This window comes from Arthrobacter glacialis, from assembly GCF_002909415.1.
In the GTDB taxonomy this organism is placed as follows: Bacteria; Actinomycetota; Actinomycetes; order Actinomycetales; family Micrococcaceae; genus Specibacter; species Specibacter glacialis.
This window is the reverse complement of the sequence record NZ_PPXB01000013.1, coordinates 56,862-114,532: the sequence shown is the minus strand read 5'-3', so window position 1 is coordinate 114,532 and position 57,671 is coordinate 56,862. Positions and strand designations below refer to the sequence as shown.

52 protein-coding genes, 1 tRNA gene and 1 pseudogene (2 of these 54 cut by a window edge) are annotated in these 57,671 nt (G+C 62.3%); 16 read left to right on the top strand and 38 right to left on the bottom strand.

Annotated features, from left to right (window positions below; genetic code table 11):
* Together CVS28_RS15235 and CVS28_RS15230 are read right to left on the bottom strand one after the other, a co-directional pair.
* A protein-coding gene (locus tag CVS28_RS15235) for an ABC1 kinase family protein (RefSeq protein WP_103482049.1) crosses the window boundary here: on the bottom strand, positions 1-935 show its 5' portion. 775 nt of this gene lie to the left of the window's left edge; 935 of the gene's 1,710 nt are visible here — the first part of the coding sequence; its start codon is at positions 933-935; its stop codon lies off the left edge, out of view.
* Positions 936-940: 5 nt separating this feature from the next.
* Positions 941-1,483 (bottom strand): PadR family transcriptional regulator, encoded by a 543-nt coding sequence (locus CVS28_RS15230; RefSeq protein WP_103482048.1) that lies wholly within the window; start codon positions 1,481-1,483, stop codon positions 941-943.
* 189 nt (positions 1,484-1,672) lie between these two features.
* Here CVS28_RS15230 and CVS28_RS15225 point away from each other — a divergent pair, with 189 nt between their 5' ends.
* Positions 1,673-2,464: an isocitrate lyase/PEP mutase family protein gene (locus tag CVS28_RS15225; RefSeq protein WP_243399917.1), complete on the top strand. Its 792-nt coding sequence runs from the start codon at positions 1,673-1,675 to the stop codon at positions 2,462-2,464.
* Between the two features lie 56 nt (positions 2,465-2,520).
* On the opposite strand, the gene CVS28_RS20205 is transcribed toward CVS28_RS15225, so the two are convergent.
* The 10 genes from CVS28_RS20205 to galU form a co-directional block, all read right to left on the bottom strand.
* Positions 2,521-2,808, bottom strand: a complete 288-nt coding sequence (locus CVS28_RS20205) for an HPr family phosphocarrier protein (protein WP_279325080.1) — start codon at positions 2,806-2,808, stop codon at positions 2,521-2,523.
* The gene (gene ptsP / locus CVS28_RS15215) at positions 2,808-4,481 is read right to left on the bottom strand and encodes a phosphoenolpyruvate--protein phosphotransferase (RefSeq protein WP_103482046.1); all 1,674 of its coding nucleotides are present in this window, start codon (positions 4,479-4,481) and stop codon (positions 2,808-2,810) included. Before ptsP ends, CVS28_RS20205 begins: the two co-directional genes overlap by 1 nt.
* Positions 4,482-4,490: 9 nt before the next feature.
* Positions 4,491-5,360 carry a PRD domain-containing protein gene (locus tag CVS28_RS15210; RefSeq protein ID WP_103464785.1) on the bottom strand — a complete coding sequence of 290 codons (870 nt, stop codon included), beginning with the start codon at positions 5,358-5,360 and terminating at the stop codon, positions 4,491-4,493.
* A gap of 57 nt (positions 5,361-5,417) precedes the next feature.
* Positions 5,418-5,882 carry a PTS sugar transporter subunit IIA gene (locus tag CVS28_RS15205; protein ID WP_207797229.1) on the bottom strand — a complete coding sequence of 155 codons (465 nt, stop codon included), beginning with the start codon at positions 5,880-5,882 and terminating at the stop codon, positions 5,418-5,420.
* 48 nt (positions 5,883-5,930) lie between these two features.
* Positions 5,931-7,478, bottom strand: a complete 1,548-nt coding sequence (locus tag CVS28_RS15200) for a PTS transporter subunit EIIC (RefSeq protein WP_103464787.1) — start codon at positions 7,476-7,478, stop codon at positions 5,931-5,933.
* A gap of 349 nt (positions 7,479-7,827) precedes the next feature.
* Positions 7,828-7,900 (bottom strand) — tRNA-Ala (locus tag CVS28_RS15195).
* 89 nt (positions 7,901-7,989) lie between these two features.
* Positions 7,990-8,778, bottom strand: coding sequence for an SDR family oxidoreductase (locus CVS28_RS15190; protein ID WP_103482043.1), 789 nt, complete (start codon positions 8,776-8,778; stop codon positions 7,990-7,992).
* Positions 8,779-8,889: 111 nt separating this feature from the next.
* Complete coding sequence (locus CVS28_RS15185; RefSeq protein WP_103482042.1) at positions 8,890-9,711, bottom strand: hypothetical protein; 822 nt, start codon at positions 9,709-9,711, stop codon at positions 8,890-8,892.
* Between the two features lie 171 nt (positions 9,712-9,882).
* Positions 9,883-10,497 (bottom strand): GNAT family N-acetyltransferase, encoded by a 615-nt coding sequence (locus CVS28_RS15180; RefSeq protein ID WP_103464790.1) that lies wholly within the window; start codon positions 10,495-10,497, stop codon positions 9,883-9,885.
* Positions 10,498-10,501: 4 nt separating this feature from the next.
* On the bottom strand, positions 10,502-11,404 hold the full coding sequence (galU, locus tag CVS28_RS15175; protein WP_103464791.1) for a UTP--glucose-1-phosphate uridylyltransferase GalU: 903 nt from the start codon (positions 11,402-11,404) through the stop codon (positions 10,502-10,504).
* 80 nt (positions 11,405-11,484) lie between these two features.
* Here galU and CVS28_RS15170 point away from each other — a divergent pair, with 80 nt between their 5' ends.
* Together CVS28_RS15170 and CVS28_RS20200 are read left to right on the top strand one after the other, a co-directional pair.
* The gene (locus CVS28_RS15170; RefSeq protein ID WP_103482041.1) at positions 11,485-12,108 is read left to right on the top strand and encodes a 5-formyltetrahydrofolate cyclo-ligase; all 624 of its coding nucleotides are present in this window, start codon (positions 11,485-11,487) and stop codon (positions 12,106-12,108) included.
* A 16-nt stretch (positions 12,109-12,124) separates the two neighbouring features.
* Positions 12,125-12,304: pseudogene (locus CVS28_RS20200) on the top strand (FmdB family zinc ribbon protein); the annotation flags it as partial.
* Positions 12,305-12,366: 62 nt separating this feature from the next.
* On the opposite strand, the gene CVS28_RS20195 reads toward CVS28_RS20200, so the two are convergent.
* The gene (locus CVS28_RS20195) at positions 12,367-12,513 is read right to left on the bottom strand and encodes a hypothetical protein (RefSeq protein WP_243399919.1); all 147 of its coding nucleotides are present in this window, start codon (positions 12,511-12,513) and stop codon (positions 12,367-12,369) included.
* A 289-nt stretch (positions 12,514-12,802) separates the two neighbouring features.
* Between CVS28_RS20195 and CVS28_RS15160 the strand changes: the two genes are divergently transcribed.
* A complete protein-coding gene (locus CVS28_RS15160; RefSeq protein WP_243399915.1) occupies positions 12,803-13,423 on the top strand; it encodes an RcpC/CpaB family pilus assembly protein in 621 nt (206 codons plus the stop codon).
* 19 nt (positions 13,424-13,442) lie between these two features.
* Here CVS28_RS15160 and CVS28_RS15155 read toward each other — a convergent pair whose 3' ends face one another.
* The 8 genes from CVS28_RS15155 to CVS28_RS15120 all read right to left on the bottom strand — a co-directional run bounded on the left by CVS28_RS15155 (position 13,443) and on the right by CVS28_RS15120 (position 24,499).
* On the bottom strand, positions 13,443-13,958 hold the full coding sequence (locus CVS28_RS15155; RefSeq protein ID WP_133159165.1) for a hypothetical protein: 516 nt from the start codon (positions 13,956-13,958) through the stop codon (positions 13,443-13,445).
* A 17-nt stretch (positions 13,959-13,975) separates the two neighbouring features.
* Positions 13,976-18,181 (bottom strand): DUF4011 domain-containing protein, encoded by a 4,206-nt coding sequence (locus CVS28_RS15150; protein WP_103482039.1) that lies wholly within the window; start codon positions 18,179-18,181, stop codon positions 13,976-13,978.
* A 111-nt stretch (positions 18,182-18,292) separates the two neighbouring features.
* Positions 18,293-19,882, bottom strand: coding sequence for a glutamine-hydrolyzing GMP synthase (gene guaA / locus CVS28_RS15145; RefSeq protein ID WP_103482038.1), 1,590 nt, complete (start codon positions 19,880-19,882; stop codon positions 18,293-18,295).
* 219 nt (positions 19,883-20,101) lie between these two features.
* Complete coding sequence (locus CVS28_RS15140; protein WP_370739473.1) at positions 20,102-20,611, bottom strand: DUF3817 domain-containing protein; 510 nt, start codon at positions 20,609-20,611, stop codon at positions 20,102-20,104.
* Positions 20,608-21,447, bottom strand: coding sequence for an SURF1 family protein (locus tag CVS28_RS15135; RefSeq protein ID WP_103482037.1), 840 nt, complete (start codon positions 21,445-21,447; stop codon positions 20,608-20,610). The genes CVS28_RS15140 and CVS28_RS15135 overlap by 4 nt, the downstream gene beginning before the upstream one ends.
* A 161-nt stretch (positions 21,448-21,608) precedes the next feature.
* Positions 21,609-22,100: a PTS sugar transporter subunit IIA gene (locus tag CVS28_RS15130; RefSeq protein ID WP_103464799.1), complete on the bottom strand. Its 492-nt coding sequence runs from the start codon at positions 22,098-22,100 to the stop codon at positions 21,609-21,611.
* Between the two features lie 142 nt (positions 22,101-22,242).
* Complete coding sequence (locus tag CVS28_RS15125) at positions 22,243-23,367, bottom strand: GuaB3 family IMP dehydrogenase-related protein (RefSeq protein WP_103464800.1); 1,125 nt, start codon at positions 23,365-23,367, stop codon at positions 22,243-22,245.
* Positions 23,368-23,410: 43 nt separating this feature from the next.
* On the bottom strand, positions 23,411-24,499 hold the full coding sequence (locus CVS28_RS15120) for a BtrH N-terminal domain-containing protein (RefSeq protein ID WP_103482036.1): 1,089 nt from the start codon (positions 24,497-24,499) through the stop codon (positions 23,411-23,413).
* A 66-nt stretch (positions 24,500-24,565) separates the two neighbouring features.
* Between CVS28_RS15120 and CVS28_RS15115 the strand changes: the two genes are divergently transcribed.
* A complete protein-coding gene (locus CVS28_RS15115; protein WP_103464802.1) occupies positions 24,566-25,180 on the top strand; it encodes a hypothetical protein in 615 nt (204 codons plus the stop codon).
* 154 nt (positions 25,181-25,334) lie between these two features.
* Here the strand turns inward: CVS28_RS15115 and guaB are convergent, their stop codons facing one another.
* A complete protein-coding gene (guaB, locus tag CVS28_RS15110; RefSeq protein WP_103482035.1) occupies positions 25,335-26,843 on the bottom strand; it encodes an IMP dehydrogenase in 1,509 nt (502 codons plus the stop codon).
* Between the two features lie 230 nt (positions 26,844-27,073).
* On the opposite strand from guaB, the gene CVS28_RS15105 reads away from it, so the two are divergent.
* Complete coding sequence (locus CVS28_RS15105; protein ID WP_103464804.1) at positions 27,074-28,072, top strand: DUF389 domain-containing protein; 999 nt, start codon at positions 27,074-27,076, stop codon at positions 28,070-28,072.
* A gap of 92 nt (positions 28,073-28,164) precedes the next feature.
* Here the strand turns inward: CVS28_RS15105 and groL are convergent, their stop codons facing one another.
* The 3 genes from groL to CVS28_RS15090 form a co-directional block, all read right to left on the bottom strand.
* Positions 28,165-29,772: a chaperonin GroEL gene (gene groL / locus CVS28_RS15100; RefSeq protein WP_103464805.1), complete on the bottom strand. Its 1,608-nt coding sequence runs from the start codon at positions 29,770-29,772 to the stop codon at positions 28,165-28,167.
* Between the two features lie 93 nt (positions 29,773-29,865).
* Entirely contained in the window at positions 29,866-30,162 is a 297-nt protein-coding gene (groES, locus tag CVS28_RS15095; RefSeq protein WP_038464523.1) for a co-chaperone GroES, read from the bottom strand.
* Positions 30,163-30,400: 238 nt separating this feature from the next.
* On the bottom strand, positions 30,401-30,730 hold the full coding sequence (locus CVS28_RS15090; protein ID WP_133159164.1) for a hypothetical protein: 330 nt from the start codon (positions 30,728-30,730) through the stop codon (positions 30,401-30,403).
* A 105-nt stretch (positions 30,731-30,835) separates the two neighbouring features.
* Here CVS28_RS15090 and CVS28_RS15085 point away from each other — a divergent pair, with 105 nt between their 5' ends.
* Both CVS28_RS15085 and CVS28_RS15080 read left to right on the top strand, forming a co-directional pair.
* Positions 30,836-31,711 carry an ABC transporter ATP-binding protein gene (locus CVS28_RS15085; RefSeq protein ID WP_103482033.1) on the top strand — a complete coding sequence of 292 codons (876 nt, stop codon included), beginning with the start codon at positions 30,836-30,838 and terminating at the stop codon, positions 31,709-31,711.
* Positions 31,708-32,520 (top strand): ABC transporter permease, encoded by an 813-nt coding sequence (locus tag CVS28_RS15080; RefSeq protein ID WP_103464808.1) that lies wholly within the window; start codon positions 31,708-31,710, stop codon positions 32,518-32,520. The genes CVS28_RS15085 and CVS28_RS15080 overlap by 4 nt, the downstream gene beginning before the upstream one ends.
* 84 nt (positions 32,521-32,604) lie before the next feature.
* Here CVS28_RS15080 and CVS28_RS15075 read toward each other — a convergent pair whose 3' ends face one another.
* From CVS28_RS15075 to CVS28_RS15060, 4 genes are all read right to left on the bottom strand, one after another.
* The gene (locus tag CVS28_RS15075; RefSeq protein ID WP_103482032.1) at positions 32,605-33,363 is read right to left on the bottom strand and encodes an iron ABC transporter ATP-binding protein; all 759 of its coding nucleotides are present in this window, start codon (positions 33,361-33,363) and stop codon (positions 32,605-32,607) included.
* Positions 33,360-34,376: an iron chelate uptake ABC transporter family permease subunit gene (locus tag CVS28_RS15070; protein ID WP_103482031.1), complete on the bottom strand. Its 1,017-nt coding sequence runs from the start codon at positions 34,374-34,376 to the stop codon at positions 33,360-33,362. The genes CVS28_RS15075 and CVS28_RS15070 overlap by 4 nt, the downstream gene beginning before the upstream one ends.
* The gene (locus CVS28_RS15065; RefSeq protein ID WP_341476416.1) at positions 34,366-35,388 is read right to left on the bottom strand and encodes an ABC transporter permease; all 1,023 of its coding nucleotides are present in this window, start codon (positions 35,386-35,388) and stop codon (positions 34,366-34,368) included. The genes CVS28_RS15070 and CVS28_RS15065 overlap by 11 nt, the downstream gene beginning before the upstream one ends.
* A gap of 70 nt (positions 35,389-35,458) precedes the next feature.
* The gene (locus CVS28_RS15060) at positions 35,459-36,409 is read right to left on the bottom strand and encodes a siderophore ABC transporter substrate-binding protein (protein WP_103482030.1); all 951 of its coding nucleotides are present in this window, start codon (positions 36,407-36,409) and stop codon (positions 35,459-35,461) included.
* A gap of 147 nt (positions 36,410-36,556) precedes the next feature.
* Here CVS28_RS15060 and CVS28_RS15055 point away from each other — a divergent pair, with 147 nt between their 5' ends.
* Complete coding sequence (locus tag CVS28_RS15055; RefSeq protein WP_103482029.1) at positions 36,557-37,783, top strand: THUMP-like domain-containing protein; 1,227 nt, start codon at positions 36,557-36,559, stop codon at positions 37,781-37,783.
* Positions 37,784-37,817: 34 nt separating this feature from the next.
* On the opposite strand, the gene CVS28_RS15050 is transcribed toward CVS28_RS15055, so the two are convergent.
* Positions 37,818-38,633, bottom strand: a complete 816-nt coding sequence (locus CVS28_RS15050; protein WP_103482028.1) for a shikimate 5-dehydrogenase — start codon at positions 38,631-38,633, stop codon at positions 37,818-37,820.
* 100 nt (positions 38,634-38,733) lie between these two features.
* Here CVS28_RS15050 and CVS28_RS15045 point away from each other — a divergent pair, with 100 nt between their 5' ends.
* Positions 38,734-39,876 (top strand): glutamate--cysteine ligase, encoded by a 1,143-nt coding sequence (locus tag CVS28_RS15045; protein WP_103464814.1) that lies wholly within the window; start codon positions 38,734-38,736, stop codon positions 39,874-39,876.
* Between the two features lie 66 nt (positions 39,877-39,942).
* On the opposite strand, the gene CVS28_RS15040 is transcribed toward CVS28_RS15045, so the two are convergent.
* Positions 39,943-40,551, bottom strand: a complete 609-nt coding sequence (locus CVS28_RS15040; protein ID WP_103464815.1) for a TetR/AcrR family transcriptional regulator — start codon at positions 40,549-40,551, stop codon at positions 39,943-39,945.
* A 154-nt stretch (positions 40,552-40,705) separates the two neighbouring features.
* Here CVS28_RS15040 and CVS28_RS15035 point away from each other — a divergent pair, with 154 nt between their 5' ends.
* Genes CVS28_RS15035 through CVS28_RS15020 form a run of 4 tightly spaced genes read left to right on the top strand, consistent with a single transcriptional unit; the run spans position 40,706 to position 46,999 of the window.
* Positions 40,706-42,049, top strand: a complete 1,344-nt coding sequence (locus tag CVS28_RS15035) for an ABC transporter substrate-binding protein (protein WP_103482027.1) — start codon at positions 40,706-40,708, stop codon at positions 42,047-42,049.
* The gene (locus CVS28_RS15030) at positions 42,046-43,008 is read left to right on the top strand and encodes a carbohydrate ABC transporter permease (protein WP_103464817.1); all 963 of its coding nucleotides are present in this window, start codon (positions 42,046-42,048) and stop codon (positions 43,006-43,008) included. The genes CVS28_RS15035 and CVS28_RS15030 overlap by 4 nt, the downstream gene beginning before the upstream one ends.
* Positions 43,005-43,913 (top strand): carbohydrate ABC transporter permease, encoded by a 909-nt coding sequence (locus CVS28_RS15025; protein ID WP_103464818.1) that lies wholly within the window; start codon positions 43,005-43,007, stop codon positions 43,911-43,913. The genes CVS28_RS15030 and CVS28_RS15025 overlap by 4 nt, the downstream gene beginning before the upstream one ends.
* On the top strand, positions 43,913-46,999 hold the full coding sequence (locus tag CVS28_RS15020; RefSeq protein WP_103482026.1) for a glycoside hydrolase family 2 TIM barrel-domain containing protein: 3,087 nt from the start codon (positions 43,913-43,915) through the stop codon (positions 46,997-46,999). Before CVS28_RS15025 ends, CVS28_RS15020 begins: the two co-directional genes overlap by 1 nt.
* Positions 47,000-47,147: 148 nt before the next feature.
* Here the strand turns inward: CVS28_RS15020 and tsaD are convergent, their stop codons facing one another.
* From tsaD to alr, 5 genes are read right to left on the bottom strand one after another with little or no spacing between them, the layout of a single operon-like run.
* Complete coding sequence (tsaD, locus tag CVS28_RS15015; protein WP_103482025.1) at positions 47,148-48,239, bottom strand: tRNA (adenosine(37)-N6)-threonylcarbamoyltransferase complex transferase subunit TsaD; 1,092 nt, start codon at positions 48,237-48,239, stop codon at positions 47,148-47,150.
* Positions 48,236-48,772, bottom strand: coding sequence for a ribosomal protein S18-alanine N-acetyltransferase (gene rimI / locus CVS28_RS15010; protein ID WP_341476415.1), 537 nt, complete (start codon positions 48,770-48,772; stop codon positions 48,236-48,238). The genes tsaD and rimI overlap by 4 nt, the downstream gene beginning before the upstream one ends.
* On the bottom strand, positions 48,769-49,503 hold the full coding sequence (gene tsaB, locus CVS28_RS15005) for a tRNA (adenosine(37)-N6)-threonylcarbamoyltransferase complex dimerization subunit type 1 TsaB (RefSeq protein ID WP_103482024.1): 735 nt from the start codon (positions 49,501-49,503) through the stop codon (positions 48,769-48,771). Before tsaB ends, rimI begins: the two co-directional genes overlap by 4 nt.
* A gap of 12 nt (positions 49,504-49,515) precedes the next feature.
* Entirely contained in the window at positions 49,516-50,085 is a 570-nt protein-coding gene (gene tsaE, locus CVS28_RS15000; RefSeq protein WP_103464822.1) for a tRNA (adenosine(37)-N6)-threonylcarbamoyltransferase complex ATPase subunit type 1 TsaE, read from the bottom strand.
* Positions 50,085-51,275: an alanine racemase gene (alr, locus tag CVS28_RS14995; protein ID WP_341476414.1), complete on the bottom strand. Its 1,191-nt coding sequence runs from the start codon at positions 51,273-51,275 to the stop codon at positions 50,085-50,087. The genes tsaE and alr overlap by 1 nt, the downstream gene beginning before the upstream one ends.
* A 217-nt stretch (positions 51,276-51,492) precedes the next feature.
* On the opposite strand from alr, the gene mshA reads away from it, so the two are divergent.
* Together mshA and CVS28_RS14985 are read left to right on the top strand one after the other, a co-directional pair.
* Positions 51,493-52,743: a D-inositol-3-phosphate glycosyltransferase gene (gene mshA, locus CVS28_RS14990; RefSeq protein WP_103482022.1), complete on the top strand. Its 1,251-nt coding sequence runs from the start codon at positions 51,493-51,495 to the stop codon at positions 52,741-52,743.
* Positions 52,744-53,094: 351 nt separating this feature from the next.
* The gene (locus CVS28_RS14985) at positions 53,095-56,226 is read left to right on the top strand and encodes a S8 family serine peptidase (protein WP_243399914.1); all 3,132 of its coding nucleotides are present in this window, start codon (positions 53,095-53,097) and stop codon (positions 56,224-56,226) included.
* A 100-nt stretch (positions 56,227-56,326) separates the two neighbouring features.
* Here the strand turns inward: CVS28_RS14985 and CVS28_RS14980 are convergent, their stop codons facing one another.
* Together CVS28_RS14980 and CVS28_RS14975 are read right to left on the bottom strand one after the other, a co-directional pair.
* Entirely contained in the window at positions 56,327-56,872 is a 546-nt protein-coding gene (locus CVS28_RS14980; protein WP_306418479.1) for a serine protease inhibitor, read from the bottom strand.
* Between the two features lie 88 nt (positions 56,873-56,960).
* Positions 56,961-57,671 carry the 3' portion of an ROK family transcriptional regulator gene (locus CVS28_RS14975; protein WP_103482020.1) on the bottom strand. Its footprint extends 465 nt past the window's final position, so 711 of the gene's 1,176 nt are visible here — the last part of the coding sequence; the start codon falls outside the window, past its right edge; the stop codon is at positions 56,961-56,963.

The following is a 57,671-nucleotide window of genomic DNA, read 5'->3' as shown; positions in this document are numbered from 1 at the left end:
GTGACAAAGATATTGCCGGGGTGCGGATCAGCGTGAAAAAAGCCGTTCGTGAACAGCTGGTCAAACATGACCGACGCGAAAACCGGGGCCACCTGCGCCGGGTCGATGCCCACGGCAAGGAGCGCCTTCGTGTCCGTGATCTTGATCGCCGTAACATCTTCAAGCGTGAGCACCCGCCGGGTGGTCCGCTCCCAGACGACGCCGGGCACAGCCACCCTGTTGTCGTTCTCGAAATCGGCACCAAAGCGTTCCGCATTGGCAGCCTCATTCAAGTAGTCGATCTCCTCGAGACTTGTCTGGGCAAACTCCTCGACCAGGGCGGGCGCGTTGGCACGGTTGGACACGAGGCGAATGTGGCTGAGCCAGCCGCCCACCTTGCGCAGTGCGGCCAGATCCACATCCACAATTTCCGCGATGCCCGGCCGCTGTACCTTCACCACCACCTGGTGGAGCCCGGTGTCGGCGGCATTGGCGGGAAGAAGCTGTGCCCGGTGAACCTGCCCGAGGGATGCGGCAGCTATGGGCGTCTCCTCAACCCAGGCGAACACCTTGTTCAACGGCGCTGCCAGCTCCGCCTCGGCAAGGGCACGAATGGCAGGGAACGGGACGGGCGGCACCTCGTCCTGCAGCCCCTCCAGTTCGGCAGTGATTTCCGGCGGGAGCACATCGAGCCTGGACGACATGAACTGGCCAACCTTGATCATCAAACCGCCCAGGTCCACCGCAAGGGCATGGAAACGCTGCGCGAAACGCCGCATCCTCTTGGCCCGGGTGCGGTTGGCAACCCTGGCCAGGCCCAGCCGGGGAAGGACCAGCTCAAACCACCAGGTCACCGTCAGATGCCACGCGGCGAAGCGCAGGATGCGGCGGTAGCGGGCACGGGTGTTCCCGGCACCGGGCACAGGATCTGCCCGGCCGCCACGAACCGACGCCACCTACGTCAGTCCTGGGCGAGGATCGAATACAGTTTGCGCCGTGCCTCATCGAGCACCGCAACGGCCTCCTGCACCTGCTTCGACGTGCCTGTACGGCCAACCTGGGCAGCCGCCTGCGCAAGCTCCATGCCAGCCTTGGGCAACGCCGCGAACCCGCCACCCTGCGCAGGACCCGTTGAGTCCCACGGCGCTGACACATCTGTTCCCGCCACAGGCTCGCGGCCCGCCTCGGTCAGCGAGTAAATCTTGCGGCCGTTGGATTCTTCAGCACTGATGAGCCCCTCATCAGCCAGCAGCTGCAATGTTGGGTAGACGGAGCCGGCACTTGGTTTCCAGCTGCCACCACTGCGCTCCTCGATTTCACGGATGATCTGGTAGCCGTGCATGGGCTTTTCCGCGAGTAGTGCCAGCACCGCCGATCGCACCTCGCCGCGGCCCGCGCGCGTGCCCGAGGGCTTCTCGAACCGTGAACGCAACTCCTCAACGGCCTGCCACATGCCATCCATGTTGTTGCCAAAAAACCCGCCTGCCGGGAATGAATTATGCATCATGCTCTCCTCAACCACTCGTGAACGATACTCAGCGATAGTTAACGATATACCCGGGCAGGAGCAGAATCAATGGTTCCGGGGACGCGAGCGGGGCCGCGTTCTGTTGTGCCCATTGCATCCTGGCGTCCTCCTGCCACGCTTGTAGGCTGGGGGCGATTCGGGTTGCTCGTCTGGTTTGGAATGGGAATGGACATGGCCACGTTTAGGGAACTCCACCGCGGTAATGCACCGCTTCTGCTGCCCAATGCCTGGGACGCTGGCTCGGCCCTGGCATTTGCTGCAGCGGGCTATCCCGCAGTCGGCACCACGAGCTTTGGCATCGCGGCCAGTGCGGGCCTGCCCGACGGCGGCCGGACCGGCAAGGCGGCAACCGCCGCGCTGGCAGCGCAATTGTGCCGGCTGGCTGTCCACATCACGGTGGACAGCGAAGACGGCTATTCCGACGATCCTGCCGAGGTCGCTGACTTTGTGGCCGAACTGGCGGCCCTGGGCGTGGCCGGGGTCAACCTTGAGGACATCACGGACGGGCATCTGGTGGCTCCAGCGGCCTTTGCCGCCAAGATCGCCGCCGTCAAGCGCCGCAGCCAGGACATGTTCGTCAATGCGCGGGTGGATAACTTCTGGTTTGGCGAACAAGCCGCCGTGGACGTTGTGCTGCGCCGTGCCCGCGCATACGCCGATGCGGGGGCCGACGGCATCTTTGTCCCCGGCGGTGCGGATCCGGAGGACATTCGGGGCCTCACCGCCGGGATTTGGCTGCCGGTCAACCTGCTGGCACACCCCTCGTTGAGCGTTTCCGAGCTGTGGGAATTAGGGGTCCGGCGCGTGAGTTCCGGTTCGCTGCCCTACCGCGCATCCGTGGACGCGGCCGTGAACGTGGCCAACGCCCTGCGCGACGGCAAACAACCTCTGGCGGCCACCTCTTACAGGGAGATGCAGGCGCGTCTAGAGGCACATGTGGCTGGAAATACTCCTTAAAGAAGTGGCACCCCGATCCAATGAGCGGGGTGCCTTGTACCAACTGGGGTGATCCGTTAGGCGTCCAGGTCTTTGGCGATCAACGAGGCGATTTCCGCCACGGCGTCGGCGTTCTCCGACTCAACAGTGACGCTCGCGCCAAAGTCTGCGCCGAGGGTCATGATCATCAATGACGAGGCGGCATCTGCTTCCTCGCCGTCCAGGACCAGCAGGATCTCCTCGTCGTAGGCACCTGCGGCCTTGGCAATCAGGGCGGCGGGGCGGGCGTGCAGGCCCACGGGGGATCCAACTACAACTGTTTGGGTGGTCGTTCGTTTACTCCTTGGAACATTTCTTGGGTGAATTATGAAAGCAGTTCGCGGGCCGTGGCCCTGGCCGCACGTGCCGTGGTGCAGCGGAGGACGGCGACGGCTGCCCGCTGGCATTGCTCGAGCGTGACGGATTCAAGCTGGAGGCCGACGGCGGCCACGGCGTTGGGTGCCATGGACAGACTAGTCAGGCCCAGCCCCACCAGGATGCAGGCGAGCAGCGGGTCTGCCGCCGCCTCGCCACAGACGCCAACCGGCTTTTGGGCACTGGCGCCGGCCATGGCAGCGAGGCGGATGAGGCGCAAAACTGCCGGCTGCCACGGGTCTGTCAGTGCAGCAAGGGATGGTGCCATGCGGTCGGCGGCCATGGTGTACTGCGTGAGGTCATTGGTTCCGATGGACATGAAGTCCACTTCTGCCAGGAACGCGTCGGCGAGCAACGCCACGGACGGCACCTCAACCATGAGCCCCGGCGAAAGCTTTCGCGAACGGCAGGCTGCGGCAAAGTTGCGTGCCTCATCGATGGTGGCCACCATGGGTGCCATCACCTTGGCCGCGGTCACGCCCTGCTGTTCTGCGGCAAGGGCAACGGCGTCGAGCTGGCGCTCCAGCAATCCCTGGTCGGCGTTGCCCAGGCGGATGCCCCGCACCCCCAACGCCGGATTCTCCTCATCAGGGTGCGCCACAAAAGGCACGGGCTTGTCGGATCCGGCGTCGAGCGTGCGGATGACTACCTTTTGTCCGGGGAAGGCTGCCAGGACTTCACCGTAGATGCTGGCCTGTTCGGCCACCGACGGTTCGTGTTGTGCAGACAGGAAGCACAATTCCGTGCGGAAGAGCCCCACTCCCTGTGCCGGGAATTGTGCCGCCGCCCGTGCGCCGGCGCCGTCCTGAACGTTGGCCAGAATTTCGACGGCGGTTCCATCCTTGGTGCGGCCGGGCCCCTGCCAGGACTGCACGGCCTTGCGGCGTGCAGCATCCGCAAGGACCTTGGCCTCAGCCTCAGCCGGATCTGCCCCAACCGCCACAGTGCCGGCGGCCCCGTCAATGAGGACCAGGGTGCCGTCAGGAATGTCAGCCAGGTCCGCGGCAGCCACCACGCAGGGGATTCCAAGCTGACGGGCAATGATGGCCGTGTGGCTGGTGGGTCCGCCCAGTCGGGTTGCAATGCCGTGAATCAAGGCCGGGTCAAGCGTTGCCGTGTCCGCCGGGGCGAGGTCTTCGGCGAGCAGGATGATGGGGGTAAGTGGAGTGGGGACGCCGGGTTCCGGCAAGCCCAGCAGCGCGGAAATGACCCGGTTGCGGATGTCGCCAAGATCAGTGGCCCGCTCGGCCATCAGGCCACCGAGCTTTTCAAACTTCGCGATGAACGCCGCTATGGCCGTGACGGTGCCGGCTTCAGCCGTGGACCCTGCCGCTATGAGCTTGACTGTTGTCCGTTGGAGGCCCTTGTCCGCCGCCAGGGCTGCTGTTGCTTCGAGGACTTCGGCGGCCGCTCCCGTGGCAGCCGCCGCCCGGGCTGCGAGCCTGGCCGCCACCGTCTCAACGGCTGCTTTCCAGCGGGCAATTTCGGCTTCCCGGGCCTCCTCGGCAACCACGGCATCAGTACTGTGGGGCAGGATGGGCGCTGGCTTCACCCAAAGCGCGGGCGCATAGCCAAGCCCAGCCACAACACCTGTTCCGGTGGTGGCTATAGCATTGTCAATCATGAAAGAATCCTAAGTATTGAGCATCTCGACATAGAGCCGACTTGTATGCAGTGCCAGGTAGGAGACCTCGTCATCCCCAAGTTCCCGGCGAAGAGCGCCACCAATGAGCTTGGCCACCTCCAGGGCGGCATCCGCCGCTTCCGGGTAGGCCTGGCGGACGGATGCCAGGACATCCACCCGGATCGAGTTGGCACCAGTGGCCTCGGCCGAGCGCGCAAAGAGATAACGCAGGTGGGTCACGAAGCGTGAAGCGCTGAGCGCATTCTCATCAATGTTCTTGCCCCACCGCACTGACAGTAGTGAAAACGCCCGGGCGATGGTCTCGGTCATGGAGACAGTCTTGGAAAAATCGGCCTTGGACCATTGCTGGTTGACGAAGTGCAGGGCGAACGCCACCCACTCGTCTTCCTGCAACTGCACGCCCAACCGCTCCATGATGAGTGCCACAACGCGCCGCCCCAAATTTCCTTCGGCCGGGTATAGCTGGGCCACTTCCCACCTGAGCGGGAAGTCAACCTTGATGCCGTCACGAGCGCGCTGCACGGCGAAGCCCAAATGATCCAGAATCGGGACCAGCAGCGACTGCCGGGGCTCCAATTTCAGCTCTGTCTGGGCCATCGCCATGATTTCCTGAACCAGCTCGATCTGTTCCAGCGGAGCGTCGCTGAGGATGTCGGCAACGTGGCTGGCGGCGTAGCTGCCGTCAGGAACGAACCTTTGATCCGCAGTTTCAAGGTCAACGGCTTCGCCCGGCTTGTGGTTGAAGCCGATTCCCTTGCCAACAAGAACCATCTCGCTGCCGTCGCTGAGTTCAGCGAGGAGAACGTTGTTGTTGTAGACCCTCTTGATGGTTGCGGAGGATCCCTGAGTCAGCTCCATGGTGATGCGATCCTGGCACATGTCTGGGCGCAGGCGGCACCCGTGACGGGCATCATGTTATTTCTTCCGAACGGTGATGACTGGCGTTCCGTTGGCAGCACCGATTTGCGTCTCGGCGATGACAAAGTCCTTGCCGTTGGTCACCAGCACCGGTGTCACCATTGACGGAACCAATGCCGCCATCTGGGCCAGGTCGCAGGTGATGATGACATCGCCCTGCTTGACCTGTTCCCCTTTTGCCCGGTGAGCCGTGAATCCTTCACCCTTGAGCTTGACCGTGTCCATGCCAATGTGGACCAAGATCTCGGCTCCGGCGTCGGTGCGGACCGCGTAGGCATGCAGCGTCTTGGCAACCAGGATCAGTTCCCCATCGACCGGGCTCACAAAGGAACCTTCGGTAGGTTCGACGGCGAATCCCTCACCAACGGCGCCACTGGCGAAGACGGGGTCCGGCACCTCGGCAAGGGCCATGACGGAACCGGCGGCCGGCGCGAAGATCTGTTCGCCTTTTTTCTTGAACATTTTCAGCATCTGATTGACTCCTAGGGTGGTTAAGCGTTTGGCGTGTGATTAGTCGTCAAGGCCAAGGCTTTCATTAATCGCACTTTTGTAAAGGACAGCTTTTCCGCCGAAGACGGCCTGAACGCCACCGCTGACCTCAAAAACGCCTGTGGCGCCGAGTTTGCGGAGTTTGTCCTTGTCCACCTGGCTGGGGTCCTTGACGGAAACACGCAGCCGGGTGATGCAGGCATCCACGTCGTCCAGGTTCCCGGCCCCGCCCAGTGCGGCGAGAACCTGGGCGGCTTCGCGCTGAATGGGGGTGCCGGCTTCAGCGTCGCCTACTGTGGCGGGAACCAACTCGGCGTCGCCCGCGGAGGCGGTCTCGGCGTCGTTCCCCAGCGTGTCTTCCAAATGTCCGGGGGTACCGAACTTAAACTTCTTGATGAAGAACTTGAACGTGAAGTAGTACAGGAAGAACCACACGATGCCCACGGGGATGACCAGCAGCCAGTTGGTGCGGTCGTTGCCCTGGAACACACCGAAGAGCAGGAAGTCGATCAGGCCGCCGGAGAAGGTGTTGCCGATACTGATGTTCAGCAGGTCTGCAATCAGGAAGGACAGGCCGTCAAAGACCGCGTGAACCACGTAAAGGATGGGGGCCACAAAGAGGAACATGAACTCGATGGGTTCGGTGATGCCGGTGACGAAGGATGTCAGCGCAACCGATGCGAACAGACCCATGTACTTGGCGCGGCGACCCTTGGGGATGACGTGCCACATGGCCAGGCAGGCGCCCGGCAGGCCGAACATCATGGTGGCGAAACGGCCTGAGAAGAAGCGGGTGCCTTCTGTGAACAGTCCCACGTGGTTCGGATCGGCGAGCTGGGCGAAGAAGATCTTCTGGGCGCCAATCACCTGAACCCCGTTGACCATCTCGGTGCCGCCCAGCGGGGTGTACCAGAACATGGGGTAGATAATGTGGTGCAGGCCGGCGGCACCGCTGAGGCGCAGCAGCGACCCGTACAGGAACGTTCCGAAAGCGCCCATACTGGCGATTCCCGTGCCGGCGTTGACCAGCGCCAGCTGGACGGGGGGCCACACGAGGAAGAAGGCAGCGCCAACAAAGATGGCCGCAAAGGCCGTAACAATGGGGACAAAGCGGGATCCGCCAAAGAAGCCCAGGACGGCCGGCAACTGAATGTTGTGGAAGCGGTTGTGCAGCATGACAGCCACACCACCCACCACCAGTGCGCCAACCACACCGGTGTCAATCGCTGCGGCGTCGGGGGTAAAGATCCCCAAAAGTGACTTGATGGTGGCCACCATGACCAGGTACCCCACCACACCGGCCAGTGCGGCGGTTCCCTTGTCACGCTTGGCCAGACCAATGCACAGGCCGACGGCGAGCAGGATCGCCAGGTTGTCAAAGACCGTTGCGCCGGCGGCCGACATGACGCCGAAGATGCCCTGCAGGACATGGTTGTCCAGCACGGGGTAAGCCGCGACGGTGGTGGGGTTGGAGAGGGCCCCGCCGATACCCAGCAGCAAACCGGCTGCCGGCAGGATGGCGATCGGCAGCATGAATGCCTTGCCGATCTTTGAAAGTTGCTTGAACACTACAATTCCCTTCGCTCGTAGCTTGACGACGTCGTCGAAGCCAGAATCTGAGCCGAGGGGGACCATGCAGAAGAAACGCAGCTGGTGCGTGACGGGCGGCAACGTTGGCGGCCCACGCGAATTGCGCAGTCAGGATGGAACCTCGGACAAAGACAGACGGATCGCCCCTGCAAATTGCTGCGCGAGGCGTGGCGTCCCAGGTTATTGCCGAAAGTTACAATCCCGATGACAACCGCCAAAAGTGGCGGCGTGACAACCATACACGTGTGACGGGCATCTATGCCAAACAGGGTCCGAAATGAGCATTTTTCACCGCCGGAGTTGATACCCTCACGGCGGCACCCGGCGGTGGAGCTAAGGGGATTCGAACCCCTGGCCTCTTCGATGCGAACGAAGCGCGCTACCAACTGCGCCATAGCCCCTTGGCAGTGCGTGCACTGCCGTTTTCATAGACTAGTCCTGCAATCGGGTGGATTCCAAGGGATGACTCACGCCGAACCCGAAAGGGCCGTCAACTAACGTGGGTCATCGATTGCAGCCACTGCCCAAAGCTCTGCTGACCCACGGCATGCTCCGGAATCAAATTCTTGCCGAGCCGCAGGAACGTGCCAAAGGAGCCCGGCAGCGGCATAGTTGTCACGCGAGCCTTGCTGCCGGTGACGCCCTTCCACTCCTTCGCCAGCTCCGCCATGGCCTGCACTTCGGGCCCACCAGCGAGAACTGGCCTGTGCCCGGGATCCTCAACCAGTGCCTCCCCAACAAGCACACGCGCCACGTCCGCCGTCGCAATTGTTTGAAAGGAGACACCACGGAAGGCTGGAATGACACCAACTTTGGCACCTGCAGAAAAAATGCCCGCCAACAGATTGTGAAACTGGGTGGAATACACAACGCTTGTCGCCATGCCCGAGTGCTCGTAACTCAGGGCCCGCGCCGCCTGCGCCTGGTAGTAGCCCACGGAGCACTCCCCTGCCCTGACAATGGTCAGCAAAACGCACCGCTTAACGCCCGCCGCGGCGGCCGCGTTCAAGACAGCCACCGAGGTGACCGGCAGCGCCCGCAACCCAGCGCCGGATCGGGCATCCAGCGTCTCAACCAGCGCATCAACACCAAGCAGCCCCGCCGCAACGCCCTCGCCAGTGTGGAAGTCGCAGTGGACGTACTCCGCTCCCGCCACCCGCGCCTCGGCAGATGGAGGCCGCCGGGTCAATGAGCGCACCTTGTGCCCTCGGGCCAGAACCTCTTCAATAACGGCCCGGCCAGCCAGTCCCGTACCGCCTGCAACCGCAATCAAAACCATGGCTCAAACACTACGCCTAGAGGGACAAAACAGCCTCCCGAACGGGGAGTAGTTGTTGATGTTTTTGGAAAACATCAACAACTACTCCCCGTTCGGGAGGCTAAAAGTTTATTAGGCCCGACGGCGTTGGAGGACGTCGTCCAAATTGTTCAGGGCGTAGCTTCCGCGCTCCGAAGGAGCAATCGCCGACGGTGCAACCACAGCGGGCGCGACCACAACCGGGGCGCCCCGGCCGGGAACATCGGGAACAGCCGCAACGCCTTCGTGGTCACCGGCAACACCCACACCGGCCTGGTCAGCCTTGATGGAGGTGCCGGCGGATTTGGGGGCAATAGGAATAGCCAAAGGCTCGGCCTTCGACGCTGCGCGGGCGGCAGTCACGTAGCCGGGCACGGGGACCTCTACCGGCTCCCATGTTTCGACCTCCAACTCACCCTCAGCGAGGGTTTGGGTGTGTGCCAACTTGGCGTCGGCGGTTCCCTTGGCAGCAACGCGCAAAGCGGCAGCGCGCAATTCCTCTGCCGTGAGTGGTTTCTGCACAGGCGCCGGCGGAGCGCCTTCTGCACCATCAAAGAGTGTGGTCTCACGCAATTCCGGAGCGGGCGTGGAGGCCTGCGCGGAAGTCGCTCTTGCTGCATCATTTGCAGCAACTCGGGCGGCACGGCGAATATTTTGGTCACGCACAGCAAGCGTGCGGAGGCCTGCAATCACCAAGCCAAACACGGCGAGGGATGCCCAGGTCAAGCCGGAAGTGGTCACAGACAGCATGCTCAGCGCGCCGGAAATACCAGCCACCAGCAATGCCATGAGACCCAGGCAGGCAACCAGGGTTCTGCCCCAGCGGATTTTCAAAGGCTTGTCAGCTGGCGAGGGCACGACCGTTGAAGGTCCCGGCTCCACGTGGGTGTGGGCGTCGGAAGTAATGCTTTCCATTGACGTCTCCTGCAACTGCTGGATTGGGTGGGCTCGCAACACGTGTCCGGCCACATTTCAACCCTAGAGGGGAAACATGTCGCCACCGGCATTACTGGCGGTGTGTCGCAAGCTAAGGGAATAAATCTGACACTTCTTACATCCGATGTCGGTCAACCCACCACCTGATTCCTACCGGCTGGCCAACCACCGGGTCAGGATCCCCTCGGGGACCTCTTCAGCAGTGAGGGCAAAACTCCTATGGTCAGCCCACTGGCCGTTGATGTGCAGGTAACGAGGACGCAGGCCCTCATCCCTGAAGCCCAGCTTCTCCACCACACGCAAACTCGCCACGTTCTCCGGGCGGATGTTGATCTCCATGCGGTGCAGTCCTAGCTGCCGGAAGCAATGGTCCGTAGCCATGGCAACGGCCGTGGGAACAATGCCACGCCCGGCACGGTCCTGATCCACCCAATATCCCAAGGTGGCAGACATGGCTGATCCCCACATGATGGAGGAAACAGTCAGCTGACCCGCAATGGCCGGTTTTGACTTGCCCGGGACACGCTCAGTAATGATGAACGGCAATGCCGCCGCCTCACGCGCCTGCTGATTCAAGACCCGCACCATTCCACCAAAGGTGGGCAACTGGCCCTGGCTGGCAGGGTTGCTGGCCTCCCACGGCTGAAGCCAGGCAGCATTTCTGGCGCGTACCTGGCTCCACTCCGCCTTGTCACGAAGCTTGATGGGGCGCAGGACCAAATCGCCGCTTTCCAAGGTCACCGGCCAGATGGCCTGCCCCCACATGAACTTAGACCTGGAAGTCGGCTGTGAACTCGCCCAGCCATTCACGCAAGTCCGAGCCCAACTCTTCGTTTTCACAAGCCAAGGTCACCACTGCCTTGAGGTAGCTCAACTTGTCGCCAGTGTCATAGCGGCGGCCACGGAATACGACGCCATACACGCCCCCACCTTCGCCGTCCATCGTGGCCAGGGTCTGCAGCGCATCGGTGAGCTGGATTTCATCGCCACGGCCCGGAGGGGTGTTTTCCAGTACTTCAAAGACGGCCGGGTGGAGCACGTAGCGGCCAATGACGGCCAGGTTGGACGGTGCGTCCTCGATGGCCGGCTTCTCGACCAGGTGGTTGACGCGAACGTAGTCTTCGCCTTCAATGACTGTCATGTCGGCGCAACCGTACGAGGAGATCTTGTTCTGCGGAACCTCGATCAAGGCCACCACTGAGCCGCCGGTGCGTTCCTGCACGGCAATCATGGCGGTGAGCAGCTCATCGCGCTCGTCAATCAAGTCATCGCCGAGCAACACGGCAAACGGCTCGTTGCCCACATGGGTCTTGGCGCGCAACACTGCATGCCCCAACCCCTTGGGGTCGCCCTGGCGGACATAGTGGATCTCGCCCAAATCCGTGGCGTGCTGGACAGCGGCGAGGCGCTCGACGTCGCCCTTTTCCTGCAGCAACTGCTCGGTGACGGGAACCCTGTCAAAGTGGTCTTCAAGAGCCCGCTTATTGCGGCCTGTGATCATCAAAACGTCTGTCAGTCCGGCACTTACTGCCTCCTGGACAACATATTGGATGGCTGGTTTGTCAACAACAGGCAACATTTCCTTGGGCATGGCTTTGGTTGCTGGCAGGAATCGAGTGCCCAAACCGGCTGCGGGAATTACCGCTTTACGAACGCGCTGTGCAGGAGTCATGCCCCAAGGTTAGCGGAATTCCAAGCGAAATCATGGATAGTGTTGCTTAGGCCAGTATTCCCCACCTCGAGCGGACAGACATGAGCACAATGAGCAAAGCCGAGTGGAGGGCCCAAATCCGCGCCCAGCGCCAGTCCGTGGCGCCAGCCGCCGGCCCTGAGCTGGCCCGCGTGGGGCTTGACTGGTTGGCTTCCTTGGACATGTTGGCCCCAGCCGCTGCTGGCATGACCGCATGCGCCTACGTCTCCATGGGCCATGAACCACCAACTGCGCCGCTGCTAGAGGCGTGGACGGCGGCCGGGCACACGGTCTATGTTCCGGTATGCGAGCCCGAATATCGGCTGAGCTGGACTCTCTGGCACCCGGGAATCCAGATGGCCAAGAGCACCCTGGCACCGGTCATGGAACCAGTTGGCCCGCGACTCTCCTTTGCCGCACTGGGTTCGGTGGAAGCCATCCTGATTCCCGCACTAGCCGTGGACACAGCAGGTGTGCGTTTGGGGCAGGGTGGCGGCTACTACGACAGGTTCTTGGCCACCATTCCGGCTCTCCCCGTGGCCGCCGTGGTCTATGCCCATGAACTGGTGGCGCCGGGGCTGCTCCCCCATGATTTCCTCGATACACGAGTCACCCATGCACTCACTCCAGCCGGCTACCAACGCTGCGGCCCACCCCTAGGTAACGGGAATGCCCAGGAGCCCTGAGGCGTTCTAGCTTGCGATGGTAGAATTAGCGCTTGGGACCATGGACTGCCAGCCACGCGACTGGCGGTTAGGGTTCCAACGCATGTATCCAGGAGGAAAATTAGTGCCCACGTATGCCTACGCCTGCAAAGATTGCGGCCATGCTTTTGATATTCAGCAGTCATTTACCGATGACTCGTTGACTGTCTGCCCGGAATGCCGCGGAAATCTACGCAAGAAGTTCAACTCCGTTGGCGTCGTCTTCAAAGGCACCGGTTTCTACCGCACCGATTCCCGCTCCACCTCCAGCTCGGTGGCAGCTACGGCAAGCACCAGCTCAGAGCCGGCCCCGGCAAGCAGTTCCGCTGGCAGCAGTTCAAGTTCCAGCAGCACCTCCAACAGCGCAGCGCCAGCCAAGGCCGCCACTGTTGGTGCCGCCTAGTATCACGGAGATTTGGGCTCTCGTCGGGCTCTCTTCCATCCTTTAGTTCCTCCACAGGGACAGCTGTGCCATGCACTGTCCACAATAGGGCGAGAGCCACTTTTGCGGGCGGGCGCGTACCCTTAGCGTGGGTGCATGAAAGCAAATCGTGTTCCCGCACCTCCGCCCACGTACCCAGGACCTGCGTGGCGATCCCGACATTGGTCGGGACGGACATCACCACAAACAGCATGGGGGAAATTCTTTCGTCTGGTGATGCGCCGACGAAGACTTGTGGCAGCTCTGCTGCTGTGTGCGGCAGCCGCCATTGCTGTTGAGCAGCTAACCCCTGCTAGTCCTCCCACAACCACCGTTTTGCTTGCTGCGCGGGACCTTCCTGCCGGGCATGTTCTCAGCCCATCCGATCTTGGTCAATCCGCAGTCAGCCCGGCCATGGTGCCAGACGGCTCATTGCTACCAGAATCTGTCCTATCGCCAGAAAATGGCACAACCACCGCGTGGACGGGCCGGCAGCTTTCAGGGCCCGTCCGCCGCGGAGAAGTCCTCACCGACGCCTCGTTGCTGGGTAACGAACTACTAGTGGGTGCACCACCTGGCAGTCAGGCAGTCCCGGTTCGGTTGAGCGATCCCACCACTGTGACGTTGCTGCGCCAAGGACAGCTGGTGACAGTGGTTTTGAGCAGCAGTGCAGGACTGGACGGGCCAGTCACCAATGAAGTGCTCGCCAGTGATGTTCCCGTTCTCTGGACACCCGCCCTGGCTCCTCAAAGCGGCGGACTTCTTCCCGCCCAAGAGAATGAGGGGATTGTGGTGGTTGCTGCCTCTCCCGAACAGGCGGTACCGTTGGCCGGCGCCATCAACCGGGGGAAAGTGTTCCTGATACTGCTGAACTGACGCTCCCCCGGAATCGGTGCTACTGGCCGCGGGCAGCCTTGGCGGCAGCAAAGTACCTGGTACTGGCAGGCAGGTAGCAAAGACCCACGGCCACGCCGCCCAGAACAAGCTGCGCCACAGTTGCCAGGCCTGCCGGGAAGCTGATGCCGACCAACTGGATCAACGTCAGTGCCACCAGGACAGCAGCCGTTGACCGCGCCCATGACCGGCCGCGCAGTAGGAAGAAACTGATGAAGAGGTAGGCTCCCACCGTCACAACACCAGCCATGATCACCGTTAGCAAGCCCATGTTGCGCATCAATTCCAGGCTGGGCACGTCCCCGCTCATGACATCGATCTGCGCTTGGATGGCGGCAAGCCGTTCAGGAGAGGATGCATAGATCAGGCCAAAAATGCTCGCAACAATCTGCACAACGGCGCAAAGTCCCAAGAGTCTGGCTGCAACTTTAACAAGCCCTGGAGTTTCCGGCATGGACGCCCCGGGGTTCTTGTCCACGAATGCGCCCATTCCTGGAATTTGTGGCGAAGTAGCCATGGTGATCCTTTTAGTCTTTAGCCCCAGTGCGGGGGTTTGTTCTCGCGCAGCCATTCGTCATGGCCCTTGGCTGTGGGTGTGTCGCCCCAGGTGTGGTCGGCGTCGTGCGGAGCTACCTTGGGCAAGACGCCCGAATCCGATGACGGTGCCAAGTCGCCGGCCGCCTCCTGAGCGGACTCTGCAGCCGGTTCGGCCATGGCCTCGGCAGTGGTTTCAGCCGCTGACTCAGTCTCGTTCATATTCGCAGCCTGCTCACTCACTGACTTCTCGCTTTCAGCACTCACTAAATCTTGTTCCAGTTCCGGCGCCATGTCCTCGCTCTGGGTTTCCCCGGGCGCTTCGACTGCGTCGTTGTTTGTCTCGGCGGCTGTTCCGCTGCGCCGCCGCGAACGGGGCGAATCGATCACGGCCGTCATTGACGTATCCAAGGAGGTGCCCATCAGGGAGGCCAGATCGGCGTCGCCAGCTGTGGAGGACAGGCCCAGGAAACGGCCAATTTGGTCGGCACAACTCGAGGGATCCGTGAAGACTTCAATGGTCCACAGCGGAACGTAGCGCCAACCCAGGCGTTCCAGCATCTCGGGCCGCAGGCGACTCCGCTCACGCACACTCATGTTCTGGTATTTGGCGGTGCCATCCGATTCAACTGCCACAGGGACAGGGATCTCATGCTCGGCGCGGCCCAACAACTGGATGGGATCCGGGGCTGCCGCCATGTCCAGGGCGCCGTCGTAGTGGTGCCACACGCGGGCCCCGCGGGCACGGAGCCTGTCGGCAAGGTCGGCCACCAAGGGGTCTTCACCCGTGATCCGTTCGCTGTCCTGGGCGCGCGATGCGGGTGTGCCCAACAACGAATTCCCGGCCAGTTCACGGTCCAGCAGCTCAAAGAAGTCGGTGGCGCCGTAGCTCAAACGCTGCTCGTCCAGATCCTCGGGACGGAAGCAGGTCAAGATGTGGATATGAGTCCGGGCACGGGTCATGGCCAGCGCAAACTTGGCGCGGCCATCAGGCTCGGACAACGGACCAAAGCCATGCAGGGCGCGGCCATGGGGTGTCCGGCCATAACCTAGGGAGAAGATAACCCTGTCCCTGACCAAGCCGGCAGCCCTGTCCACCGTGACCACACGGAAAGACTCAGGACCGGATGCGAAGAACTCGCCCAGCAAAGGATGGTTGGCCATGTGGATCCGGATGGCCTGCGCCACACGTACCGCGTGGCGGTCACTGGCAGTAATAACCGCCAACGACTCGCGCGGACGTACCCTGGCGTGTTCAAACACCAGGTCCACAACGCGGTTCACCTCAGCCACCACTGACTCGACACCACCGTCGCCAGCACCCGGCAGGCCCTTGCCGTCAGGCAGGTAGTCCACGGTGAGTGAGCGTTCAAGGCCAGTCACGGCGCGGCCATCGGGCAGGCGTTCGAGCTGGGCGTCGTAGAAACCATTGCTGAGCTGGCGGACCAACTCTTCATCCACGGCACGGTAGGAAACCGTCAGGCGGTGGCGCGGCAACACGCGCGACAGTGCACCAAAAACGCTTTCCAGTGGGTGTTGCTCGCTGCCGCGCTGCGACGGTGAGCTGACAGCCACGGTGAAACTCTTGGGGCAGGCTGTTTGCTCATCCCCAAAGGCAACCACTTGGTCGGCACGGGCCAACGCTGGCAGGGCCGATTGCAATGATGTTGATTCGGCATCCAGGATAATCACTGCATCAAAGCGGTAATCGGAGGGGATTGCCGTGGGCACCACCAGGGGGCTCAGCACAAACACGGGAGCCAAGTTGCGCAACAAGTCCGGCGCTTGAGCACTCAGTGCGGCCAAGGAAACCCGGCCATCCTTCAAAACGTTGCGCAGCATTTCGCCCTGGCGGTTGCGGCCAGCCAGGATTTCAGTCCACTGCTGCGCCAAACGCCAGCGAATGCGGCCGGGCCCGGAGGCAACATGGGTTTGGTCAGCCAAGCGGAACTCGGCCTCCAAACGGCGCAGGTTGGCGCCGTCGGACATGGCAAGGTATTCATCCCCGCTAATCATCGCCTCAAGGGCAGACTGCCACCACGCCAATTCAAGCTCTGACCCGGTCTGCTCGGCGGGAACCTCACGGTGAGCCAGATCAGCCAGCAATTCGCCCAGTCCCTGCTCGCGCAGGCCGTCCAGCAACAGTGTGCGCTCAGGCAGCGTCTCCAACGTTTCCTTGGACGCCACCAAGGCCTCCAGACGGCCAACCAGCTCGCCAGCGTTGAAGTTCAGCAGGTCACCGCCATCCACTGTGCGCTCCAGAACCGCACCCAAGGTCAGCAGCTTCTCCCGCAGTGCCGCATAGCTTCGGTTCAGCTCGGCCAGGCCCGAAGGTACCGTGGGGTGGCGCTTGCTGGTGGCGGCCTCGGCCCACAGGGCACTCTGCTCATTCACCAGAACCAATGACTCATGCAGATCGGCAATGTGAACGCCCGGGCGCACCAAGTCCTTGGCGTTGCGGCGGAACCGTGCACGCTGCAGGGCAGGCATTTCGATGCCGCGCTCACGCCGCCAGGCAGCCGTGGCGGTGGCAGCGATCATGTCTTCGGTGGACCAGTCAAAAATATCGGCGTTGAACTTGTCCAAGCTCTCGCGGATGGCCACCAGCATGTTCAGTTGAAGGCCCCAGTCGGCAAAGGTAACGCCCTGGGTGATCTGGCCAAATTCAGCCACCTCGCGCATCTTGGCGGCAAAGAGGGGAACCTGCTCATGGAGCTGCTCGGCCAGTGAGTAGGCCACTTCAGTTTCCTTGCGGGTGACCATGCGGGCACCGTGCCAGGCACTACTCACGGCCACCTGGCTAAACGCGCCCAAGGCCGCGGCACGGCGCAAACGCCCTGTCAGTTCCTTGCGGTCACGGATGCTGTCCAACACGCTGCGCTTGAGCCGCACAGTGGTGGCCGGTGCCGGATGTATGGAGGTCAGCTCCGCCAGCGACTGCATGGCCTGATACGGTGAGCAGCCCCACCGCTCGCGGACATTGTGCAGGCTCGCCACGTGGTCCACCAGCTGGTGCCGGTGATCAACCAAGGTCTCGTGCAGATTGGCCAGCTTGGGCTCAACAGCTTTTTCGTTGCGTGTGATGGCACGAATGAGCTGGGATTTGATTTGTTGCGGCCCGCTTTGGGCGCTGAGCTGGAGCATCAAGGAGTCCAGATCATGCTCGGTGAGGATCTGGGCCAACTCGTTCAGCGTGCCGCGACGTTCGCCCACCACCAAAACGCTCTTGCCGTCATGGACCAGCTGGGCAATCGCATTGATGGCTGTTTGGGTTTGCCCGGTGCCCGGAGGGGTTGAGACCAGCACCGAATCCCCTGCACGGATCATGTCCAGCACGTATTGCTGTTGCCGATCGGCGTCGCGCACCAGGATTTCATCCTCCGGACGGCGATCATCCAAGGACGTGAACCTGGAAAAGTCCGGTTCCAGTTCAACCGGAAGGACATCGTCCTCACTGTGACGCTGCAACAGCTCCAGCAGTTCACTGCCCGCCATCAGGGCAGGGTCGCTCAGGTTGTCATTGAGGAAGCCAAAGCTGGAAACCACCAGCTCATGCTCCACGGTGGACCCTGAAATGGGTGCCAGCATGTTCCGGACGCGATCCAGCACGGGGGTGGGATCAAAGCGTGCGGTGCTGTACGCGAGCCGGCCCAGAGCGGCAGCATCAACGTGGATGTTGGTGTGTTCGCTCAGGTGCTTGACCAGCGCGGGATTGATCTGTGCCTGCTCCATGAGCTGGAGTTCGTAGTCGTCCTGGCCCGGACGCACCGTCAGTGCGACTGCGGCCAGCAGCACGGGTGCATTGACTGCCTCATGGTCATCGCCCAAGGCAGACCACCGGGCCATCCCGGCGGCGAGGTAGCCGACGTCGATCCCGCGATCGGTACTCAGCTCAAAGATCTTGGCCCGCAACGCAGCGGCGGCCCGCTTGGCAGCTGCGTAGTGTTCGGGTTCGCGAATCAGCGTGGATAGCCGGGTTTTGCGGCCAGCCAAGAGCTGCGCCAGTCCGGAGGGGTGGGCGTGCGTGAGGCTGATGCTGCCATGCTCGGTTTTTACGAAGGCAAGGGCGGTATCGGCTCCGGAATAGGAATCCAATCCAGCAAGCCAGGATTGGAGTTCAGGTGAACTCACATTGAGGCTTGCAACTTCGGACACGGGTGCCTTCTTCTCTGCACTTGAGCGAAACGGTCTTGACCATACTGACATGCAATTTAGGCTATCGCCCCTAGCCTTTTAATGCCTGTTCGGCACACTGGGGAGCACCAAATAAAGCCAGAAAAACGGCTTTTCCGGTACTCCCCAGTGGTCCTGTGGGTTTTACTCCCACTCAATGGTTCCCGGCGGCTTGGACGTGACGTCCAAAACAACGCGGTTTACGCCTTCCACCTCATTGGTGATTCGGTTGGAGATCTTGGCCAGCAGATCGTACGGAAGGCGTGACCAGTCAGCCGTCATGGCGTCCTCGGAGGACACCGGACGGAGCACAATGGGGTGACCGTAGGTACGGCCGTCACCCATGACGCCCACGCTGCGCACATCGGCGAGCAGCACTACGGGCATCTGCCACACTTCATTGTCCAGGCCGGCAGCTGTGAGCTCGGCGCGGGCAATGGCATCAGCCTTGCGCAGCAGTTCCAGGCGTTCGCCGGTGATTTCGCCGACGATGCGGATACCTAGGCCGGGGCCGGGGAACGGCTGGCGGCCAACGATTTCGGCAGGCAGGCCCAGTTCGGCGCCCACGGCACGGACCTCGTCCTTGAACAAGGCACGCAACGGCTCAACGAGCTCAAAGCGCAGGTCCTCGGGCAGACCGCCTACGTTGTGGTGGCTCTTGATGTTGGCTGCGCCTTCACCACCGCCGGATTCAACAACATCGGGGTAGAGGGTGCCCTGAACCAGGAACTTGATCTCTTCGCCTTCTGAAGCTGCCTCGGCCATGATGGCGCGTTCTGCTTCTTCGAAGGCGCGGATGAATTCGCGGCCAATGATCTTGCGCTTGGTCTCCGGATCGGAAACACCGGCAAGGGCGTTCAGGAAGCGGTCCTGCTCGTTGGCAACGTACAGCTTGGCGCCGGTGGAGGCTACGAAGTCGAGCTCAACCTGCTCGGCCTCACCCTGACGGAGCAAGCCGTGGTTGACGAAGACGCAGGTGAGTTGGTCGCCCACAGCGCGCTGCACCAGGGCGGCGGCCACGGCAGAGTCAACGCCACCAGAAAGACCACAAATGACCTTTGCGCTGCCAATCTGCTCGCGGATGCGATCAACCTGCTCGTCCAGGATGCTGTTGGCAGTCCAGTTCTTTTCCAGCTTGGCGCCGTTGAACAGGAAGTTCTCCAACACGGTCTGGCCGAACTCGGAGTGCTTGACCTCGGGGTGCCACTGGACACCGAAGAGGCACTTTTCCTCATTGGCAAAGGCGGCAACGGGTGCGCCAGCTGAGGACGCGAGGACGTCGAAGCCCTCGGGCGCCTGCTGGACGCTGTCACCATGGCTCATCCAGGTGGTTTGCACGTCACCTGTGGAGCTGAGGATGGAGCGGCTTTCGCCAACCAGGGAAACGTTTGTTGCACCGTATTCGCGCGAACCTGTTTCGGCGACGGTACCGCCCAAGGCAGCAGCCATGGCTTGGAAACCATAGCAAATACCCAAGACCGGAATGCCGGTTTCGAACAGGTCAGCACCAACGCTGGGTGCGCCCTCTGCGTAGACACTTGAAGGTCCACCGGAGAGAATAATGGCAGCTGGGTTTTTGGCCAGCAACTGCGCAGTTGTATAGGTATGCGGCACGATTTCCGAGTACACATTGGCCTCACGCACACGGCGCGCAATCAACTGGGCATACTGGGCACCGTAGTCCACAACCAGGACGGGCTTCTGGGAAGTCTGGGCCGTAGCGGGATTAGTCACCCTTCAATCTTAACCCACGCCGCAGCCAGCTTGCTGCGCACCCCCAGTTTGAGTGACCAGCACCTCAAATTTCCCAGCGCTATCGCAGCTATGGGACTTAAACCCGGAACGCTCCTGCAGTTGTGCAGGAGCGTTCCGAAAAACCCACCCACGTCTGCAGGAGCGTCAGGCGGTGGAGCGTGTGGGATGCTGCCGCTTAGGGTTCGACGGCGATTGGCTCTAGTAGCGTTTGCCGGCCTTTGGATTGGCGGCAACCTCTGCCAGCACTTCCTTGTGAACCTTGCCTTCAACAATGAAGGACAGGAACGGCACCACGCCGCCCAGGGCAATGAGTACCAGCTTGCCAAACGGCCAGCGCATGAGAGTCCACAGGCGGAAGTCGGCAATCAAGTACACAACGTACATCCAGCCATGAACAATCAGAACCATAGTGGACAGGTTCACGCCGCCGGTGATCGCCATGGCGCCACCGTCAACGTTCACCAAGCCAAAGCCGTGGGACTCGCCCGTGATGGAGTTGGTGCCACCAGCCACCAGAACGCTGCTGAAGGCGTAGCGCAGCACCAGTTCAACCACCAGCAGCAGGAGCATGGCACCTGTTGCGTAGGCCAGCACCTTGTAAAACTTCAGTGCCGTCATGATCTGGGCAGGGGTGCCGCCAAAGCGTCGCTTCGGGGTTGCAGCATTGGTCGATGCTGCCGGGGCGCCGCTCGATTTGGGCTCGGTCACTTTGTTACCTCTTTGGTCGTATCTTCATCGGGGGTGTCGTCGTCCGGGTATTCCAGGTCGTAGAGTGCGTCTTGGTCGCGGCGGTAGTCATCGGCCACCAAACGCCACCACAGGAACAAAGCAAAGCCGGCGAAGACTACCCATTCAATCGCGTAGAAAATGTTCAGCCAGTTGACCTTGTCATTTTGGTCCGTTGCGGTGACAGTAATCGGCAGCAGTCCCGAGGACTGTGCTGAGGCGCCAACGTCTGCACCGTTCGCCATCTCGTGGCGCGAGACCACAAATGCGGCGTAGGTGGTTACGTTCCACATGTTTGTCAGCTCGGCGCTGGAGAGTGCACTGACTTGGCCGGCGGGGAGATCCGGTGCCAGCACTGGACCTTCGGAGTTCAGCAACCTGCCTTCAAGCTGGACGGTTCCGCTGGGTGCGCTGGGCTGTTTGTCAGGTGATGCAATCCAGCCGCGGGCCACGGGAATCACCACTTCCTTAGTTGCCGCTACACCTGAGAGCGTTGGGGCTCCGTCCACCACAAAGGCCGTGACAACCCAGTAGCCAACGTCGCCGTCCTGTACGCGCTCGGGGACCAGGACTTGTTTTGCGGGGTCAAAGTGGCCGCTGGTGGTCACCAACTGGCCCTCAATGTCGCCGGTCAGGGGCTCACCCGGAACCATGATGTTCAGCAGAGGCTGAACCTTCTCTGTCACTGTGGGAGGAGCCACGTCTTTTTCCAGCGAGCGGGAGAACTGCCACTGGCTCAGCAGGACTAAGACGGCGGAAACGGCCAACGCAAATACCAGCGCGGCTATCCATTTGGGCTTAACGGCAGTTTTCAACACCCTTCAACGTTACTTCGTCACCGTGTAGAACAACGAATGCGCCTGGAAACCCGGACCTGCCTGAGCCCACGCGCCAGCGGCTGAAATTTGGGAGGAGCTGGGTGGGCCCCCGCGCCCGAGGGCCCCGCCGCGAGCCTGCGAGTGGTGGGAGGGCGTGGGGCCTAGTGGTCGAAGAAAATCAATGACGAGTTGATGAGTTCGGCAATAACCTCGGGATCGTGGGCCCGGCGCAGGGATTCACGGTAGTTTTCCTTGAACAAGGACCTGGCTAGCGTGGCCAGCACCTCCAGGTGCGCGGAGAATGAGCTGGCGGGCGTGGCAATGAGCAAGATCACCGTGGCGGGGCCGTCAACGGCACCAAAATCGAGGCTGTGGTCAAACTTGGTGATGCCCACGGCGATGGAGATTTCATTGACGAACTCGCTGCGCGCGTGTGGCAGGCCAATACCTCCGGGGAGTCCAGTAGCCATCTGATGCTCGCGGGAGTTGACGTCGCGCAAGAAACCGTCAAGATCGGAGATTCGGCCGTGCTCAAAGAGTTTCGCGGCCAATTGGGCGGTTCCGTCTTCTTTCGAGTCGGCTACCATTTCCAAAATAACCAAGTTGGGGTTGGTTAGTTCAGTTTCATAGCGTTCCAGCGAACCCGATGTCATCAGTACCTTTCGGCTGGTGTTGGAATAACAGACTGCCCCCAGTCTAGTCTCATTTCCGCCTCTAAATAGGGGCTCCGCCGGGGTCGTTGTTAAGGAACAAAGTGCCCCGCCCCAACGGCCGAGGCACTTTGAAACCACAAAACTACGGGGAGACGATGACGTCAATCCGCTGGAATTCCTTCAGGTCTGAATAACCTGTGGTGGCCATGGACCGGCGCAGCGCACCAATCAGGTTTGAGGTGCCATCGGCCTGGTGTGCCGGACCGTACAGGACCTCTTCCAGGGTTCCTACGGTGCCCATCTTCACGCGGTGGCCGCGCGGCAGTTCCTGGTGGTGGGCTTCGGCACCCCAGTGCCAGCCCTGGCCGGGCGCCTCGGCGGCGCGGGACAAAGCTGCCCCGAGCATGACGGCGTCGGCGCCCATGGCAATGGCCTTGACGATGTCACCGCTGGAGCCCATGCCGCCGTCGGCAATCACGTGCACGTAGCGTCCGCCAGACTCATCCATGTAGTCGCGGCGGGCCGCGGCAACGTCGGAGATGGCGCTGGCCATGGGTGACCGGATACCCAGTGCGCGGCTTGTGGTGGTGGAGGCGCCTCCGCCGAAGCCCACCAGGACACCGGCTGCGCCAGTGCGCATCAGGTGCAGGGCCGAGGTGTAGCCTGCCGCGCCACCAACAATGACGGGGACATCGAGTTCATAGATGAACTGCTTGAGGTTCAAAGGCTCGGTGGTCTTGGACACGTGCTCAGCGGAAACAGTGGTTCCTCGAATCACAAAAATGTCCACGCCGGCTGCGATGACAGTCTTGTAGAACTCCTGGGTGCGTTGCGGCGTCAGGGAGCCGGCAACGGTCACGCCGGCGGCACGAATCTCGGCCAGGCGGGCCGTGATCAGTTCCGCCTTGATGGGTGCGCTGTAGATTTCCTGCAGGCGGCGGGTGGTCTCGGGATCAACCACCGAGCCTTCCAGCGTTGCAATCTCATCCAGCACCGGCTGCGGGTCCTCGTAGCGAGTCCACAGGCCTTCCAGATCCAGGACACCCAAGCCACCCAATTTGCCCAAGGCAATGGCTGTCTCCGGGGACATCACCGAGTCCATGGGCGCCCCAATGACGGGCACCTCAAACTGGTAAGCGTCGATCTGCCATTTCACCGACACATCCTGGGGATCGCGAGTACGCCTGTTGGGCACAATCGAAATCTCATCCAACGAGTATGCGCGGCGTCCACGCTTTCCACGGCCAATCTCAATCTCATAAGTCACGCCCCCTAGCCTATCGCAGCGAGCGCCAGAGCCCTTAAACCGCTCAGTCCACGGACTTTTGCAGCGCCAGGGCGGCTGCCGCTTCCAAGCCTGCAATGCGCTCCACTTTCGCTGCCATGGCCGTAAAATCAGGCTCCCCGTCCCGCCCGATCAGCACTGCCAGCTCATCCCAAAGTTCGCCCAGTTCTTTGTATTGTGCGCCAACTTGGCCCAATGCAGTGGGGAGCCCGTCGCCGGACGCCCCGTCCCCGAGCATCGCCACCTCGCGCAAAAATTGCGCATGCAACGGCCGGAGAGCCCCGGGGCCACTGAACCGTTTGCCGGCCAGGAGGCCGTGCAACATGCCAAGGCCAGCTTGGGAGCGTTGCGGGTCGCCAAAGATTCGCGTCCAGCCGCGCTTGGTGGAGGTGTCCCGCAGCCGCAAAGCCCATTGTTCCATTCCAAGAATGCCAAAGTTATTGGCATATCCCGGCGGGATCCCGGGCGGCGCTTGCTGTGTCAACAGGGCGTGGGCGGTCTCGGCAATGGTCTGGCGCAGCACAGCTTTGGTCAAGATCTCCCCTGTAGGTTCGCCCCCGCTCCCCTGCACAACATGCGCCTGCCAGTGCTTGTCCGCCTTCCGTGCGCCGCGCGCCTGTGCCAGCTCCTCCGGCGCTATCCTCTCGAGTCTCCCGCCGCCGTCGTCCACCAGGTAGCCGTCGCCGTCACGGGCCACCACGGCAACATCCATGGAATCCATGTCCGCCAGCGCATCCGACGCGGCCCACGGCAGCTTCCCGCGCACAAGCCGCACCACTGCCGGAACCCCAGAGTCCAGCGCAGCGTCCAGCCGCGCCTGGGCCAGCGTGGCGCTCCCGGTCTGCTGAATGTTGACGCCTGCGCCACTGCGCCGCAGCAGATTCTCGGTGTACGGGCCGGGGTGAAAACGGGTGACCACGGAGGCTGTGGTGGTTTCCTTGTACTCAAACGTAAAAATCATGAAGCCGATTCCGCCCGCCAGGCCAGCCAACATGGCCTCGCTGTAGGGTCCGCCGGTGAAGGGGTTCCGTACGCCGGAGGTGGCCAGCACCCGGGTCCACAGACCCGAGTCCCAGTGTGAATATTCAGTCTGTGGATCATAGGCGGGGAGCATGGGTTGATTGTAGCTGCGACTGCCGCTGTGTGCCTCGCAAGTGGGGCGTTTCTGTAGGCTGGGTTCATGACTGACACAGAACTGCGGATGACCGACCACGAATTGCTCGGCCTGCTGGCAATGACCCCCACAGAGTCGGCGGCGGTGACGCTGGGCCTGCTCCGTCTTGACCAGCACACCGACAACGAACTGCTCACCAACGCAGGAATCACCACCTTGATGGTGCGCGGACTGGCGGAACTTCAAGGCGAGAAGATTGTTCCCCTGGAGAAATGCTCCATAGTGGCTTCGGTTTTGTCTCAGGCCCAGGAGTGGCTGGAAATTTCCCTGACCACACCAACAACCAACCATGTGCTCTTCACGGTGGGCTCCAATGTTGGGGCCGTCCTGCTGAGCTTGAGCCCGCTCGGGGTGCACGAGGTCCAGCCCATCGAGTCCGGACCCGCCATGGTGGAGCTGGCCCTGCACCTGACCCAGGAGTACCTCGCCGGTGCCGCCGAGGGCCTTCCCGCCACCGCTGTCATCAGGCGCCTGCGCACGGGCTCCGAGCCGGTGGTTGCCCAGCTGACAGCAGAAGAAACAGGTGAATGGGTGCTGCGTTCAGGTTCCGAATCCGAGTTCACCCAGACCTCGCTTCCGCAGGACGAAGCCACGGCGGCATTCAAGGCCGCCCTGGCCTAGTTCTGAGGGGCCCACACGTCCGAGGGCCCCTCAGCGGGGGCCACCGCAGCGAGGGCCCGCCGCGAGCTTGCGAGTGGTGGGAGGGCGTGGGGAACGACGGCGGGCCGTCACCTTTCGTGCGAAAGGCGACGGCCCGCCGTCGTACTGGAAACTGTTACTTGTAGTTCGGGGCTTCCACGGTCATGGTGATGTCATGAGGGTGGGATTCCTTCAGACCTGCCGCGGTGATGCGCACAAACTTGCCGCGCGCCTTCAGCTCGGGAATGGTCGGGGAGCCAACGTAGAACATGGTCTGTCGCAGGCCGCCAACCAGCTGATAGGCAACCGAGGCGAGCGGGCCGCGGTAGGCAACCCGGCCTTCAATGCCCTCGGGGATGAGCTTCTCATCTCCGGTGACATCGGCCTGGAAGTAGCGGTCCTTGGAGTAGGAGGTGTTCTTGCCGCGGGATTGCATGGCACCGAGGGAGCCCATGCCGCGGTATGCCTTGAACTGCTTGCCGTTGACAAAGACCGTCTCACCCGGGGACTCTTCGGTACCGGCCAGCAGGGAACCGAGCATGACGGTGTCAGCACCGGCGACCAGCGCCTTGCCGATGTCGCCCGAGTACTGCAGTCCGCCGTCGGCAATCAACGGCACCCCTGCCGGAATGGCAGCCTTGGCGGATTCGTAAATGGCGGTGATCTGCGGAACGCCAACGCCTGCCACCACGCGGGTGGTGCAGATGGAACCTGGGCCAACGCCAACCTTGATGCCGTCGGCACCGGCGTCGATCAGGGCCTGGGCACCTTCGCGGGTGGCAGCCTGGCCACCAATCACATCAACGTGGGCGGCGGACTTCTCGCTCTTGAGGCGCTGGATCATTTCCAGAACGCCCTGGCTGTGGCCGTTGGCGGTGTCAACGAACAAAGCGTCAACGCCTGCCTCAACCAGGGTCATGGCGCGTTCAAAACCATCGCCGAAGAAGCCAATGGCTGCACCCACGCGCAGGCGACCCTTGTCATCCTTGGTGGCAAGCGGGTACTGCTCAGCCTTGGCGAAGTCCTTGACAGTGATGAGGCCGCGGAGCACACCGGCAGCGTCCACCAGGGGAAGCTTTTCAATCTTGTTCTTGGCCAGCAGGCCCGAAGCCTCTTCGCGGCTGATGCCAACACGGCCGGTGATCAACGGCATGTGGGTCATGACGTCGCGGACCAGGCGCTGCGAGTATTCGCTTTCCGGGATGAAAACGGTGTCGCGGTTGGTCACGATGCCTACCAGGCGACCGTGAGCGTCAACAACGGGCAGGCCAGAAACGCGGAAACGTGAGCACAGCTCGTCCAGCTCCGCCAGCGTGGCGTCGGGGCCCACAGTGACCGGGTTGGTGATCATCCCCGATTCGCTGCGCTTGACCAGGTCAACTTCTTCGGCCTGGCGCTCAATGGACAGGTTGCGGTGCACAACACCCAAGCCACCCTGGCGGGCCATGGCGATGGCCATGCGGGATTCAGTCACGGTGTCCATGGCGGCAGACAGCAACGGCGTCTGCACGGTGATGCGCTTGGAAACCCGTGAGCTGGTGTCAGCTTCGGAAGGGATGACGTTGGTGTGGCCGGGAAGGAGCAGGACGTCGTCGTACGTCAGGCCAACAAAGGCGAAGGGGTCATGCATTTCAGGCTGGGACACGAAGGCTCCTTGGCGGGGGTAGAACCATTTAAGGGTGTGCATCCGATGACTGGTCCCGTGATTACGGAGACTGTCTGTGCGTTGGTTACATTCTAAAACGAAAGCTGCCCTGACCCTATTCCCGAGGCCTGAGTCACAGTGGGGGCCGATCTGACGGTAGGCGGCGGTGCCAGCCGAGCATCTGACGTAGTAGTGTTCCGATCAACTATTGGCACCACAGGAAGCAGCAGATGGCACTGCACATTCGAATTGTTGTCCCTGCTGACCTCTCGGATCAGGTGGTGGCCGTTGCTACCGGTCATGCCGGCGTTTCGGAGGTTTCCCGGGCCGTGGGAGCCTCAATCGTGCCGGCGGGTGACGTCATCACTGTGCAAGCCGTCCGGGAATCTGTTGAGGGCCTGCTGGAGAAACTCCACGAGCTCAACATCGCCGGCGTCGGTTCGGTAACCATCACCACCCCTGAGCTGGTCATTTCCGAACGCCTAGAGCAGGCCGACAAGGCCGTGCCCGGAGATGAGGCCGATGCCATCATTTGGGACGAGGTGGAGAACGACACCAGCGAAGAGTCCAAACTGACTTGGAGCTACCTGGCCTTCATAGTCATCGCTGTCCAACTGGCGGGCATCGGCATTGTCACCGACTCCACCATTGCCATTGTTGGAGCCATGGTGCTGGGTCCGGAATTCGGGGCCTTGGCCGGCTTGGCTCTGGCACTCGTGGACAGGCGCTGGAAACTTGCCCGACGCGCAGCCCTGGCCTTGGCGGTTGGGTTCCCGCTCGCCATTGTCATCACCGCACTTGCAGCATTCGTCTCCATCCCACTGGGTCTTTTTGAGCCCGCCGACGTTCTGGCGAGCTCAAGTTCCACCGAGTTCATCTACCACCCAGGCTGGTATTCATTCATTGTGGCGGTCCTGGCTGGCGCCGCCGGAATGCTCTCGCTGATTGGGCGCAAATCCACAATGCTGGTGGGGGTGTTCATCTCAGTCACAACGGTTCCGGCAGCGGGGTACGTTGCAGTGGCCGTGGTGTTGGGCCAGCCCGACCGCGCAGCCGGCTCTGCCTTGCAACTCTTGCTCAACATGGCCGGCATCATAGTCTCGGCCGCGGTGGTCTTGCTGATCTACCGTCTGATCCGACGACGTCGTCCGGCACTCTCGCAGTACTCCGCCGCCCAAGCCAAACTTGGGCTGCCCCGGCTGGGAGCTCGCCGCACTTTCCGGCGTTAGAGCGAAAATGCCGCCGTTCCCGCAAAATGCCACCGGTATATCGGTGGCAAAATGCGCAAACGGCGGCATTTCTGAAACGGGAGCAGCTGGCGTTAGTGCTGGTGCCCGGCTTCTTCTGCCTCGGCGGGCTTGTCCGTCACGAGGACTTCGGTGGTGAGCACCAAAGCCGCGATGGAGGCTGCGTTGCGCAGGGCCGAACGGGTGACCTTGACCGGGTCGATGACGCCGGCCTTGACCAGGTTTTCGTACTCGCCGGTGGCCGCGTTGAAGCCGAAGCCGTCTTCGAGTTCGCCAACCTTGTGCACCACAACGTAGCCGTCGTGGCCAGCGTTCTGGGCGATCCAGCGCAGCGGCTGGGCAACAGCCTTGCGGACCAATTCAACAGCAGTTGCTGCGTCACCGGTCAGGGCTGCAACAGTGGCATCCTCGTCGAGAGCCTTGGCGGCCTGAACCAGTGCGGAACCGCCACCGGCAACAATGCCTTCTTCCAAAGCGGCACGCGTTGCGGACACTGCGTCCTCAATGCGGTGCTTCTTTTCCTTCAGCTCAACCTCGGTGGCTGCGCCAACCTTGATTACACCGATGCCGCCAGCCAGCTTGGCCAGGCGTTCCTGCAGCTTTTCCTTGTCCCAGTCGGAGTCGGTGCGCTTGAGCTCAGCATGCAGCTGGGCTACGCGGTCGGCAACTTCAACAGCTGTACCGGCACCGTCAACGATGGTGGTGTTGTCCTTGGTGACCGTGATGCGGCGAGCCGTACCCAGTACTTCAAGGCCAACCTGGTCCAGAGAAAGGCCGATCTCCGCGGAGACAACCTGTGCGCCAGTCAGGATCGCAATGTCCTGCAGCATGGCCTTGCGGCGGTCGCCGAAGCCCGGAGCCTTGACAGCAACAACGTTCAAGGTGCCGCGCAAGCGGTTGACGATCAGCGTGGACAGAGCCTCGCCGTCAACGTCTTCAGCAATGATGAACAGCGGCTTGTTGGCAGCAAGTGCCTTTTCAAGCAGCGGCAGGAATTCCTGCAGGCTGGAGATCTTGCCCTGGTTGATCAAAACCAGTGCATCTTCCATGACAGCTTCCTGGCGTTCCGCGTCGGTGACGAAGTACGGGGACAGGTAACCCTTGTCGAACTGCATGCCCTCGGTGAGGACCAGTTCGGTGGAGGTGGTGGAGGATTCCTCGATGGTGATCACACCATCCTTGCCAACCTTGTCGAATGCCTCGGCGAGCAGGTCGCCGATTTCCTGGCTCTGAGCGGAGATGGCGGCAACTTCTGCAACCTGTCCACCCTCAACCGGGCGGGCGTTCTCCAGCAGGCGCTTGGCAATGGCTTCAACGGAAACCTGGATGCCGCGCTTGAGCTCGCCGGGAGCCGCACCTGCGGCAACGTTGCGCAGGCCTTCCTTGACCAGTGCCTGCGCCAAGACGGTGGCCGTGGTGGTGCCGTCGCCAGCAACATCGTTGGTCTTTGTGGCAACTTCCTTGGCCAGCTGTGCGCCGAGGTTCTCGTACGGGTCTTCCAGCTCCACCTCGCGGGCGATCGTGACGCCGTCGTTGGTGATGGTGGGAGCGCCCCACTTCTTGTCCAGTACTACGTTGCGACCGCGCGGGCCAAGTGTCACCTTGACGGTGTCGGCAAGCTTGTCGATGCCGGCCTCAAGGGCCTTCCGTGCGCTGTCGTTAAATGCAAGCTGCTTAGCCATGCGTTGTGTCCTTTCACGCAAAGACCCCGCGTTCGTGACCTAGAACGGTCCCGGTCGCGGGGCTTTACAAAGTGGTTACTTGAGCAAAAGTCGTTACTTAACGACGATGGCCAGTACGTCGCGGGCCGAGAGAACCAGCAGCTCTTCGCCACCGGTCTTCACTTCAGTTCCACCGTACTTGGAGTAGATGACGACGTCGCCAACGGCAACATCGATCGGGACACGGTTGCCGTTGTCGTCAACGCGGCCGGGTCCAACTGCCACAACTTCGCCCTCCTGGGGCTTTTCCTTGGCAGTGTCCGGGATTACCAGACCGGAAGCGGTAGTCAACTCTGCTTCGAGCTGGCGAACAACAATACGATCCTCAAGAGGCTTAATAGAGACCGACACTCGGACCTCTCCTTCACACGTAAATTCTTTGGATGGCTGGCAGTCTTCTTCACCATGTTTATCAGGAGCCCCAACCGTCGTCGCGGTGCCGGTGTTGCTCCCATGGCCAAAAAGATAAGCAAGTTAGCACCCTCGGGGTGAGAGTGCTAACCCTGACTCTATGGAATTGATTAGCACTCGGTCAAGGCGAGTGCCAGCTTTTGGCTTAAAAGTGCGACGCCGGCGGGCCTGGTTTCGCTCACGGCGCACCTTTGGCGCCCGCCCCGGGGCACGCATTCATCGTGAGTGCGCAGCTGATGCGACTTCTGACGCTGGAAGTCGCATCAGCTGCGCACTCACGGCCGCATATCCCTGCCCCTGAGTGCACCGCGGTGACGCCGTTCGCGTCGGCCAGGTTGACGTTGGCGCCGTCGGCCAGCAGGGCCACCAACGAGGCAGAATCATTGTTCATGGCCGCACCAATGAGTTCCGTGTTGAGAGCCACTTGCTCTTGGGGTGTCAGCGGCGCCGCGCTGGATGCCGGCGGTACTGCAGACGGCGAGGAAAACTGAGCCTTCGAAGTCGCCACGGTTGGAGCAGCAGTCCCGGAATCGGATCATGCTGGCCAGCCTGGCGCGTCGCATTATGCCTAAACCTCTTTTGGTGTCTTCAGCAAAGATGTCAGGATAAAGCTATGACAACGAGCCCCGTGCAGGTGCGTGACCTCCAAAAGTTCTATGGCAGCTTCAAAGCCGTGGACGGCATCAGCTTCGACATTCATGAGGGCGAGACATTTGCCTTGCTCGGGCCCAACGGTGCGGGCAAGAGCACCACGATTGAAATCTTGGAAGGCTACCGCAACAAGACCAGCGGTGATGTTCATGTCCTCGGCGTGGAGCCAGCCCGCGGGGGGCTGGACTGGAAGGCGCAACTGGGCATTGTTTTGCAATCCACTGGGGAGAGCGGCAATGTCAGCGTCGTGGAGCAGCTGACTCATTTCGCCGGCTACTATCCGCATCCACGCAACGTTTCTGACGTCATTGAGGCTGTGGGTCTGGGCAGCAAAGCTAAAACTCGCATCAGCAAACTCTCCGGCGGGCAGCGCCGACGGGTTGATGTGGCCCTGGGCATTATTGGCAGGCCCAAGCTTTTGTTCTTGGACGAGCCCACCACCGGCTTTGATCCGGAAGCCCGGCGACAATTTTGGGACTTGATCAACCAGCTCAAGGCCGAAGGCACCACCATCTTGCTCACCACCCATTACTTGGATGAGGCGGCAACGTTGGCCGATCGGGCAGGAGTCATTGTGGGCGGCAAACTTGTGGACATCGGCCCCATCGACGCTATTGGCGGGGCCAGCGCGAGGGTGCCGCTGGTGCGGTGGCGGCAGGACGGCGTCGTACGTAGTGAGCGCACAGCCGAACCGGCGGCACTCGCTGCTCGGCTGTACGCCGAGGCAGGAGGCGAGGTGGACGGGCTGGAAATCACCCGACCCAGCCTCGAGGACATTTATCTGGACATGGTGGGCAACCATTCCACCGCGCTCAAGACTGCGGAGGAGAACGCATGAGAACCCTGCAACTAGGCACCTCTCGCATCGGCTACGAGCTCAAGGTGTACTTCCGCCAGGGCGATACCGTGTTCTTCACGTTCCTGTTTCCCATCATGATGTTGTCCATCTTTGCCGTGGCCTTCAGCACCAGCGGTAACATCGGCACGGCTCCCGATGGCAGCGGCGGCATCACTGTGGCGTCGTTCTATGTGCCCGGCATGGTGGCCGCGGGCATGTTGCTCAGCGGGGTGCAAAACCTCGCGGTGGACATTGCAGCAGAAAAGGGTGACGGCACGCTCAAACGCCTGGGCGGCACTCCCCTGCCGGTGTTTTCCTATTTCATGGGCAAGATCGGCATGGTCCTGCTCAGTTCAGTGTTTCAGGTGGCATTGCTGCTGCTTGTGGCCCGGGTCGCCTTCAACGTGGAGCTGCCCAGTGAACCCAGCAAATGGTTGACGTTTGCGTGGGTGTTTCTCTTTGGTGTCATCACCAGTTGCGTTTTGGGTATTGCCCTCTCGGCACTGCCGCGGACTGGAAAGTCGGCCACGGCAGTGATCATCCCGCTGGTGTTGGTGTTGCAATTCATCTCAGGCGTGTACTTGAACTTCTCGCAGTTGCCGGGCTGGCTGCAGAACTTTGCCAGTATTTTTCCGCTGAAATGGATGGCTCAAGGCATGCGCAGCGTGTTCCTGCCAGCCTCCTTCGAGGCCGCCGAACCCTCTGGTGCGTGGGATTTGGGGCTTGTGGCGTTGGTGCTGGGCGTGTGGCTGGTGGTGGGGCTCGCACTGTGCAAAATGACGTTCAAGTGGATCCGTAAGGACACGTAGTTCCACCAACATCTATGACGCAGTTGGTGCAACGGAAAGCGCCTTCCGGGCGCTTTTGTGTGCAACAAGTGCGTCATGGATGGCTTAGGCGAAGTAGACGCCGATCCTGTTGCCGTCGATTTCCTCGATGCGAATGTCAATGTCATACACATCAGCCAGGACGGAGCTGTGCATCAGTTCGGCAGGGGTGCCCTGGGCGATCAGCCTGCCGTCCTTCATGGCCAAAATATTGTCCGAATAGCATGAGGCAAAGTTGATGTCATGGATGACCAGCACAATGGTCTTGCCCAATTCATCGGCCATTTTTCGCAGTGTGCGCATCATGTGAACTGAATGCTTCATATCCAGGTTGTTCAGCGGTTCATCCAAGAGCAGGTACTTGGTGTCCTGGGCCAGCACCATGGCGATGAAGGCGCGCTGGCGCTGGCCGCCTGACAGTTCATCGACGAAGCGGTCCGCCAGGGGACCTAGGTCGAGATACTCCAAGGCCTGATCTATGTGGATCTTGTCCGCTGCCGTGGCGCGGCCGCCGTTGTGCGGGAAACGGCCAAAGCCCACCAGATCCCGCACCGATAGCCGCACGCTGAGTTGGTTCTCCTGGCGCAGGATTGCCATGGTTTGAGACAGCTCGCGGCTCGGTGTGGAGGTGACGTCCAGGCCACCAACCGCGACTCCTCCGGCGTCCATGGGCAACAGGCGGCTGATCATGGAGAGCAGGGTGGACTTGCCCGCACCGTTGGGGCCAATGATGGAGGTGATGCCGCCGGCAGGGATGGTTGCCGTGACATTGTCCACGACCTTTTGACTGCCATAGGACTTGCTGACACCGGAAATTTCAATCACTTCAGTGAGCCTTTCAACAGCAACCCGATGAACACCAGGCCACCTATAAATTCGATGACAATGCTCAGCGCACTGTTGAAATCAAAGATGCGTTCAAGCACCAGCTGCCCGCCCACCAGCGAGATGATGCCCAGGAGAACGGCAACGGGGAGCACTGTGGCGTGCTTGAACTTGGGCACCAGCTGGTACGCGAGCGATGCCACCAGGAGGCCAAAGAAGGTGATGGGCCCCACCAGTGCAGTGGAGACGGCCACCAAGACGGAGCAGATCACCAGTGTTTTAGTCACCGCCTTGCGGTGGTCCACGCCCAGATTGATGGACGTTTCACGGCCCAACGCCAGGACGTCGTACTCGCGGCGCAGGCGCCAGGCCGGGACGGTGACCAGCCCGACGGCGGCAATCGCCACAAGCAGCAACGTCCCGTCCACCTGGTTGAAGGAGGCAAAGAACAGGTCCTGCAAAATCAGGAACTCGCTGGGGTCCATGAGGCGCTGCAACAGTGCGGAGAAGCCTCGGAACAAGGTGCCAAACACGATGCCCACGAGCAGCATCAGGTGCAGGCTCTTGCCGTTGCCCAAGAACAGCCATCGGTAGAGCACCAGTGAGAAGGCCACCATCAGCAGCACCTGCATGCCAAACTTCAATGGCGTGGGCATCGACAGCAACACCTGACCACCCAGCACAAACGTCAGGACCGTCTGCAGCAAAATGTAGAGGGCATCAAAACCCATGATGGACGGAGTCAAAATACGGTTGGCGGTCACTGTTTGAAAGAGGACTGTGGACATACCCACCGCATACGCCACCAGGATCATCGAGCCGACCTTGATGGCGCGGCGAGGGAGAATGTAGCCCAAATTCCCACGCAGCTCGATCGTCATGAACACCAGAATCAGCGCGGCGGCAACCACCGCCAAAACTGTTAACAGGACAGCTGATGACACTTCAAGTTTCTTGGCGCCAGTTTTGCGCGCGTTGACGGACAGGGCTGCCGGAAGCGGATTAGTGGTCATTCTTTTTCCTCCTTCCCAGAAGCAAGTACAAGAAGATCAAGCTGCCCACAGCGGAAACAATAATTCCCACGGGGATCTCAAACGGGTAGCGAATGGTGCGGCCAATGATGTCGCACACCAGGACAAAGGCGGCACCAAAAACTGCCACCCACGGGATGGCGCGGCGGACGTTGTCGCCAAAGAACATGGACACCAGGTTTGGCACAATCAATCCCAGGAACGGGATGGCACCCACGGAGACCACCACCACGGCGCTGATCAGGGACACGATCACCAAGCCCAGCGTCATGATGCGGTTGTAGTTCATGCCCAAATTGGTGGTGAACTCCTCCCCCAATCCAATAACGGTGAACCTGTCGGCGCAGATGAAGCCAACAATTGTCAGCGCACCCACCAGATACAACAGCTCATAGCGGCCCTGGATGACACCCGAAAAGTCCCCCACCATCCACGAATTCAAGGTTTGCAGCAGGTCAAAGCGGTAGGCAAAGAAGGTAGTGACAGCGGCGATGACACCACCAAGCATGATGCCCACGAGCGGCACAACCAAGGTGTTGCGCAAGGGCATCCGGCGCAGAATCACCAAGAACAAGGCCGTTCCGGCCATGGCAAAAACACTGGCAACTCCCATTTTGGCGAACAGGGACGCCGCAGGGAACAACACCGTAACGGCAAGGATTCCCAGTGAAGCTGATTCAACAGTGCCCACCATGGAGGGTTCAACGAACTTGTTCCTGGCCATGAGCTGCATGATCAGGCCGGCCACGCTGACAGCCGCGCCAGCCAGGATGACGGAGATGGTCCGGGGGATTCTGCTGACCCACAGCACGTGCCAGGCGTGCGGATCCCCTGCCATGAGTGCTGGCAGGGAGACATCGCTGACGCCCACAAACATGCTGACAATGGCCAGCACCAACACGGCAGCCCCACCAAGCGCCAGCATGGTGCCGGAACTGATGGGGCGTCGCACTGAACTCACCTTGGGAACGGCTTTATCCGTTGCAAGTGACACAGAAAATCCTTGAGTGTTGTCTTCTTACGTGTCCCTGTGCTCGCCGCCCGGTGGCCTCGAGCAAAGAGAATTAGGCCTTCGCTACGGAGCCGGCAATGGCACCGACCATGGCGTCAACGTTATTCAGGCCGTAGCCCACCAAGTACCAGCTAGCCGGTTCAAGGTAAGTGATGCGATCGTTCTTGGCTGCGTCGGTTCCCTTGACCAAGGGATTGTCCAGAACGGCCTTCGCGGCTCCCGCAGACTCACCGGTGGCTACGTCGCGGTCAATAACGTACAGGCTGCCTGGGTTGGCCTTGGCAATGAATTCGTGGGAGATAGCCTCGCCATGTGACCCTTCACCCTTGACATCGGTTGCCGTGGGAACACCCAGGACGTCGTGGATGAGGCCAAAGCGGGAGCCCGCTCCGTATGCTGTTAGCTCGCCGCCGCTGGTCAGCACAATCAGGCCGGTTCCGGCTGCGGGTGCCTTTGCTTTGGTGTCGGCGATCTTGGCGTCAATGGCCTTGATCTTCTCGGCGACCACTGCTTCCTTGTCGAAGATCTTGCCCAAGCTGGCCGAGACTGTCTTGAAGGACTCAATGGGAGACTTCGCATCAACGCTCAGGTCAATGGTGGGGGCAATCTTGCTCAGCTCGGCGTAGGAGCCTGCAGTACGGCCGGAGATGATGATCAGGTCAGGAGCGCCAGCACTGATGGCTTCAAAATCGGGCTCCTTCATGGTGCCGATGTTGGTCAGATCTTTGGAAGCGTATTCCTGCAATGCTTCCGGGAGGTTTGCTTGCGGCACACCCGCAACAGGGACTTCCAACACGTCCAAGGTATCCAGCACGCCCAGGTCAAAGGTGTAAACCTTCTTCGGGTTGACCGGAACATCCTGGGTTCCCTGCGCATGTGTGATGGAGACTGTGCCCGATGCCGTTTCTTGGTCTTGGGCACCTACCGTGCCGCTTTGGCCACAGGCCGTCAGAGCCAGAACAGCAGCGGTGGCCGCGAAAGTCAGCAGGTACTTCTTCGACATCGAAATTCTCCAAAAAGTTAGATTAGCTTAGGCAATCCTTATAAGCTCTCCTAAGAACCTATTATGACGAGCAATAATTGCGCAAATTAATGGTGCCCTATTTACCGTGACGCTCATCACTTGATATCGGGCGGTTACGATTTAGAGATGTCCCTTGATGCCATTTCCCCCCTTCTCACCGTTGCTGGATGGGAACTTCTGTCCTCCTTGGGCCCCTATTCGGACGCCGAATCGCTCAAACTCAACGAATCCTTGCGCAAAGCCGGGCACTCCCCCGAACTGGTGGCGGCCGCCCTGACGCAATCACGGCTTCGCGCCAAGGCTGAGGCCAAGTTTGGCGAATTCGCGCACCAAATGCTGTTCACCCAGACTGGGCTGGAACAAGCCACGCGATTGAGCATTGCGGCGTTGCACGCGCAGCGATTTAAAGCAGCCGGGATCACCCGTGTGGCAGATCTGGGCTGCGGTTTGGGCGCCGATTCGTTGGCCATGGCCAGCTTGGACATTTCCGTCACAGCCGTGGAGATGGATGAGATCACAGCAGCCTGCACCACTGTGAATCTCATGCCGTTCCCCGAGGCGACGGTCATTTGCGGCCGCGCCGAGGAAACTGACCTGAGTGGCATTGACGGCGTATGGCTGGATCCGGCCCGCCGCACCACCAACACCTCCGGCACCACCCGGCTCTTTGACCCCGAGGCATTCTCACCGCCGCTGTCATTCGTGGAAATGCTGGCTGATTCGGGTAAAGCCGTGGGCGTCAAGATGGGGCCGGGCATTCCCCACGACGCCGTGCCCGCAACGGCTGAGGCCCAATGGATTTCCGTCAATGGTGACGTGGTGGAGGCCGGCCTCTACTTCAATGCGCTGGCACGCCCCGGCATCCGCCGCGCGGCCCTGGTGGTGGGGGCGAATGGGATGCATGAACTCACCAGCGCCGTGCCGTACGACCCCGCCGCCCAGGATGTTGAAGTGGGCCCCATAAGCGGCTACCTCTACGAGCCCGACGGCGCTGTGATCCGGGCAGGGTTGGTGGCAGATTTGGCCCGTACCATGGGGGCACACTTGGTGGACGAACACATTGCCTACATCTGCACAGAAAACCCCGTGAACACCCCCTTTGCCCGCGGCTACAAGGTTTTGGACGTCAAACCCTTCAACGTCAAGGCGCTCAAAAGCTGGGTCAAGGCCAACCGGATCGGTGTACTGGACATCAAAAAGCGCGGCATTTCAACCACGCCCGAAGAGTTGCGCCGCCAGCTCCTGACGGGGTCCGGTAAGGGACCCAACAAGGCAACCCTGATCCTGACCCGCATAGGCGAGGACAGGGTCGCCGTCGTGGTTGAACCGCACGGGTCTACGGGCGCACCCTAGACCCACGCCCCAAAACGCTATCGCAGCAATGGCGTCACTGGGAGCGGGAGAACTCGGACGCTTCGCGGACCAGCCCGGGGCTGGGGCGCACACCCGTGTAGAGCACAAACTGTTCGGCTGCCTGGATGGCGATGACCTCGGCGCCTGTGATGACAGGCTTGCCCGCGGCACGGGCTGCTTGGATGAGGGGCGTCTCAGAGGGAAGCGCCACCACGTCGAAGACAATCTGCGCGGCTGCCACAGTGGCGTCGTCGAAGGATTGGGATGATTCCTCGGAACCTGCCATACCCAGCGGCGTGACGTTGATGAGCAAGTCCGCTGTTGCCGGGCCAACTTCGGCCAGCCAGCCAAATCCGTAGAGGCCGGCCAGTGCTTTCCCAGCCTCCTCGTTGCGGGCCACAATCGAAACGTGCGTCAGCCCGGCGTCGCGCACTGCAGCAGCAACAGCCTTGGCCATACCGCCGGAACCGCGCAGCAGAACAGTGAAATCGGCAGGGACCTTGTGCGTCGCCAACAACTCGGCGATGGCCAGGTAGTCGGTGTTGTAGGCGGTGAGGACGCCGTCATTGTTGACAATGGTGTTCACCGAGTCGATGGCGGCGGCGGAGGCATCCATGACGTCAATCATGGCGATGACGTCCTCCTTGTACGGCATGGACACTGCCGCGCCGCGAATGCCCAGACCCCGAATGCCGGCGACTGCCTGCGCCAGATCTTTCGGGGCAAAAGCCTTGTAAACGTAGTTCAGGTTTAGTGCGTCGTACAGGTAATTGTGGAAGCGCGTACCTATATTGCTGGGCCGCGCGGCGAGGGAAATGCACAATGTCATGTCTTTGTTCAAAATAGGCACCACCCCATTGTGCCGGAAAACCTGAACTACAATCAGAAGGCACCCGGCGCCTTTGCCGCTTCGCACCCGATATTTTAGTTGCTGCCAAGGGGGCGCCCCAGTGAAGATTGATTTCGCTAAATCAGAGCAGTCCACTCTTGGACTGGAGTGGGAAATCGCTCTGGTTGACCACCAAACCGGTGAATTGGACGCCCGCGCCAATGATGTTTTCGCCAACATCACCGCCGCCCACCCCGAGGTGATGGCTGACGGTGAACACCCCCACATCAAGGGTGAGATGTTGCAGAACACCGTGGAGTTGGTCACAGGAATCTGCCACACGGTGGCCGAGGGCAAGGAAGACTTGCGCCGGAACCTGAACATTCTCCGGGATGCTGCCACACCGTTGGGCCTTGATCTGCTCAGCGCCGGCACCCACCCGTTCAGCAATCCGCGCACCCAGGTCGTCACGGACAAGGAACGCTACGCCAAGCTTGTTGACAGGACCCAGTGGTGGGGCAGCCAGATGCTCATCTATGGAGTTCACGTCCACGTGGGGCTTGACCACGTTTCCAAGGCCATGCCCGTCCTGGATGGGCTGGTCAATTATTTCCCGCACTTCCAGGCACTCTCCGCTTCCTCCCCGTACTGGAACGGTGAGGATACCGGCTACGCCTCCCAGCGGGCCTTGATGTTCCAGCAACTCCCCACGGCCGGCCTGCCGTTCCAGTTCCCGGACTGGGCGGGGTACGAGTCCTATGTGCAGGACATGTTCACTACGGGTGTCATCGACGCCACGAATGAAATCCGTTGGGACATCCGCCCGGTGGCGGGTCTTGGCACCATTGAAATGCGCATCTGCGACGGCATGTCCACACTCGAGGAAATTGGGGCTATTGCTGCCCTGACCCAGTGCTTGGTGGAGAGCTTTTCAAATACCCTGGACGACGGCGGTTCCATCCCCACCATGCCCCCGTGGCACATCCAGGAAAACAAGTGGCGCGCGGCGCGCTATGGCATGGACGCCATCATTATTTTGGATGCCGCCGGCAAGGAACAGCTCGTCACCGAGCACACCATGGAACTGCTGAACAAACTTGAGCCTGTTGCCGCCCGTTTGGGTTGCGCGGATGAGTTGGCCAGCGTTGAGGCAATCCTCAACAAGGGGGCCAGCTACCAACGCCAGCGCTCCGTTGCGGCCGCCACAGAAGGTGACCTGCGCGCCGTCGTGCGTTCCCTGGTTGCAGAGATGGCCACCAACTAGTCCCCACTTCCCGGACCGCCGGTTCCCATCAACGGCCCCCTCAACACCAGCGGCCCGCCAGCGGTGCTATTCCGGCAGGATCACCATGTCCAGGTAGTCACGCAGGGCCCCGGCCATGTCGATGCGTTCGGGCGCCATGAGCCACTGCGTCTGAATGCCGTCCCACAACGCGATCAGGCTGGCAGCGGCCCGCTCGGGATCCACGCCCGGGCGCAGCCGGCCAGCATCGGCGAGCGCGGAAAATTGCTGCAGGTAGCTGCGGCGCAAGCCTTCATACCGCTGCGTGAAGTAGTCGCGGCCGGGGTGGTTGTCCGTGACGGATTCGGCGCACAGCACGGTGTAGAGCTCAATGACGCCGGGAACCGTTTCATTGAAGCGGGCCTGCCGGACCACGGCGTCAACCAGGGATTCCCGGGGGTCACGGGCCCCGCCGTCGCCCGTGACGGTGTCACGCCAATTCAAGACGGCCAGCAGCAGGTCGCCCTTGGACGGGAAATAGTGCAGCAGGCTTGTCTGGCTCATCCCCACCTTGTCCGCCACACCCTGCAATGAACCGCCGCGGTAGCCGTGGGCCGCAAACACCTCATGGGCGGCCATGACTATGCTCTCCCGGCGCTGCTTGGACTTGGCATAGGGTCCCCGCGGCGCCCTGGTCCCGGTCTCATTGGTGGTCATGCATAGCGAGCTTACATGAGTCCTGCGTCACATAATTTTAATTTCGAGTAACCACTCGAACTTTGTGTTAGCGTCCTTCGTACTCGGTCCGCCGGGTGATGCCGGTGTCCCGCGGACACCTCGCGTCCCGACCTCTACGACGAAGTGCAGGCACATGACACAATTCACGCGACGACAATTGCTCGGTGCCGGCCTCGGCACGGCGGCCCTGGGAATGCTGGCAGGATGCGCCACCCCGGGCACGGCTTCCGTCAACGGCGGGCCCGTCATTGCCCCGGTTGCTTCAGGGGAAAAGATCACCCTGAAGTACTGGTCCTGGTTGAAGGACCTGCAAAAGGTTGCGGACATCTGGAACGAGTCCCACCCCAACGTTCAGGTTGAAACTGTTTGGATACCCGGAGGCAACTCGGGCGGATACCAAAAGATATTCTCCGCCCTCGCAACGCAGGGCGGGCCGGACCTGGCCCAGGTTGAAATGCGGTCCATCCCTGAGTTCATGCTGGTCAACGGCTTGGTTGACCTCACCCGCTATGGGGCCCAGGAAACCGCGCACCTCTACGATCCCACCCTGTGGAGCCAGGTCAGCTACACGGGAGGCGTCTACGGCATTCCTCAGGACTCGGGCCCCATGGGCATGTTCTACCAACCCGCCGTGCTGGAGAAGGTCGGTGCAACTCCGCCTGCCACCTGGAATGAATGGGGCGAGGTAGCCGGGGAACTGCGCAAAACCGACGCCTACATGGATTGCTTCCCTCTCGGCGACGCGTCAGTTTTTGCGGCATTTGCAACCCAGGCCGGGGCCCAATGGTTCCGTGCAGAAGAGGACGGCTGGGTCATCAACATGACAGACCCGGCCACCATGCAGGCCGCCGAATTCTTCGATTCCGCGATTGACAAGGACCTCGTCCAGACCGCATACGGCGCCTTTTCCCCGGGCTGGTTTGCCGCTGCCGCCAAGGGCGGGCTGGCCTCCGTGACCTCCGGCAGCTGGGCGGACGCCCTCATTGCAGGAGTGAGTGGAGGCGAAGGGAAATGGCGGGTGGCACCCATGCCTGTGTGGGACGGCGGCTCAGGTTTCGGGTCCAGCTACCTGGGCGGTTCAACCGCAGCGGTCCTTGCCAACAGCAAGCACCCCAAGGAGGCACTTGACTTCGCCGTCTGGATGACCACCTCCAAGGAGGGCACTGACGCCATGATCAACAACAGCGGCATCGGATGGTCACCGGCCCCCGGTTTCATCGGCACCACACGGCAAAAGCCTTCACCGTTCTTCAGCGGCCAGAACTACAACCAGGAAGTCTTCGAACCAGCCACGCTGCAACAAAACCCGGATTGGTCGTGGTGGCCGGTAACCACTCAGTCGCTGAACATCCTCAGCGACGGCTTCCGCAAAAAAGCCACGGGCACCTCACTGGTGGAAACCATGTCGATCGCGGAAAAGCAGATCATGACTGTTTTCAAGAACAAGGGCCTGAGCATTCGAAGGGAAGCATCATGACAACCACACATCCATCCGACCAGCAACAACGCGGGACCACGCCGCAAGGCAACACCGGCAACCGGGTCCCCCGCCGGCCCAAGGCCCAGTCCCGCGCTCCCTGGATTCTGCTGGCACCGTTCCTGGCCCTGTTCCTGCTGACCTTCATCCTGCCCATCCTTGTAGCCATTGCCTCCAGCTTCACCAAGGTCACACGCAAGGGCCTTTTTGGCGAGGCAGGCGTAACGAGTGAGTTCGCGTGGTTCAGCAACTACGCCCAAGCACTGTCCGACGGCAACTTCGTCGCCTCCATCGGCAGAATGTTCCTCTTTGGCATTGTCCAGGTCCCGGTCATGATTATCCTGTGCACCGTGTTGGCGTTGATGCTGGAATCGACCTCGGCCCGTTGGCCGGGGTTCTTCCGCGCAGCCTACTTCCTGCCCTACGGAGTGCCAGGTGTGATCGCCACTATCCTCTGGTCATTCCTGTATGTGCCGGGATTGAGCCCCCTGATCGACATCGCCGGGATGTTCGGACTGGAACCGGATTTTCTGGGCCCAAACACCGTGCTGTGGTCCATCGCAAACATTGTGCTGTGGAGCTACGCCGGATACAACATGCTCATTATCGTGGCGCAGCTCAAAACCATTCCTGTGGAGCTTTATGAAGCGGCCAGGGTGGACGGGGCCACCACATGGAGGATCGCCCGCAGCATTCAGCTGCCCCTCATCAAGCCTGCCCTGGTGCTGACCACAGTCTTTTCCATCATTGGCACACTCCAGCTCTTCGCCGAGGCCCAGGTGCTCAAAACTGTTGCACCGTCCATTGACAGCCAGTACACGCCCAACCTGAGTGCCTACAGCACTGCGTTCGCGTACAACGACTACAACGTTGCCGCCGCCCAGGCCGTCCTCATTGCCGCGGTGGCCCTCATCCTTTCCTTTGCCTTCCTCAAATTCTCGAACAGGAAATCATCATGACAACTCTCAAGGAGTCGAGGCCGGCACCGCCGGCGGCAGGAAAGCAGTCCCCGAACAAACCCCAACGGCGGGCACGTTCATCCACCATCATCGTCACCGGCCTGCTCCTGGTGGTGGCCCTGTACTTCCTTGCCCCGGTGTATTGGGTCCTGGTTGCGTCCACAAAATCAACCGCCGACTTGTTCTCCACCAACGGTTTTTGGTTTGCGCCCACTTTCTCCCTTTGGCACAACATCTCCCAGGTCCTCACTTACGATGGCGGGATTTTTGTCCGCTGGTTCGCCAACTCGGTCATCTATGCCGGGGTAGGCGCACTGCTTGCCACGTACTTTGCCGCGGCAGGCGGCTACGCGCTGGCGAAGTACGAGTTCCGCGGCCGGAACCTGGTCTTCGGCACCATCCTTGCCGGGGTGTTGGTCCCGGGCACCGCCACCGCACTTCCGTTGTTCCTGCTCTTCAGCCAATTGGGCATCGCCAACACCTACGCGTCGGTGCTGATCCCCTCGCTCGTCTCACCGTTTGGCATTTTCCTGTGCCGGATCTATGCACAAAGCACAGTGGACAGTGCACTTATTGAGGCCGCCCGGATTGACGGTGCCGGGGAATTGCGCATTTTCCACACCATCGGCCTGAAGTTGCTGACTCCTGCACTGGTCACCGTGTTCCTGTTCCAGCTGGTGGGCATTTGGAACAACTACTTCCTGCCACTTGTCATGCTCTCGGACGTGGAGCTGTACCCCATCACCTTGGGCCTGAACAACTGGCTCAGCCAGGTGGACAGGTTGCCCGAATTTTACGAACTCACTACCGGCGGGGTTTTGCTCTCCATCATCCCGCTGGGCATCGCCATGGTAATCCTGCAGCGCTTCTGGCGTGGCGGCCTCACAGAAGGATCAGTTAAATAATGTCTCCCGCAAATACGGCCACCGCCGGCGTTTCCCACCTCACCGACCAGGGCCCCGGCTCCGGCCGGAGGGTGCCGGCCCGTTCCTGGTTGCACAGCGATGCACCGTTCCTGTCCCTCAACGGAGACTGGCGCTTTCGCCTGCTCCCCGCCGCGCCCGGCACCCCGGGTGCCGGATGCGTCCTTCCCACCGGGGAGACGGTGGAAGGCATGGCCGCCGAGTCCTATGACGACTCTGCCTGGGACACCCTGCCCGTCCCCTCCCACTGGGTGCTGGGGCAGGACGGCAGGTACGGCCTGCCCAGCTACACCAACGTCCAGTACCCGTTCCCGATCGATCCACCCCACGTCCCCGACGCAAACCCCACAGGTGACTACCGCCGCAGCCTTGACGTCCCCGCAGCATGGTTTGAAAGTACGACGGCGGCGCTCACCCTGCGCTTTGACGGCGTCGAGTCCCGGTACAAGGTGTGGGTCAACGGACAGGAAATCGGCGTGGGCTCGGGCAGCCGGCTCGCCCAGGAATTCGATGTCACCGAGGCGCTGCGCCCCGGAGCCAACATTGTGGTTGTGCGCGTGCACCAATGGTCCGCCGCCAGCTACCTGGAAGATCAGGACCAGTGGTGGCTGCCGGGCATTTTCCGTGACGTGACCTTGCAGGCCCGCCCGGCGGGCGGAATCACCGATGTGTGGCTGCGCACCGGCTGGTCCGCCGGAAACGGTGCGGGCACGGGAACCTTGGACCCGGAAATCACTGCGGACGCAGACGCCTTCCCGGTCACCTTGACCGTGCCGGAGCTGGGCATCAACGTCACCTGGGGCTCTGCCGCGGAGATTGTGCCACTTGAGCTCAACAATGTAGCGCCCTGGTCCGCGGAGGTCCCCCGGCTGTACGACGCAACGGTGTCCAACGCGGCGGAGAGCATTGCGTTGCGTTTGGGCTTCCGAACGGTGCAAATTGTTGGCGACCAGTTCCTGGTGAACGGGCGCCGCGTGGTGTTTCACGGCGTCAACCGCCACGAGACCCACCCGGATCGCGGCCGTGTCTTTGACGAGGCCGGGGCCCGCGAGGATCTGGCCCTGATGAAGCGCTTCAACGTCAACGCCATCCGCACCAGCCACTACCCGCCCCATCCGCGCCTGCTGGACCTGGCGGATGAGATGGGCTTCTGGGTCATTCTGGAATGTGACCTGGAAACCCATGGCTTCCATGCCCGGAACTGGGTGGGGAACCCCAGCGACGACCCCGCGTGGCGTGACGCCTTCGTTGACCGGATGGAGCGCACGGTGGAACGGGACAAGAACCACCCTTCCATCGTCATGTGGTCCCTGGGCAACGAATCCGGAACCGGCGCCAACCTGGCGGCCATGGCCGCCTGGACCCACGCCCGGGACGCCTCCCGCCCCGTCCACTATGAAGGCGACTACACCGGCGCCTACACGGATGTGTATTCCCGCATGTACTCATCCATCCCGGAGACGGACTCCATTGGCCGGGACGATTCCCACGCGCTGCTCCTGGGCTGCGACGCTGCCGAATCCGCCCGCCAGCGCACCAAGCCGTTCATCTTGTGCGAGTACGTCCATGCCATGGGCAACGGCCCGGGCGCCATGGACCAGTACGAGGGCCTGGTGGACAAGTACCCGCGCCTGCACGGCGGGTTTGTGTGGGAGTGGCGCGACCACGGCATCCGCACGCGCACCGCGGACGGCACCGAGTTCTTTGCCTACGGCGGGGATTTTGGCGAGGTGGTCCACGATGCCAATTTCGTCATGGACGGCATGGTCCTCTCCGATTCCACCCCCACGCCGGGCCTGTACGAGTTCAAGCAGATCGTCTCCCCGCTCCGGCTCAGCCTGGAGCTCTCCGCTGACGGCAGCCCCGCCCTCGCGGTGGCCAACCTGAGGCACTCGGCGGATGCGTCCGACGTCGTGCTGCGCTGGCGGGTGGAGCACGACGGCATCGTGGCAGCCTCGGGCGAGGTGGCCGCGGACGGCGGCGACGGTCCGCTGCGGGCAGGCGAATCCGCCCTCGTGGCGCTGCCTGCCAGCCCTGTGGCACCTCACGGGGAAACGTGGCTCAGCGTGGAGGCCGTGTTGCGCGACGCCACCGGTTGGGCCCCCGCCGGGCATCCCCTTTCGTCAGTGCAGCTGGATCTTTCGGCCCCGCGCGTGCCGGCACGGATGCCCCGCCCGGCTGCGCCCGGCCGCGGTGAGCCTCCCGCCACCCTGGGCCCGGCCACGTTCGACGCCGGAACCCTGGTCTCGCTGGCAGGCCTGCCTGTGTCCGGTCCCCGGCTCGAGCTGTGGCGGGCACCCACCGACAATGACAGGGGCGCCGGGTTTGGTGCCTACGGTCCGGACGATCCGTGGCTCAACAACGGCAAGGGCGTGCCTGCGCCGTCGTCCGAGGCCGTGTGGAAGCAGGCCGGGCTGGACCGGCTGACCCGGCGCGTGGAGGAGATGGCAGCGCTGCCCGACGGCATGCGCGTGCGGACCCGCTATGCGGCCGCCAACAGCGCCCACACCGTGGCCGTGGAGGAAACGTGGCAACTGGCCGGTGAGGAGCTGTGGCTGCGCATTGACATCACGCCTAGTTCGGGATGGGACCTGGTGTGGCCCCGTATCGGGGTGCGCCTTGATCTGCCCACGGACGTGGACGGTGCGGCCTGGTTCGGTGCGGGCCCGCGTGAGTCCTACCCGGACAGCATGCACGCGGCCAGGGTGGGGCGGCATACCGGTTCGATCGATGAGCTGAACGTCCCGTACGCCCGGCCGCAGGAAACCGGGCACCACAGCGATGCGCGCTGGTTGGAGTTGGCCCGGGACGGTGCTCCGTGGTTGCGGATTGATGCCGAGCCCGATGCTGCCGGACGCCGGCCCGGGTTCACGCTGGCACGGCACACCGCCCAGGAGATCACTAAGGCCGGACACCGGCATGAGCTGCCGGCACCAAGCCACAGCTACCTGTACGTGGATGCGGCGCAGCACGGCCTCGGATCCCGGGCCTGCGGCCCGGACGTCTGGCCGGAATTTGCCCTGCGCCCGGAAGCCCGGACCCTGGTCCTGCGCATCTCCGCCGCCTAACTCCAACGCCCGCTCACTTACGGGGGTTTAACCCGTAACGCCCGCTCACTTACGGGTGGTTTTTCGCCGACGCTCGTTCACCGAGTGAGCGGGCGTCGGCGAAAACAGCCCCGGAAGAGAGCGAGCGTTTTATGCGGGCCAGTTCCTCTTACAGGCTGATGCTGGTCACTGGCATGGAGGAGTCCGGGGCAAATGCCAGATCGCTCGGGGCCACGCCGTTCATGACCAGCTGCGCGCCCAGCGCAGCCACCATGGCTCCGTTGTCGGTGCACAACGACAGCTTGGGCACCAACAGCGTGATGCCGGCCGCCAGGCAGCGCTGCTGCGCCAGCTCCCGCAACCGGGAGTTTGCAGCCACGCCGCCGCCCAGCAGCAAGGTGGTGATGCCCTGCTCTTTGCAAGCCAGCACAGCTTTGGCCGTGATGACATCCAACACGGCTTCCTGGAACGACGCCGCCACGTCGGCCACCGGGACGGCCTCGCCACGTGCCTCGTATCCCTCAACGCAGCGGGCCACGGCCGTTTTCAGGCCGGAGAAAGAGAAGTCGTAGCGGTGCGGGCCGGGCGCTTCGGCGGTGCCCATGTATTTGGGCATGGTGAGCCCGCGCGGGAACCGAATGGCCTTGGCATTGCCTTCACGGGCCAGCCGATCAATCGCGGGCCCGCCCGGGTAGTTCAGTCCCAGCAGGCGGGCCACCTTGTCAAAGGCCTCCCCGGCGGCGTCATCAATGGTGGCACCGAGCAACTCCACATCGGAGGCAAGGCTGCGCACGCGCAGAATCTCCGTGTGCCCACCGGAGACCAGCAGTGCACCAAGTTTTTCTGGCAGCTGCCCGCCCTGATAGATGGCAGCAATGGACTCATCCAGCAGCCCCACCCCCACGTGCGCCACCAGGTGGTTGATGGCGTACAGCGGTTTGCCGGTGGCCAGTGCCAACGCCTTGGCTGCGCTGACACCCACCATGAGGGCGCCGGCCAGGCCAGGGCCGCTGGTGACGGCAATGGCGTCCACATCCGCCAGGGTGACTCCGGCATCGGAAAGCGCCTGCTGCAAGGTGGGGACAAAGGCGTCCAGGTGTGCCCGGGAGGCAATCTCCGGGATCACGCCGCCAAAACGGACGTGCTCCTCCATGGACGAGGAAACGGTGTTTGTCAGCAGCGTTGTGCCTCGCACCAATCCCACACCCGTTTCATCACAGGAGGATTCAATGCCCAAAATCAACGGGTTGCTCTGGTTCATGAGGGGTCCTTCGCATCAGTGGGTGTGGGCAGTGACAGGCGCATGATCAGCCCGTCCGAGCCGTCCCTGTAGTACTTGCGCCGCGTGTGAATGTGCTCAAAACCGTAGCGCTTGTACAGATCTTGGGCGCGCGGGTTGGCGGTGCTGACCTCGAGCATGATCTCCTTGGCGCCGCGCCGGACAGCCTCCGCAATGAGATCGGCCATCATGGCTCGGGCAATACCGCGCCCCTCAAACTCCGGCAGGACACCAATGGTCTGGATGTCCCCCACCGGCTCCACACACATCAGGCCGGCATAGCCTGCCAAGTGCAGATGTCCGACGTCGTCTGGAACCTCCGCGATAATGTACCGCCGGGTGTCGGGCTGGGCCAGCTCATCCTCAAACATGTACCGCGGCCAGCAGTCCACCCCAAAAAGTTGGGCGTCCAGGGCCGTGATGACGTCAATGTCGCCCGGTTCCATGAGGCGCAACACGGCAGGACCCTGCACAGCCGATCCCGGCCGCTGGGCACCTGCCGCGGCCGCGGTCACAGTGCCCTCTTTCGGGGGCCGGGAACCTTGGCGTCGGATTCGCGCATGTACAGCGGTGTGGAATCCAAGAATCCTGCGCCTTCCAGGGATCCTGCGGCGGCAATCTTGCGCATGGCGGCCCGGCCCAGCTCCAGGGCAGTGGGCTGTTCCTGGGAAAAGCTTGCCTCCACAACACAGCCGCCGGCTGCGAGTTGCTGGGCGTAGATGCCGGCGCCGGCACCAAACACTTGCACAGGCAAAATGTCTGCTGCCGGGCCCACGTGCGGGCCGTCGATCAGGGCAGCACTGGCACTGTATTTGGCCCAGTACACCTCCTGGCGGCGCGCGTCCGTGGCGACCACAAAGTCGGCCGTGGCCAGTGGCGCAACTGCCCGTCCGTCAACATAACGTGGAGTGTCAAAAACTTGTTGGGCCAAGGCGTCAAGGCTCATCATTCCGTACAGCTTCACACCCCAGGTGAAGGCCAGTGTGCGAGCAACCGTGATCCCGGAACGCAGGCCCGTGAACGGGCCAGGGCCTGTGCCCACAATGATGGCATCCAGCGCGGGGCCTTCGGTGACGGGGTCGGTGAACAGCGACTTCACCCCGGGGGCCAGCACCTCGGCGTGGCTGCGGGTGTCTTTGGTGGCAAAATTCGCCACCACCCGCGCCGTCCGGGCCAGGTCTTGGGGGTCGAAGTCCAGCACTGCCGCACTGGCCACAGCTGAGGTGTCAATGGTCAAGATTCGCACAATATCTACTGTCTATTCTGTTGAAAGCTGCTGGCCGAGCACGGAAAAATCGGTGCCTTCCCAGCGCGGACCAATGGCTTGGACACGCAAAAGGCGGGGTTCGTCGTCATCCTCGTCGGCAAAATCAAAGGTGTCAGCATCGAGGTCCGGGGCAGCCGTGGGAGCAGGAGCCCCGCCAACGGCACGCACCAACTCGATGTCCAGGCGGCTCGCTGCCAAGTGCTCCACCCTGTCCACGCCCCACTCCACCACTGTCACCGAGGAGTCCATGGTGTTTTCCAAGTCAATGTCATCAATTTCGCCCGGCGAGGAAAGCCTGTACGCATCGACGTGGACCAGGTCCGGCCCGCCCGGGTTGGGCCCGTCGGGGAGGTTCGGGTGAATTCGCACCAGCACAAAGGTGGGGGAAATGATGCCCGGCCGAACCCCCAAACTGCTGCCCAGTCCTTGCGTGAAGGTGGTCTTGCCCGCTCCCAGTTCTCCGCTGAGGATGATCAAATCGCCGGCCTTGAGCAGCCCTGCCAGCCGGTGTGCCAGCTCCTGGGTCTGCTCGGCAGTGCTGGTGGCAAATTCCCACACCATCAGGCACCGCCAATGTAGCTGCGCGGAACCCGCTGGCTGATGCGTGTCACCACTTCATAGTTGATGGTCCCGGCGGCCGCCGCCCACTCCTCCACCAGGGGTCCGCCGTCGGCCCCGTTGCCAAACAAGACGGCGGTGGAGCCCAACGCCGAACCCGGCACCGGCTCTTGGGCAAAGCCCTCGCGCGCTTGAGGACCTAAGTCGATGACCATCTGGTCCATGGCGATCCGGCCCACCACGGGGTAGGTGGTGCCGTTGACGCGCACGGGCCCGCCGGTGGCAATGCGCGGGATGCCATCGGCATAGCCCAAGGGAACCAATCCCAAGGTGGTCTCGGCAGTGGTGGCGTAGTTGAGCCCGTAGGAGACACCCTGGCCGGCTGGCACATCCTTGCAGTGCGCAATTTGTGTTTGCAGCGTCATGGCCGGCACCAACCCCAAGTGTGCGGAGGTGGTGCCTTCAAACGGCGACAGTCCGTAAATGCCAAGGCCCACCCGCACCATGTCAAAGTGCGAATCCGGGCGCGTCAGGGTGGCCGGCGTGTTGGCAATATGGCGCACTTCCAGGTCCGCGCCAGCATTTTCGGCAACTGCCACGGCTTCGCGGAAGCGAGCCAACTGCTCGTCCGTCTCGGGCCGGTGGGGTTCATCGGCCACGGCCAGGTGGCTGAAGACTCCCGCCACGCGCAGCAGCCCTTCGGCCTGGTAGCTAAGGGCTGCAGCAACCAGGGCAGGCCATTCGGCGGGTGTGCAGCCGTTGCGGCCCAGGCCTGTATCGATTTTCAGGTGGATGCGTGCCGGACGCTGCAGGGACCGGGCCGCGGCAACAATATGCTCCAGCTCCCAGCCGGAGCAGCCCAGGTCAATGTCATGGGCAACAGCCGCCGTGAAATCGCTGGCGGGGGTGTGCAGCCAGGCCAGGACAGGCACCTCCAGGCCAGCTGCCCGCAACGCCAGGGCCTCGCTGATGTGCGCGGCACCCAGCCAATTCGCACCCGCGGCCACGGCAGCCCGGGCCACCGGAACCATGCCGTGGCCATAGGCGTCGGCCTTGACCACTGCCATGAATGTGGCAGGTTCCACCAGGGAACGCAGGTGTCGGATGTTGTTGGCGATGGCGGACAGGTCAATGATGGCTTGCCGTTCAAGGCCCGGTGTAGGCTCTTGAACCGACGCAACGAAGGAGGTCACCAGCCCATTTTAGGCCTTTTTGCGGGAGCCCGCCCCACGGTGGTGCGTCTCACTCGTGGTGGCGTGATGTTTTCCCGGCAAGATTCCCCCTGGCCATGGGCTAGGTGGTGGTCATCGGCAGTGACAAGATATGAAGTGACACGTTTATTGCCGTTGCCCCTGCCCGCCCCGCGCCCCACCGCCGGAGCCTGCCTCAAGTACCGTTAGGAGGGAAGCCATGCATCAGATTCGCCGCGTCGCCATGCTCTCCTTGCACACGTCTCCGCTGGAGCAGCCAGGCGGCGGTGACGCCGGCGGCATGAACGTCTATGTCCGCCATCTGGCCCTTGAACTGGCTGCCGCGGGCGTGGCCGTGGACATTTACACCCGCCGCACGGCAGCGTCCCAGCCGGATTCTGTTCAGCTGGCCCCTGCCGTCACCGTCCACCACATCACTGCTGGCCCTTTCTCCAAGGTCTCCAAGGAGGCCCTGCCGGAGCTCATCAATGAAATGGCCGACGCCGTTTCCGCCCAGGTGGAATCCCTCACCGGCGTTCCGGTCAAGGTGATCCATTCCCACTACTGGGTCTCCGGGATGGCCGGCATTTTGGTGGCCAAACGCCTGGACCTGCCGCTGGCACACACCATGCACACCATGGCGCGGGTCAAGAACCACCACCTACCGCAAGGCCAAACGGCCGAACCCGGCGTCAGGGTGGACGGTGAGCAGCACATTGTGGCCGCAGCAACGCGCCTGATTGCCAACACCACGGCTGAGGCGGCCGAGCTGGAGCGCCACTACGACGGCTGCGAGCAGCGCATCGACGTGGTCTCCCCCGGTGTTGACCTGAAAGTCTTCAAGCCGGCGTTCCGGGACAGGTCACGTCAAAATCTGGGCATAGCCCCCGGGCGTTTCCACGTGGTGTTTGCCGGCCGCCTGCAACGCCTCAAAGGCCCGCACGTGCTGGTCAAGGCTGCCGCGTTGCTGCGCGAGGAACGCCCCGACATTGACTTGGCGATGACGTTCCTGGGTGCCCGCAGCGGCAACGACAAGTATGACCTTGCCCGTCTCATTGACGACGCCGGACTCACAAGTGTTGCCTCCATCCACCCGCCCGTTGGTCCAGCGGAACTGGCCGATTGGTATAGAAGCGCCGACGTGGTGGCGGTACCGTCCTCCAGCGAGTCCTTTGGCCTGGTTGCGCTGGAGGCGCAGGCCTGTGGCACTCCGGTCATTGCCACCAATGTTGGTGGCTTGCCGCGGGCTGTCAGCGATGGCCGCACAGGCCTTCTGGTGGAAGGCCGCTCACCGGTTTTGTGGGCCAACGCCATTGCATCACTGCACGACTTTGGCGAAACCCGGGCGGACATGGGCCGGGCAGCCTCGGTTTTTGCCGAGTCCTTTGGCTGGGAAAAAACAGCTGCCCAGACCATCCTCAGCTACGACCTTGCCTTGAAATACCAGTACGAAGCCCCGCCGGGCTGCTAGCTGTGTGCCTCTGACGGGCGAAATCCACGTTTAAAACTACAGCTGGGCCTTGCGGCCATGGCGGACTCCCGGCGTCGTACTTTGGGCCAGTGCCCCGCCCGCATCCCCCTGCCTCTTTGACCAGTCCACAGCTTTTTCGCTGTGTTCCCGCTCACATGAACCCTACTGGTCGGTAGCCTGTTCTGGTTGGCTGCGACGGCTCACAGCACCCTTTCATCATTCGGGATGCCTGCCGGACTGCCATGTTGCACCCGACAGGCAAGACGCCTGTCGGAGATCCTGTTGAAAGGTCACAGCACCATGAAACGAACGGGAAGAACTCTCTTTCGAAGCCCAGGACTGCGAAAGGCCGTGGCGCTTTGCGCGGCTGTTCCGCTGCTCCTGGCCACAGTGGGGGCATTGCCGGCGTCGGCCAACCCGAGCCAACCTGCCTTGCCCGGCATCTCCCAAACGGACGTTGCGCCGCTGAGCTACCCGGGCGGACGCTACATTGTGGTCCTCGCCGAGCAGCCCATCGCCATGTACGACGGCGGCACGGCGGGCCTTGCCGCCACCAAGCCGGCGGCCGGGCAAAAGCTCGACGCCACACGATCCGAGGTCAAGAAGTACAGGGCCCATCTGGAGGACAAGCAGGCCGCCGTTGCCAAAAGCGAAAACGTCAAGGTCAAACGGACGTTCACGGCCGCGCTCAACGGCTTCTCCGCAGACCTTTCGGCGGACCAAGCCTTGGCCCTGGCCAAGGACCCCAGTGTCCTGATCGTTGCCCCCGACACCGAGAACGCCCCGGACTATTCCAGCACTGATTTCCTTGGCCTCAGCGGCAATAAGGGCAGCTGGAACACAAACTTCGGCGGGCAGGACAAGGCTGGCAAGGGCGTTGTGGTCGGCATCATCGACACCGGCTACACGCCGTCGAGCCCGTTCTTCGCGGGCGAGGAGGTCCTGCCGCTGGCGGGCAACCCAGAGGTTGGTGTCCCGTACCGCACCGACGACGGCAAGATCGCCATGCTCAAGGCCAACGGCGACACCTTCTCCGGCGAATGCCAGAAGGGTGTGGACACGGGAGCCGATTTTGATGGCACCGCCTGCAACTCCAAGGTGCTCAGCGCCCACTACTTTGCCGATGACTTCCTGAATTCCGTGCCGGCCGGAGACCGCGCCCCCAACGAGGTCCTGTCCCCCGTGGACGTTTCCAGCCATGGCACCCACACCGGTAGCACCGCCGCCGGAAATGCCAATGTGGCGGCAAAAATTGGTGACCGCAGCATGGGCATCACCAGCGGTGTGGCCCCTGCCGCCAAGCTCTCCGTGTACAAGATTTGCTGGGAGGACACCGATCCGGACACAGGCGGCTGTTACTCCTCCGCCGCCGTCGCGGCCATCAACCAGGCCATCTTGGACGGCGTGGACGTACTGAACTACTCCATCTCGGGCAGCACCTCCTCCACCACGGATCCCGTTTCCCTCGCGTTCCTCTCGGCCACCTCGGCCGGAATCTTCGTGGCGGCATCGGCCGGCAACTCCGGCCCCACGGCAGGCACCGTCAACCACGGCGCGCCGTGGCTGACCACGGTGGCTGCCACGTCCTTCTCCTCCGAGCTCCAGGGTACGGCGGAGTTCTCCGATGGCACCAAGTTCCGCGGCGCCAGCATGATGGACCAGAAGGTTCCAGCAAGCCACGTGATCCTGGCGACCACGGCTGCAGCGGCCGGTGCCGCCAACCCCGCACTGTGCGGCCCCAACACCTTGGGTGCCACCAAAGTGGCAGGCAAGATTGTGGTTTGTGATCGCGGCGTCATCGACCGCACAGCCAAGAGCGCCGAAGTGAAGCGCGCCGGCGGGGTGGGCATGATCCTCACCAACGTCAGCGCATCCTCGGAGGACGTGGACCTGCACGCAGTGCCCACAGTCCATGTGAACCCGCCGGCAACGCAGCTCATCAAGGACAAGGTCGCCGCCAACCCGGAGGTCCTGGTTTCCCTCGTTGACACCGACACCACCGGATTGCCGGTTGCCCCTCAGCCACAGGTGGCCGGATTCTCCTCGCGCGGGCCGCTGGGCGCCACAAATTCAGATCTACTCAAGCCCGACGTCGCCGCCCCCGGCGTTGCCGTGCTGGCCGGCGTTTCACCCATCGCCACCGGCGGTGACCAGTTTGGCATGATGTCCGGAACATCCATGGCCGCACCGCATGTTGCCGGATTTGGCGCACTTGTCATGGCCAAGAATCCCACCTGGTCACCAGCCACCGTGAAGTCGGCCATGATGACGACGGCCACCAATGTGGTGAACGAGGACGGCAGCAAGAACAGCGACCTCTTTGCCACAGGCGCTGGCCAGACATCCGTCGTCAAGGCCCTGACACCCGGGCTGGTGTACGACGCCGGCGACACCGAATACCTGAAGTTCATTCAGGGCACGGGAATGGATCTGGGCATGCCGGGGCTGGGCAGCACCGCACCGCGTGACATGAACGTGGCGTCCTTCGCCGTTGGCAGCCTGGCCGGAAAGGTCACCGTCACCCGCACGGTCACGGCATTGACTCCCGGCATGTACCGGGCCACGGCCAACGTCCCCGGGATCAACGTCAAGGTCACCCCCTCGGTGCTGAACTTCTCACAGGCTGGCGAGCAGCGTACGTTCAAGGTCACCTTTGAAAACGCCGGCGCAACCCTGGGCGCGTTCGCCATGGGCAGCCTGAGCTGGCAGGGCGCAGGCGCCGCAGTGACCTCACCGGTGGCCGTGCGCCCGCTGGCAGCCTTGGTGGCGCCGGAGATCAGCTTCAGTACCAACAAGGGCACCGGTAGCGGCAAAATTCCAGTGGTTTCAGGGTCCAATGCGCCCGTCGCATTGACCCTCAACGGTCTTTCCAAGGCGGATTCCAGCGCCATTGCGCTGGTGCCTGGCCCGCTCGCAGTCGCCACCAACGCCTCCAACTTCCTCAAGGAGGTAGTTGTTCCGGCGGGAACTGAACTGGCCAAGTTCCAGGTCATCTCCGCAGATCCGGGCGCCGACTACGACATGATCGTTTTCAACCCGCAGGGCCAGTACAGCGACGTCCGGACGGCTTCCTCCAGCGAAACACTGTCGCTGACCAACCCCGCCCCGGGGACCTACACTGTGCTCGCCAACCTGTACTCCAGCACTGGCGGGGGTGCCGTGAAGGCCACGGTTGATGCAGCGATCCTCGGTGCCAACGCCGGCAACGCCTCGGTGGCACCCAACCCGCTGAATCTGGCCAACGGCAAGTCCGGCAACGTGACGCTGAGCTGGAGCGGACTGGCCCCGGGCAACTACCTGGGCCGGGTTGCCTTTGGCAGTGCGGGCACGGCAACGTTTGTCTCAGTGATCGTTACGCCAGGAGGCACCGCGGTGGTTCCCAACGAGAACGGCAACGGCAAGGACAAAGACAATCCGAAGAAGGGCAAGAAGCAGGAGTTGGCATTCCCCACGGAGCCAGCGCCCCGCGACTTGAAGTTGTAGACCAGGGCCAGCTGAGCGCTGCGCCCAGTCTCACCGCACGACGGCGGCCATCCAGCAAGTTTGGATGGCCGCCGTCGTGAGTGGTTTGGGTTGGACGCTGCTAGACGGCTCCCGTTCCGCCGGCCAACGCGCCGAACAACGGGGCAAGGGCCGTCCAGCGTGAAATTTCACAGCCGTCGGTCCGGCTGAAGGAAGCGTTGACTTCCCTGCCGTGGAACCATCCGGTGACCACCGCAACCTGCGGGCCGCCATACTGCTCGGTGCAAACACGGTTTGGATCCGGCAGGGCGAAGAACATCTTTTCGCCGTGCAGTTCCACGGCGGCCAGGGCCGCAGCGGAGTCGGGCAGGGTCGATTCCGGGGCCGGGGTTGAACCGTTGGCAACCAGCCGGAATGTCCGCGGCGTGGCCCCCGGCGATTCGGTCAGCGTGATGGTCAGGTCGATTCCCTCAGCTGGCGGAGTTGCCACTGCCGAAGAGGAACTCGCGGGCGGCGCTGCCGGCACCGGGGCCGTGCCGGTGGCTGTGCCGGGCTGTTGCTGTGCGCACCCGGAAACTACTGCCACAACGCAGAGCAGAAGGGCCGCCACGGCAATCCGCGGGCTCAGAGCGTGCACCGAGTTTCCTAGGCTGTAGATTTTTGGCATGATGGCCGACTCCTTGCGTTTCTGCCATGGTAGCCCATGGCACGTTCAGTGGCCACGGAAACAGAGGGCGAACGCGAGGGTTGCCAGGCTAGACGATGAAGGCCTGGGCCTGGATGGCCACGGCCGCCGCGCCGCGGGCCCATTCGGTGAAATCTGCGGAGGCCACGCGCAGGCTGACTGCCTCGGCTTCCGGGTCCCTGTCAGCAGCGAGTGCCGCCCGGACAGTGGATTCCGTAGCCGTGAACAGGGCTATCCCCTCGCCACCGAGCACAACAGTGTTAACCATGGTGAGGTTGACCGCTGCGGCAATCAATTTGCCCAAGCCCCTGGCGGCAGAGGCAAAGACAGCCTCGGCCACGCGGTTGCCGCCGGCAGCCAGTTCCAGTGCCTGGTCGTACGTGACGGCTCGGCCCAGCACCGTTGAAATCTGAGCGCAGACACTGGGGATGGACAGCATGGCGGTGGAGCATCCCCGATGCCCGTCCATGCACAAGGGGCCGTTGGGGTCCAGGGGGAAGTGCCCGCCCAAGCCCAGTCCCGTGTCCACGGTCCGCCTGACGTGGTCACGAATCACCAAGCCATAGCCCACGCCGGCACCAATGGTGATGACAGCAAAATCAGCGGTTTCCTTGCCCGCGCCAAACCATTGCTCGGCGGCCGCCAGTGCACTCACATCGTTATCGGCCACCACTGGCAGACTCAGCTGCTGCGCCAGCATCTGGGCCAGCGGCACGTCCTTCCAGCCAAGGAACGGTGCCCTGTGCACCACGCCGTCGGGGCGCACCTGCCCACCCAGGGA

Bases quoted from the DNA above. Each gene is read 5' to 3' on its own strand.
- CVS28_RS15230 (WP_103482048.1), bottom strand. From the start codon at position 1,483: ATGCATAATTCATTCCCGGCAGGCGGGTTTTTTGGCAACAACATGGAT.
- CVS28_RS15130 (WP_103464799.1), bottom strand. From the start codon at position 22,100: ATGACATCGGGTTCGCTGGAACGCTATGAAACTGAACTAACCAACCCC.
- CVS28_RS15120 (WP_103482036.1), bottom strand. From the start codon at position 24,499: ATGCTCCCCGCCTATGATCCACAGACTGAATATTCACACTGGGACTCG.
- galU (WP_103464791.1), bottom strand. From the start codon at position 11,404: ATGACTCCTGCACAGCGCGTTCGTAAAGCGGTAATTCCCGCAGCCGGT.
- CVS28_RS15185 (WP_103482042.1), bottom strand. From the start codon at position 9,711: ATGGAAAGCATTACTTCCGACGCCCACACCCACGTGGAGCCGGGACCT.
- CVS28_RS15190 (WP_103482043.1), bottom strand. From the start codon at position 8,778: ATGGTTTTGATTGCGGTTGCAGGCGGTACGGGACTGGCTGGCCGGGCC.
- mshA (WP_103482022.1), top strand. From the start codon at position 51,493: ATGCATCAGATTCGCCGCGTCGCCATGCTCTCCTTGCACACGTCTCCG.
- ptsP (WP_103482046.1), bottom strand. From the start codon at position 4,481: ATGATTGACAATGCTATAGCCACCACCGGAACAGGTGTTGTGGCTGGG.
- CVS28_RS15115 (WP_103464802.1), top strand. From the start codon at position 24,566: ATGACTGACACAGAACTGCGGATGACCGACCACGAATTGCTCGGCCTG.
- tsaE (WP_103464822.1), bottom strand. From the start codon at position 50,085: ATGGTGTGGGAATTTGCCACCAGCACTGCCGAGCAGACCCAGGAGCTG.
- CVS28_RS15060 (WP_103482030.1), bottom strand. From the start codon at position 36,409: ATGTCGAAGAAGTACCTGCTGACTTTCGCGGCCACCGCTGCTGTTCTG.
- CVS28_RS15225 (WP_243399917.1), top strand. From the start codon at position 1,673: ATGGACATGGCCACGTTTAGGGAACTCCACCGCGGTAATGCACCGCTT.
- CVS28_RS15030 (WP_103464817.1), top strand. From the start codon at position 42,046: ATGACAACCACACATCCATCCGACCAGCAACAACGCGGGACCACGCCG.
- CVS28_RS15080 (WP_103464808.1), top strand. From the start codon at position 31,708: ATGAGAACCCTGCAACTAGGCACCTCTCGCATCGGCTACGAGCTCAAG.
- CVS28_RS15205 (WP_207797229.1), bottom strand. From the start codon at position 5,882: ATGTTCAAGAAAAAAGGCGAACAGATCTTCGCGCCGGCCGCCGGTTCC.
- CVS28_RS15085 (WP_103482033.1), top strand. From the start codon at position 30,836: ATGACAACGAGCCCCGTGCAGGTGCGTGACCTCCAAAAGTTCTATGGC.
- CVS28_RS15035 (WP_103482027.1), top strand. From the start codon at position 40,706: ATGACACAATTCACGCGACGACAATTGCTCGGTGCCGGCCTCGGCACG.
- CVS28_RS15040 (WP_103464815.1), bottom strand. From the start codon at position 40,551: ATGACCACCAATGAGACCGGGACCAGGGCGCCGCGGGGACCCTATGCC.
- tsaD (WP_103482025.1), bottom strand. From the start codon at position 48,239: ATGAACCAGAGCAACCCGTTGATTTTGGGCATTGAATCCTCCTGTGAT.
- CVS28_RS14980 (WP_306418479.1), bottom strand. From the start codon at position 56,872: ATGCCAAAAATCTACAGCCTAGGAAACTCGGTGCACGCTCTGAGCCCG.
- CVS28_RS15180 (WP_103464790.1), bottom strand. From the start codon at position 10,497: ATGTGGGGGCAGGCCATCTGGCCGGTGACCTTGGAAAGCGGCGATTTG.
- CVS28_RS15150 (WP_103482039.1), bottom strand. From the start codon at position 18,181: ATGTCAGTATGGTCAAGACCGTTTCGCTCAAGTGCAGAGAAGAAGGCA.
- CVS28_RS15020 (WP_103482026.1), top strand. From the start codon at position 43,913: ATGTCTCCCGCAAATACGGCCACCGCCGGCGTTTCCCACCTCACCGAC.
- CVS28_RS15070 (WP_103482031.1), bottom strand. From the start codon at position 34,376: ATGACCACTAATCCGCTTCCGGCAGCCCTGTCCGTCAACGCGCGCAAA.
- CVS28_RS15055 (WP_103482029.1), top strand. From the start codon at position 36,557: ATGTCCCTTGATGCCATTTCCCCCCTTCTCACCGTTGCTGGATGGGAA.
- CVS28_RS15170 (WP_103482041.1), top strand. From the start codon at position 11,485: ATGAGCACAATGAGCAAAGCCGAGTGGAGGGCCCAAATCCGCGCCCAG.
- CVS28_RS15210 (WP_103464785.1), bottom strand. From the start codon at position 5,360: ATGGAGCTGACTCAGGGATCCTCCGCAACCATCAAGAGGGTCTACAAC.
- CVS28_RS15105 (WP_103464804.1), top strand. From the start codon at position 27,074: ATGGCACTGCACATTCGAATTGTTGTCCCTGCTGACCTCTCGGATCAG.
- CVS28_RS15155 (WP_133159165.1), bottom strand. From the start codon at position 13,958: ATGGCTACTTCGCCACAAATTCCAGGAATGGGCGCATTCGTGGACAAG.
- groL (WP_103464805.1), bottom strand. From the start codon at position 29,772: ATGGCTAAGCAGCTTGCATTTAACGACAGCGCACGGAAGGCCCTTGAG.
- CVS28_RS15025 (WP_103464818.1), top strand. From the start codon at position 43,005: ATGACAACTCTCAAGGAGTCGAGGCCGGCACCGCCGGCGGCAGGAAAG.